71 protein-coding genes and 1 other annotated feature (2 of these 72 cut by a window edge) are annotated in these 55397 nt (G+C 49.2%); of the genes, 68 read left to right on the top strand and 3 right to left on the bottom strand.

All coding sequences use genetic code 11. The annotated features are described in order from the left end of the window. On the bottom strand, nucleotides 1-356 hold the 5' portion of the coding sequence (locus AC3RCL_RS28975) for a nucleoside triphosphate pyrophosphohydrolase family protein (RefSeq protein ID WP_009594665.1). It extends 40 nt beyond the left edge of the window; only the first 356 of its 396 coding nucleotides appear in the window; its start codon is at nucleotides 354-356; its stop codon lies off the left edge, out of view. 280 nt (nucleotides 357-636) lie between these two features. Between AC3RCL_RS28975 and AC3RCL_RS28970 the strand changes: the two genes are divergently transcribed. The 67 genes from AC3RCL_RS28970 to AC3RCL_RS28640 all read left to right on the top strand — a co-directional run bounded on the left by AC3RCL_RS28970 (nucleotide 637) and on the right by AC3RCL_RS28640 (nucleotide 53459). Further along, entirely contained in the window at nucleotides 637-1725 is a 1089-nt protein-coding gene (locus AC3RCL_RS28970; RefSeq protein ID WP_015737636.1) for a PIN/TRAM domain-containing protein, read from the top strand. 76 nt (nucleotides 1726-1801) lie between these two features. Next, complete coding sequence (gene ispD, locus AC3RCL_RS28965; RefSeq protein ID WP_096777179.1) at nucleotides 1802-2497, top strand: 2-C-methyl-D-erythritol 4-phosphate cytidylyltransferase; 696 nt, start codon at nucleotides 1802-1804, stop codon at nucleotides 2495-2497. Then, nucleotides 2494-2982, top strand: a complete 489-nt coding sequence (ispF, locus tag AC3RCL_RS28960; protein ID WP_009591976.1) for a 2-C-methyl-D-erythritol 2,4-cyclodiphosphate synthase — start codon at nucleotides 2494-2496, stop codon at nucleotides 2980-2982. Before ispD ends, ispF begins: the two co-directional genes overlap by 4 nt. A 68-nt stretch (nucleotides 2983-3050) precedes the next feature. Continuing rightward, nucleotides 3051-4514: a glutamate--tRNA ligase gene (gltX, locus tag AC3RCL_RS28955; RefSeq protein ID WP_090914121.1), complete on the top strand. Its 1464-nt coding sequence runs from the start codon at nucleotides 3051-3053 to the stop codon at nucleotides 4512-4514. A 690-nt stretch (nucleotides 4515-5204) separates the two neighbouring features. Beyond that, nucleotides 5205-5894, top strand: coding sequence for a serine O-acetyltransferase (gene cysE, locus AC3RCL_RS28950; protein ID WP_036662760.1), 690 nt, complete (start codon nucleotides 5205-5207; stop codon nucleotides 5892-5894). Nucleotides 5895-6048: 154 nt separating this feature from the next. Beyond that, on the top strand, nucleotides 6049-7455 hold the full coding sequence (gene cysS, locus AC3RCL_RS28945) for a cysteine--tRNA ligase (RefSeq protein ID WP_492533368.1): 1407 nt from the start codon (nucleotides 6049-6051) through the stop codon (nucleotides 7453-7455). Next, entirely contained in the window at nucleotides 7452-7895 is a 444-nt protein-coding gene (locus AC3RCL_RS28940) for a Mini-ribonuclease 3 (protein WP_192570478.1), read from the top strand. Before cysS ends, AC3RCL_RS28940 begins: the two co-directional genes overlap by 4 nt. Nucleotides 7896-7987: 92 nt before the next feature. Then, nucleotides 7988-8740 carry a 23S rRNA (guanosine(2251)-2'-O)-methyltransferase RlmB gene (gene rlmB, locus AC3RCL_RS28935; RefSeq protein ID WP_492533365.1) on the top strand — a complete coding sequence of 251 codons (753 nt, stop codon included), beginning with the start codon at nucleotides 7988-7990 and terminating at the stop codon, nucleotides 8738-8740. 5 nt (nucleotides 8741-8745) lie between these two features. After that, entirely contained in the window at nucleotides 8746-9264 is a 519-nt protein-coding gene (locus AC3RCL_RS28930; protein ID WP_071221026.1) for an NYN domain-containing protein, read from the top strand. 205 nt (nucleotides 9265-9469) lie between these two features. After that, entirely contained in the window at nucleotides 9470-10114 is a 645-nt protein-coding gene (gene sigH, locus AC3RCL_RS28925) for an RNA polymerase sporulation sigma factor SigH (RefSeq protein WP_194544959.1), read from the top strand. Between the two features lie 575 nt (nucleotides 10115-10689). After that, nucleotides 10690-10839 carry a 50S ribosomal protein L33 gene (rpmG, locus tag AC3RCL_RS28920; protein WP_006212941.1) on the top strand — a complete coding sequence of 50 codons (150 nt, stop codon included), beginning with the start codon at nucleotides 10690-10692 and terminating at the stop codon, nucleotides 10837-10839. A gap of 24 nt (nucleotides 10840-10863) precedes the next feature. Further along, complete coding sequence (secE, locus tag AC3RCL_RS28915; protein WP_006212940.1) at nucleotides 10864-11055, top strand: preprotein translocase subunit SecE; 192 nt, start codon at nucleotides 10864-10866, stop codon at nucleotides 11053-11055. 21 nt (nucleotides 11056-11076) lie between these two features. Then, nucleotides 11077-11610 (top strand): transcription termination/antitermination protein NusG, encoded by a 534-nt coding sequence (gene nusG / locus AC3RCL_RS28910; protein WP_006212939.1) that lies wholly within the window; start codon nucleotides 11077-11079, stop codon nucleotides 11608-11610. A 71-nt stretch (nucleotides 11611-11681) separates the two neighbouring features. Beyond that, nucleotides 11682-12107: a 50S ribosomal protein L11 gene (gene rplK, locus AC3RCL_RS28905; RefSeq protein ID WP_006212938.1), complete on the top strand. Its 426-nt coding sequence runs from the start codon at nucleotides 11682-11684 to the stop codon at nucleotides 12105-12107. 80 nt (nucleotides 12108-12187) lie between these two features. Beyond that, a complete protein-coding gene (rplA, locus tag AC3RCL_RS28900) occupies nucleotides 12188-12880 on the top strand; it encodes a 50S ribosomal protein L1 (RefSeq protein WP_009591966.1) in 693 nt (230 codons plus the stop codon). Between the two features lie 69 nt (nucleotides 12881-12949). Further along, nucleotides 12950-13108, top strand: a sequence feature (ribosomal protein L10 leader region). A 58-nt stretch (nucleotides 13109-13166) separates the two neighbouring features. Further along, nucleotides 13167-13670 carry a 50S ribosomal protein L10 gene (gene rplJ, locus AC3RCL_RS28895; RefSeq protein WP_009591975.1) on the top strand — a complete coding sequence of 168 codons (504 nt, stop codon included), beginning with the start codon at nucleotides 13167-13169 and terminating at the stop codon, nucleotides 13668-13670. A gap of 68 nt (nucleotides 13671-13738) precedes the next feature. Further along, on the top strand, nucleotides 13739-14101 hold the full coding sequence (rplL, locus tag AC3RCL_RS28890; protein WP_009591984.1) for a 50S ribosomal protein L7/L12: 363 nt from the start codon (nucleotides 13739-13741) through the stop codon (nucleotides 14099-14101). Between the two features lie 184 nt (nucleotides 14102-14285). After that, on the top strand, nucleotides 14286-14891 hold the full coding sequence (locus AC3RCL_RS28885) for a class I SAM-dependent methyltransferase (protein ID WP_213581000.1): 606 nt from the start codon (nucleotides 14286-14288) through the stop codon (nucleotides 14889-14891). A 348-nt stretch (nucleotides 14892-15239) separates the two neighbouring features. Next, nucleotides 15240-18785 (top strand): DNA-directed RNA polymerase subunit beta, encoded by a 3546-nt coding sequence (rpoB, locus tag AC3RCL_RS28880; RefSeq protein WP_036662748.1) that lies wholly within the window; start codon nucleotides 15240-15242, stop codon nucleotides 18783-18785. Nucleotides 18786-18878: 93 nt separating this feature from the next. Next, nucleotides 18879-22493 (top strand): DNA-directed RNA polymerase subunit beta', encoded by a 3615-nt coding sequence (gene rpoC, locus AC3RCL_RS28875; protein WP_096777174.1) that lies wholly within the window; start codon nucleotides 18879-18881, stop codon nucleotides 22491-22493. Nucleotides 22494-22661: 168 nt separating this feature from the next. Further along, nucleotides 22662-22913, top strand: a complete 252-nt coding sequence (locus tag AC3RCL_RS28870; protein WP_009591977.1) for a ribosomal L7Ae/L30e/S12e/Gadd45 family protein — start codon at nucleotides 22662-22664, stop codon at nucleotides 22911-22913. Between the two features lie 139 nt (nucleotides 22914-23052). Beyond that, the gene (gene rpsL, locus AC3RCL_RS28865; RefSeq protein ID WP_006212930.1) at nucleotides 23053-23472 is read left to right on the top strand and encodes a 30S ribosomal protein S12; all 420 of its coding nucleotides are present in this window, start codon (nucleotides 23053-23055) and stop codon (nucleotides 23470-23472) included. A 53-nt stretch (nucleotides 23473-23525) separates the two neighbouring features. After that, the gene (rpsG, locus tag AC3RCL_RS28860) at nucleotides 23526-23996 is read left to right on the top strand and encodes a 30S ribosomal protein S7 (protein ID WP_006212929.1); all 471 of its coding nucleotides are present in this window, start codon (nucleotides 23526-23528) and stop codon (nucleotides 23994-23996) included. Nucleotides 23997-24044: 48 nt separating this feature from the next. Next, the gene (gene fusA / locus AC3RCL_RS28855; RefSeq protein ID WP_009591969.1) at nucleotides 24045-26126 is read left to right on the top strand and encodes an elongation factor G; all 2082 of its coding nucleotides are present in this window, start codon (nucleotides 24045-24047) and stop codon (nucleotides 26124-26126) included. A gap of 97 nt (nucleotides 26127-26223) precedes the next feature. Then, on the top strand, nucleotides 26224-27414 hold the full coding sequence (gene tuf, locus AC3RCL_RS28850; RefSeq protein WP_009591967.1) for an elongation factor Tu: 1191 nt from the start codon (nucleotides 26224-26226) through the stop codon (nucleotides 27412-27414). A gap of 347 nt (nucleotides 27415-27761) precedes the next feature. After that, nucleotides 27762-27980: a protoglobin domain-containing protein gene (locus AC3RCL_RS28845; RefSeq protein ID WP_492533357.1), complete on the top strand. Its 219-nt coding sequence runs from the start codon at nucleotides 27762-27764 to the stop codon at nucleotides 27978-27980. Between the two features lie 11 nt (nucleotides 27981-27991). Beyond that, nucleotides 27992-29047, top strand: coding sequence for a protoglobin domain-containing protein (locus AC3RCL_RS28840; protein ID WP_492533355.1), 1056 nt, complete (start codon nucleotides 27992-27994; stop codon nucleotides 29045-29047). Nucleotides 29048-29239: 192 nt separating this feature from the next. Next, entirely contained in the window at nucleotides 29240-29548 is a 309-nt protein-coding gene (gene rpsJ, locus AC3RCL_RS28835) for a 30S ribosomal protein S10 (protein WP_009589214.1), read from the top strand. 41 nt (nucleotides 29549-29589) lie between these two features. Then, on the top strand, nucleotides 29590-30213 hold the full coding sequence (gene rplC, locus AC3RCL_RS28830; RefSeq protein WP_009589211.1) for a 50S ribosomal protein L3: 624 nt from the start codon (nucleotides 29590-29592) through the stop codon (nucleotides 30211-30213). Nucleotides 30214-30239: 26 nt separating this feature from the next. Next, a complete protein-coding gene (rplD, locus tag AC3RCL_RS28825; RefSeq protein WP_009589231.1) occupies nucleotides 30240-30863 on the top strand; it encodes a 50S ribosomal protein L4 in 624 nt (207 codons plus the stop codon). Further along, a complete protein-coding gene (rplW, locus tag AC3RCL_RS28820) occupies nucleotides 30863-31156 on the top strand; it encodes a 50S ribosomal protein L23 (RefSeq protein WP_006212919.1) in 294 nt (97 codons plus the stop codon). Before rplD ends, rplW begins: the two co-directional genes overlap by 1 nt. Before the next feature lie 29 nt (nucleotides 31157-31185). After that, on the top strand, nucleotides 31186-32016 hold the full coding sequence (gene rplB / locus AC3RCL_RS28815; protein ID WP_009589218.1) for a 50S ribosomal protein L2: 831 nt from the start codon (nucleotides 31186-31188) through the stop codon (nucleotides 32014-32016). Nucleotides 32017-32089: 73 nt separating this feature from the next. After that, on the top strand, nucleotides 32090-32365 hold the full coding sequence (gene rpsS, locus AC3RCL_RS28810) for a 30S ribosomal protein S19 (protein ID WP_006212917.1): 276 nt from the start codon (nucleotides 32090-32092) through the stop codon (nucleotides 32363-32365). A 36-nt stretch (nucleotides 32366-32401) separates the two neighbouring features. Beyond that, a complete protein-coding gene (gene rplV / locus AC3RCL_RS28805) occupies nucleotides 32402-32734 on the top strand; it encodes a 50S ribosomal protein L22 (RefSeq protein WP_015737624.1) in 333 nt (110 codons plus the stop codon). 13 nt (nucleotides 32735-32747) lie between these two features. Next, nucleotides 32748-33413 (top strand): 30S ribosomal protein S3, encoded by a 666-nt coding sequence (gene rpsC / locus AC3RCL_RS28800; RefSeq protein WP_006212915.1) that lies wholly within the window; start codon nucleotides 32748-32750, stop codon nucleotides 33411-33413. A 2-nt stretch (nucleotides 33414-33415) separates the two neighbouring features. After that, nucleotides 33416-33850 carry a 50S ribosomal protein L16 gene (gene rplP, locus AC3RCL_RS28795; RefSeq protein ID WP_009589221.1) on the top strand — a complete coding sequence of 145 codons (435 nt, stop codon included), beginning with the start codon at nucleotides 33416-33418 and terminating at the stop codon, nucleotides 33848-33850. Continuing rightward, entirely contained in the window at nucleotides 33840-34037 is a 198-nt protein-coding gene (gene rpmC, locus AC3RCL_RS28790) for a 50S ribosomal protein L29 (protein WP_007132561.1), read from the top strand. The genes rplP and rpmC overlap by 11 nt, the downstream gene beginning before the upstream one ends. A gap of 44 nt (nucleotides 34038-34081) precedes the next feature. Beyond that, nucleotides 34082-34348, top strand: coding sequence for a 30S ribosomal protein S17 (rpsQ, locus tag AC3RCL_RS28785; protein WP_009589223.1), 267 nt, complete (start codon nucleotides 34082-34084; stop codon nucleotides 34346-34348). 36 nt (nucleotides 34349-34384) lie between these two features. After that, the gene (rplN, locus tag AC3RCL_RS28780) at nucleotides 34385-34753 is read left to right on the top strand and encodes a 50S ribosomal protein L14 (RefSeq protein ID WP_006212911.1); all 369 of its coding nucleotides are present in this window, start codon (nucleotides 34385-34387) and stop codon (nucleotides 34751-34753) included. Nucleotides 34754-34830: 77 nt separating this feature from the next. Continuing rightward, nucleotides 34831-35187, top strand: a complete 357-nt coding sequence (gene rplX / locus AC3RCL_RS28775) for a 50S ribosomal protein L24 (protein ID WP_006212910.1) — start codon at nucleotides 34831-34833, stop codon at nucleotides 35185-35187. 28 nt (nucleotides 35188-35215) lie between these two features. Further along, nucleotides 35216-35758 (top strand): 50S ribosomal protein L5, encoded by a 543-nt coding sequence (gene rplE, locus AC3RCL_RS28770; protein WP_007132558.1) that lies wholly within the window; start codon nucleotides 35216-35218, stop codon nucleotides 35756-35758. 46 nt (nucleotides 35759-35804) lie between these two features. Further along, the gene (locus tag AC3RCL_RS28765; protein WP_013312154.1) at nucleotides 35805-35990 is read left to right on the top strand and encodes a type Z 30S ribosomal protein S14; all 186 of its coding nucleotides are present in this window, start codon (nucleotides 35805-35807) and stop codon (nucleotides 35988-35990) included. A gap of 33 nt (nucleotides 35991-36023) precedes the next feature. Next, nucleotides 36024-36422 carry a 30S ribosomal protein S8 gene (rpsH, locus tag AC3RCL_RS28760; protein WP_006212908.1) on the top strand — a complete coding sequence of 133 codons (399 nt, stop codon included), beginning with the start codon at nucleotides 36024-36026 and terminating at the stop codon, nucleotides 36420-36422. Between the two features lie 29 nt (nucleotides 36423-36451). Continuing rightward, complete coding sequence (rplF, locus tag AC3RCL_RS28755; protein WP_071221018.1) at nucleotides 36452-36994, top strand: 50S ribosomal protein L6; 543 nt, start codon at nucleotides 36452-36454, stop codon at nucleotides 36992-36994. Between the two features lie 112 nt (nucleotides 36995-37106). Continuing rightward, nucleotides 37107-37475, top strand: a complete 369-nt coding sequence (gene rplR / locus AC3RCL_RS28750; RefSeq protein WP_090914097.1) for a 50S ribosomal protein L18 — start codon at nucleotides 37107-37109, stop codon at nucleotides 37473-37475. A 26-nt stretch (nucleotides 37476-37501) separates the two neighbouring features. Next, entirely contained in the window at nucleotides 37502-37999 is a 498-nt protein-coding gene (gene rpsE / locus AC3RCL_RS28745) for a 30S ribosomal protein S5 (RefSeq protein WP_009589212.1), read from the top strand. A 12-nt stretch (nucleotides 38000-38011) separates the two neighbouring features. Beyond that, complete coding sequence (gene rpmD, locus AC3RCL_RS28740) at nucleotides 38012-38197, top strand: 50S ribosomal protein L30 (protein WP_006212904.1); 186 nt, start codon at nucleotides 38012-38014, stop codon at nucleotides 38195-38197. A gap of 46 nt (nucleotides 38198-38243) precedes the next feature. Beyond that, nucleotides 38244-38684, top strand: a complete 441-nt coding sequence (gene rplO / locus AC3RCL_RS28735; RefSeq protein ID WP_006212903.1) for a 50S ribosomal protein L15 — start codon at nucleotides 38244-38246, stop codon at nucleotides 38682-38684. Beyond that, nucleotides 38684-39982: a preprotein translocase subunit SecY gene (gene secY, locus AC3RCL_RS28730; protein WP_009589213.1), complete on the top strand. Its 1299-nt coding sequence runs from the start codon at nucleotides 38684-38686 to the stop codon at nucleotides 39980-39982. The genes rplO and secY overlap by 1 nt, the downstream gene beginning before the upstream one ends. Before the next feature lie 89 nt (nucleotides 39983-40071). Next, a complete protein-coding gene (locus AC3RCL_RS28725; protein WP_009589204.1) occupies nucleotides 40072-40716 on the top strand; it encodes an adenylate kinase in 645 nt (214 codons plus the stop codon). 5 nt (nucleotides 40717-40721) lie between these two features. Beyond that, on the top strand, nucleotides 40722-41474 hold the full coding sequence (gene map / locus AC3RCL_RS28720) for a type I methionyl aminopeptidase (RefSeq protein WP_015737621.1): 753 nt from the start codon (nucleotides 40722-40724) through the stop codon (nucleotides 41472-41474). 4 nt (nucleotides 41475-41478) lie between these two features. Continuing rightward, a complete protein-coding gene (locus AC3RCL_RS28715; RefSeq protein WP_492533344.1) occupies nucleotides 41479-41790 on the top strand; it encodes a KOW motif-containing protein in 312 nt (103 codons plus the stop codon). A 2-nt stretch (nucleotides 41791-41792) separates the two neighbouring features. Continuing rightward, nucleotides 41793-42008, top strand: coding sequence for a translation initiation factor IF-1 (gene infA, locus AC3RCL_RS28710; protein WP_006212898.1), 216 nt, complete (start codon nucleotides 41793-41795; stop codon nucleotides 42006-42008). A 131-nt stretch (nucleotides 42009-42139) separates the two neighbouring features. Then, the gene (rpmJ, locus tag AC3RCL_RS28705) at nucleotides 42140-42253 is read left to right on the top strand and encodes a 50S ribosomal protein L36 (protein ID WP_003333770.1); all 114 of its coding nucleotides are present in this window, start codon (nucleotides 42140-42142) and stop codon (nucleotides 42251-42253) included. Between the two features lie 20 nt (nucleotides 42254-42273). Continuing rightward, complete coding sequence (gene rpsM / locus AC3RCL_RS28700; RefSeq protein WP_006212897.1) at nucleotides 42274-42642, top strand: 30S ribosomal protein S13; 369 nt, start codon at nucleotides 42274-42276, stop codon at nucleotides 42640-42642. Nucleotides 42643-42661: 19 nt separating this feature from the next. Continuing rightward, nucleotides 42662-43057: a 30S ribosomal protein S11 gene (gene rpsK, locus AC3RCL_RS28695; protein ID WP_009589209.1), complete on the top strand. Its 396-nt coding sequence runs from the start codon at nucleotides 42662-42664 to the stop codon at nucleotides 43055-43057. 134 nt (nucleotides 43058-43191) lie between these two features. Next, entirely contained in the window at nucleotides 43192-44136 is a 945-nt protein-coding gene (locus AC3RCL_RS28690; protein WP_006212895.1) for a DNA-directed RNA polymerase subunit alpha, read from the top strand. Between the two features lie 37 nt (nucleotides 44137-44173). Continuing rightward, on the top strand, nucleotides 44174-44539 hold the full coding sequence (gene rplQ / locus AC3RCL_RS28685; RefSeq protein ID WP_009589203.1) for a 50S ribosomal protein L17: 366 nt from the start codon (nucleotides 44174-44176) through the stop codon (nucleotides 44537-44539). Between the two features lie 326 nt (nucleotides 44540-44865). After that, nucleotides 44866-45657 (top strand): tRNA pseudouridine(38-40) synthase TruA, encoded by a 792-nt coding sequence (gene truA / locus AC3RCL_RS28680; protein WP_192570481.1) that lies wholly within the window; start codon nucleotides 44866-44868, stop codon nucleotides 45655-45657. A gap of 301 nt (nucleotides 45658-45958) precedes the next feature. Further along, a complete protein-coding gene (rplM, locus tag AC3RCL_RS28675) occupies nucleotides 45959-46396 on the top strand; it encodes a 50S ribosomal protein L13 (RefSeq protein ID WP_009589234.1) in 438 nt (145 codons plus the stop codon). 20 nt (nucleotides 46397-46416) lie between these two features. Further along, nucleotides 46417-46809: a 30S ribosomal protein S9 gene (rpsI, locus tag AC3RCL_RS28670; RefSeq protein ID WP_006212891.1), complete on the top strand. Its 393-nt coding sequence runs from the start codon at nucleotides 46417-46419 to the stop codon at nucleotides 46807-46809. Between the two features lie 427 nt (nucleotides 46810-47236). Further along, the gene (locus tag AC3RCL_RS28665) at nucleotides 47237-47686 is read left to right on the top strand and encodes a MarR family winged helix-turn-helix transcriptional regulator (RefSeq protein WP_096777170.1); all 450 of its coding nucleotides are present in this window, start codon (nucleotides 47237-47239) and stop codon (nucleotides 47684-47686) included. A gap of 9 nt (nucleotides 47687-47695) precedes the next feature. Continuing rightward, nucleotides 47696-49342 carry a DHA2 family efflux MFS transporter permease subunit gene (locus tag AC3RCL_RS28660; RefSeq protein ID WP_096777169.1) on the top strand — a complete coding sequence of 549 codons (1647 nt, stop codon included), beginning with the start codon at nucleotides 47696-47698 and terminating at the stop codon, nucleotides 49340-49342. A 196-nt stretch (nucleotides 49343-49538) separates the two neighbouring features. Next, a complete protein-coding gene (locus tag AC3RCL_RS28655; protein ID WP_277747134.1) occupies nucleotides 49539-50231 on the top strand; it encodes a phosphoadenylyl-sulfate reductase in 693 nt (230 codons plus the stop codon). A 56-nt stretch (nucleotides 50232-50287) separates the two neighbouring features. Further along, entirely contained in the window at nucleotides 50288-51457 is a 1170-nt protein-coding gene (gene sat / locus AC3RCL_RS28650; protein WP_492533339.1) for a sulfate adenylyltransferase, read from the top strand. Between the two features lie 70 nt (nucleotides 51458-51527). Beyond that, complete coding sequence (gene cwlD / locus AC3RCL_RS28645; protein WP_015737615.1) at nucleotides 51528-52301, top strand: N-acetylmuramoyl-L-alanine amidase CwlD; 774 nt, start codon at nucleotides 51528-51530, stop codon at nucleotides 52299-52301. 63 nt (nucleotides 52302-52364) lie between these two features. Then, nucleotides 52365-53459 (top strand): Mrp/NBP35 family ATP-binding protein, encoded by a 1095-nt coding sequence (locus AC3RCL_RS28640; RefSeq protein ID WP_015737614.1) that lies wholly within the window; start codon nucleotides 52365-52367, stop codon nucleotides 53457-53459. Nucleotides 53460-53528: 69 nt separating this feature from the next. Here AC3RCL_RS28640 and gerD read toward each other — a convergent pair whose 3' ends face one another. Next, nucleotides 53529-54236, bottom strand: a complete 708-nt coding sequence (gerD, locus tag AC3RCL_RS28635; protein WP_015737613.1) for a spore germination lipoprotein GerD — start codon at nucleotides 54234-54236, stop codon at nucleotides 53529-53531. A 193-nt stretch (nucleotides 54237-54429) separates the two neighbouring features. On the opposite strand from gerD, the gene AC3RCL_RS28630 reads away from it, so the two are divergent. Then, the gene (locus AC3RCL_RS28630; protein WP_015737612.1) at nucleotides 54430-55023 is read left to right on the top strand and encodes a KinB-signaling pathway activation protein; all 594 of its coding nucleotides are present in this window, start codon (nucleotides 54430-54432) and stop codon (nucleotides 55021-55023) included. 53 nt (nucleotides 55024-55076) lie between these two features. On the opposite strand, the gene pdaB is transcribed toward AC3RCL_RS28630, so the two are convergent. After that, a protein-coding gene (pdaB, locus tag AC3RCL_RS28625) for a polysaccharide deacetylase family sporulation protein PdaB (RefSeq protein ID WP_009589226.1) crosses the window boundary here: on the bottom strand, nucleotides 55077-55397 show its end. 483 nt of this gene lie beyond the right edge of the window; the window shows 321 of its 804 coding nt (coding positions 484-804); its start codon lies beyond the right edge, outside the window; its stop codon occupies nucleotides 55077-55079.

Genomic DNA, 55397 nt, shown 5'->3' with positions numbered 1-55397 from the left:
GACTCCTTGACAACAACCTCATCCAGTTGAATGTCCAGAAGATTCGCAAGGGCAGACATATAAAATAGGTTGCGGCCAAGCTCGGTGCTTACCGCTTCGCGGCAATTCTCGCACAGATGGCCTTCGACGTGCGTGCCTGCCAATTCCCGGGCTGATTCGAGATCAGCGCCGATATCGAAGGTTTGCTTCGTGGCGTGGAGCTCGATGCATCCGCATTCTGTGATGGCCTTGGTGACGGCCCGGTTGACTGAAGCATTGCTTTGACCATTTTTAGACAGAACATCCAAGAGACTGCGGTGACGGAGCAACAATTCGGAAACTTGGTCCTGAAAAGCCTGTAAACTAGGAGCGCTCATTTATACATCCACCTCGATATTATGAATTGAGTTCATTATATTCCACTACTTCAGCCGATTTCAACCAGTTTCAGGCGTGTAAAGGCGGTCAATTCCAGTGGTGAGGTCGATGTCAGTACACGTCAAAGCCTGATGGGTGTAGGTAAAAACAGGCAGGTCATCGCATCCGGAAACTTTATAAGAAAAACTTCAATCGGCACGATTACGACTTTGCAAATTGGACCATACTGGAAATAGAAGCCAAGATTATCAGGTATAAAAAGGAGGTGTGCGGAAGCTCATGTTAAAAAAAGCTATCTTAGCATTTACGGTATTATGCGGAGCATGGGGCGGGTATACGTTATATCATACAATGGAACGGTCTTTCTCAGGGCTCTCGCCTATGTTTGGACAAGGAATATTTGCAGCGGGAAGCGGAGCCTTCGCGGTGCTTGGAGGATTATTGTTTGGCATGATCGGCGTGCTGTCGGCGGACCGGGTAACGAGATGGCTGCACAGCCTGATCTCTTCGTTTTCCCGGATCCCGATGAATGAGCTGGCCGCGGGAACGGCGGGATTGTTAAGCGGTTTGCTGCTGTCTTTATTGCTCTCACCGGGGCTATCCTTGCTCGGACAAGCAGGGCAGCTGCTGCAGGTTGGCATCACCCTGCTCGGCGGCTACATCGGTTTACGCATTGGATTGGAGAAGAAGGATGAACTGGCTTCCCTATGGATGTCGGGGAAGTGGAGCCAAACCGCCGAGCCGGAAGGCCGGCGCGTGGAGGAACATAAAATTCTGGATACAAGCGTCATTATTGATGGCAGGATCGCAGATATTTGCAAAACCGGATTTATTGAAGGAACGATTGTCATTCCCGAATTCGTCCTGGAGGAGCTTCAGCATATTGCGGACTCCTCGGATCTTCTGAAGCGAAATCGCGGCCGGCGCGGGCTTGATATCTTGAACAAAATCCAGAAGGAACTGGATGTAAAGGTGCTTATCTACGAAGGCGACTTTGAGGAGATATCCGAAGTGGACAGCAAGCTGGTGAAACTCGCCAAAGTGCTTCAAGGCAAAGTGGTCACGAATGATTTCAACTTGAACAAGGTTTGCGAGCTGCAGGGCGTGTCGGTGTTGAACATTAACGACCTGGCCAACGCGGTGAAGCCGGTGGTTCTGCCAGGGGAAGAAATTCTGGTGCAGATAATCAAGGACGGCAAAGAGCATGGTCAGGGCGTCGCATATCTGGATGACGGCACGATGATCGTAGTGGAGGGCGGACGCGAGTATATCGGCACAATGATGGAGGTGCTGGTTACCAGCGTACTGCAAACCTCGGCGGGCCGGATGATCTTCGCGAAACCAAAACTGTTGGAAAAAGCCCAGTAAAGGGGTATGATGGGGATATACATATCCGGTATTCGTCCTTTTGTGGCGTTTGGGTGAGACAGGAGTTTGGTGTGTGATGAGTAACTTCGGCGCCGTCATCGTAGCGGCGGGAAAAGGAACGAGGATGGGCACCCGGGAGAGCAAGCAGTACTTGGTTCTGGACGGTAAGCCCATTATCGTTCATACGCTTGAAGCATTCAGCCGGATACCATGGCTGCAGGAAATTGTGCTTGTAACGGGGATGGAGGATGTTCCTCGCTGCCAGTCCTGGGTGCAGGAATACGGTTTGGATAAGGTGTCTGCCGTAATCCCGGGCGGAAGCGAGAGACAACAGTCCGTATATCAAGGCATCAAGCAAATCTCTTCAGAATGGGTAATGATACATGACGGCGTAAGGCCGTTCGTAACGCAAGAGGAAATTGAAGCCTGCCGCGATGCGGCGATCCGCGAAGGCGCCTCGGTACTCGGGGTTCCCGTGAAGGATACGATTAAGCAGGTGAACGGTAAGGGGCTGATTACAGGTACCCCGGACCGTCAAAGTCTGTGGGCCGTCCAGACCCCACAGGCTTTTCGTCTTTCCGACCTGCTGTCCGCGCATGAAGCTGCGGCGAAGGAGGGATTCGCCGGCACCGACGACGCCATGCTGATGGAGCGGGCAGGGCATCCGGTCACCGTGGTGGAGGGGAAATACAGCAACATCAAAATCACCACGCCGGAGGATCTGGAATATGCGGCTTTTTTACAGAAACGTAAGGGAGAGGACATGGAATGATTCGAGTAGGACAAGGGTTTGACGTACATCAGCTCGTAGAAGGAAGGCCGTGCATCATCGGAGGGGTCACGATTCCGCATGACAAAGGTCTGCTCGGGCACTCCGACGCCGACGTGCTGCTGCACGCCGTGACGGACGCGATCCTGGGGGCGCTGGGGCTTGGCGACATCGGACGCCATTTTCCCGATAACGATCCTGCCTTTAAAGACGCCGACAGCCTGAAGCTTTTGGAACAGGTATGGGTCATGGCAAAGGAACGCGGGTATAGACTTGGTAATATCGATTCCACGATTATTGCCCAGAAGCCGAAGATGGCGCCATACATTCCGCAAATGGCGGAAGTGATCGCTAAAGCGCTGGATGCCGAGGTGGATCAGGTGAACGTGAAGGCGACCACCACCGAGCAGCTCGGGTTTACCGGCAGGGGCGAAGGAATCGCCGCGCAGTCGGTTGTCTGCCTTGTAAAAGGTGTGCTATCATCTTGAAGTATGCGTTCAAAAAGGGAGTTTTTGAACTGGGAAACTTTGTAGAATAGGGAAGCGGAGGGGTTACAATGACCGGAGAAGTCCGCGTGCGCTACGCACCGAGTCCAACGGGACATTTACATATCGGCAATGCCAGAACGGCATTATTCAATTATTTATTCGCCCGCAAGAACAACGGGAAATTCATTATCCGCATCGAGGATACGGATGTGAAACGCAACGTGGAAGGCGGCGAGCAGAGCCAGCTGAAGTACTTGAAGTGGCTGGGCATGGATTGGGACGAGAGCGTGGATGTCGGGGGCGAGTACGGACCTTATCGCCAGACCGAGCGCCTTGATATTTATAAAGAATATTGGCAGGACCTTCTGGATCGCGGGCTTGCTTACCGCTGCTACTGCACGGAGGAAGAGCTGGAGCAGGAGCGGGAAGAGCAGATGGCTCGGGGCGAAACGCCGCGCTATTCCGGGAAGCATCGCGATTTGACCGAAGAGCAGCGCCAGGCGCTTGAGGCCGAAGGCCGCGTGGCGAGCATCCGCTTCCGCGTGCCGGAAGACCGCGTCTACACGTTCGACGATATGGTGAAGGGCACGATTTCGTTTAACAGCAAAGAGACGGGCGACTTCGTCATCGTCAAAAAAGACGGCATTCCTACCTACAATTTCGCGGTAGCTTTGGATGATCATCTCATGAAGATCAGCCATGTGCTGCGCGGGGAGGATCATATCTCCAATACGCCGCGTCAGCTGATGATCTATGAAGCCTTCGGGTGGGAGCCCCCTCAGTTCGGGCATATGACCCTGATCGTGGGCGAGGATCACAAGAAGCTGAGCAAGCGCAACGAATCGATCATCCAGTTCATCGAGCAGTATGACCAGCTTGGTTATTTGCCTGAAGCGCTGTTCAACTTCATCTCGCTGCTGGGCTGGTCTCCGGAAGGGGAAGAGGAAGTGTTCTCCCAAGAGCAGCTGATCTCGATCTTCGATGAGCATCGCTTGTCCAAGAGCCCGGCGGTATTCGACACGAACAAGCTGGCTCATATGAACAACACGTACATTAAGAACGCGGATCCGGACCGGATCGCCGATTTGGCCATTCCGCATTTGCAGAAAGCCAGCCGTTTGCCGTCCAAGCTTACGGCCGAGCAGGAGGAATGGGCACGCGCGCTCGTGGCGCTCTATCAGGAGCAGATGACGGCGGCTTCGGATATCGTGGATCTGTCGGAAGTATTCTTCCGCACGCACCTGGAGCTGGATGCCGAGGGGATCGAAGTGATGGGCGGCGAGCAGGTGCCTGCCGTACTGTCCGCATTCCTGGCGAAGATCGAACAGTCCGATGAGTTTAACGCGCAGAAGATCGCCGCCATGATCAAGGAAGTCCAGAAGGAGACCGGGTTTAAGGGCAAACAGCTCTTCATGCCGATCCGCGTAGCCCTGACGGGACAAACCCATGGCCGCGACTTGAACCAGACGATCTGGCTGCTTGGCAGGGACCGCGTGCTTGACCGTTTGCGTTCCCAGATCAAGGGCGCATAACTCGGGCGGCATCCGTAATAAACGTTCCTTGTCAGCCCGTATATCATCAGTTATAATTACACCAAACTAGAAGTGAAATATTCTTTGATCTAGGGTTTTATTAAATGGTGCATTTACTCATACAGGGAAGTAGCGGAGAAGGACGGAATTGTGCTGGAGAAGCGAAGCGTTCGCCTTTGCCTTCCGATTTCAACCTAAATTAATATCGTTAAAGAAATCGGAGGGCAACAGCGATCGGAAGCACAATCCGTCAGCGCAGCGTCTCTAGTGAGCCACGCGGTCATTTATGAAGTCTGGATCAACAACTATAAACGTTTAAAAAGCTACGATCAGGAGAAGTACGCGTAAAACAGGCACGTTCCAGAGAGGACAATCGGCAGAAGACAAGAACCACTTGAATTTGCCGGCTGAGAGTTGTCCCGTCGCCTGCAGCGGAAATGCACCTGTGAGCTGCATGGTTGAAGCGAACGCAATCGTTAGATCATGCCGGTCGTCTGCCGTTAATGACATGAAGAGAATCGGTAGAATCCGTCCCTGACGAAGGGAGGAGTCTTGTGCCGGTTCGAAGCAGAGTGGAACCGCGGTCTAGCGCCTCTGCAGCGATAAGCTGCAGAGGCGTTTTTTATTACAGGAATAACGATGGATAGCAAGTTGCATGCGCGATTGGAAGAGGGGAAAGAGGGAGCGTTCATGTTTAAACAGATGAAATCGGATATTCGGACAGTGTTCGAGAATGACCCGGCCGCCCGGGGACTTTTTGAAGTGGTATTCACCTACTCGGGACTTCACGCCCTGTGGGCGCACCGGGTGGCTCATGCATTATTTAAGCGGCGGTGGTATACGCTGGCACGGATCATATCTCAGATCAGCCGGTTCATGACAGGCATCGAGATTCATCCGGGCGCCCGTATCGGGAGTCGGCTGTTCATCGACCATGGCATGGGGGTTGTCATTGGAGAGACCTGCGAGATCGGAGACGACGTGGTGATCTACCAGGGGGTGACCCTTGGCGGAACCGGTAAGGAAAAAGGCAAGCGGCATCCGACCATCGGCAACAACGTGGTCATCGGATCCGGAGCGAAAGTGCTAGGTTCTTTTACGATTGGGGATAACTGTAACATCGGATCCAACGCGGTCGTATTAAGGCCCGTACCCCCGAACAGCACCGTTGTCGGCAATCCCGGCAAAGTCGTGAAACAGAACGGGGAGCGGGTGCGCGACCGGCTGGATCACACGAATCTGCCCGATCCGATTGTCGATACGCTCCGTTCGATGCAGAAGGAGATCGATCAGCTCCGGGCGGAGCTGGATGAGAGCAAGGGAAGCCGGCATCAAGCGATGGTTTCCGAGGCTGTCGTGTCTTCGGCCAAGGAAGAATAGAAGAACTCCCATAACCTTGGATGCCTTGGACGATGCATAGCCTGACTTCATATAGCGATTTCGATACATCATCTTCAACATGAATCAATGCGTTACGCAGGCTTTGAATTAAAAGACAATAAGCGATGGAACGAAAGGATTGAGATGATACAATATGGCACTGCAAATCTATAACACGCTAACCCGCATGAAAGAAACGTTTGTTGCCCAGGAACCCGGAAAGGTAAAGATCTACGTATGCGGTCCTACCGTATACGACTATATCCATATCGGCAATGCCCGCCCGATGATTTTTTTCGACGTGGTTCGAGCGTACTTCGAGAATCAGGGCAACGACGTGAATTACGTGGTGAACTTCACGGACGTGGATGACAAAATGATTCGGAAAGCGGAGCAAACCGGGACGACCGTTCCGGAGGTTGCGGAGAAGTTCATCAGCGCCTATTACGAGGATTTGGACGGTCTCGGCATACCCAGAGCGACATTGAATCCGCGGGTAACGGACAATATGGAGAGCATCATCGAATTCATCCAGGAGCTCATTGATCGCGACTTTGCTTATGAGAACGGCGGAGACGTATTCTACCGGACCCGCAAGTTCGACGACTACGGCAAGCTGTCCCAGCAGAACCTCGATGAGCTGCAGTTCGGGATCCGGATCGAAGTGGATAAGCGGAAGGAAAATCCGGAGGATTTCGTGCTGTGGAAAGCCGCGAAACCGGGAGAGATCTACTGGAGCAGTCCATGGGGCGACGGCCGCCCGGGCTGGCATATCGAGTGCTCCGCCATGGCTCGCCGCTATCTCGGGGATACCTTGGATATCCACGGCGGCGGCCAGGATCTGCAGTTCCCGCACCATGAATGCGAAGTGGCGCAGTCCGAGGCATTGACGGGCAAACCGCTCGCGAACTATTGGATGCATAATGGATATATCCGCATCAACAACGAGAAAATGTCGAAATCGCTGGGCAACGGCGTATTGGTTAAGGAACTTCGTGAACAATATACGAAAGAAGCCGTTCGCTATTTCATGTTGTCCACCCACTACCGCAACCCGCTGAATTACAGCGACGAGGTGATGGAACAGGCACAGAACAGCGTGGAACGCCTCGCGAATGCGGCGGCAAACGTCGAACATCGATTGGGCACGGCGATCGGCTCCAAGGACGATCAAGTCAGCCAGGACGTAGCCGACAAAATATCGGTCGTGCTTGTCGAATTTCACGAGAAAATGCAGGACGATTTCAACACGCCGGACGCCATCACCGCGATGTTCCAATGGGCCAGCGAGGCGAATCAGCTGCTGAAGGAAGCATCGATTCCTGCCGCGGATCTGCATGAAGTGCTGCGTGCTTTCAACGAAATGAACGGCGTGCTCCGCATCGTGAACACAGGTACGGATGAATTGCTGGATGAGGAAATCGAAGCGCTGATTGCCGAACGTGTCGAAGCCCGCAAGAATAAAAACTGGGCCCGAGCGGACGAAATCCGCGACAAGCTGGCGGACGAAGGCATCGTGCTGGAGGATACGGCGCAGGGCATGCGCTGGCGGCGTAAATGAGCGGGGATAAGCATCGGGATCCTGCAGTAGGCTGGTTTGATTTTCCGCCATCGAAGCCGGCCCGTTTAATCCCGCCCATCGTGCTCGCTTATATCGGGGATGCCATTTATGAGGTGGCGGTGAGGCAGTTTCTGATATCACGGGCCAATCTCCGTCCCCATCACTTGCACCGTTCGGCCACGAGCTTCGTTTCGGCGAAGGCGCAGAGCCGGATATTGGCTTTTCTGGATCCGGAGCTGACGGAAGAAGAGCGCGATGTGGTGCGTCAGGGGCGCAATGCCAAATCAGGCAGCATACCGAAGAATGCCGACGTGCTGGAATATCGGCATGCAACGGCATTCGAGACGCTGGTTGGGTATTTATATTATGCGGGAGAGCAGGACCGTCTCCGTGAACTCATCGGAAAGAGCATCGAGTTTATCGAAGGGTCCGTTAAATAAACCGTGTGGCAATATAGGCATCAACATGAAACGATACAGCCGGTTTTTCCCAAGCGAGGGGGACGCCGGCTGATATGCAGGAGGAGACCTACATGATGCAAGAAGAGGAAGTAGTAGCCGGTAAGCATTCCGTCACGGAAGCGCTCAAATCCGGACGCACGATCAATAAAATATGGATTGCCGAAAACGCGCAAAAGCATCTGACCCTGCCGATCATCGCGGAAGCGAAGAAGCTGGGCATCGTCGTTCAGCATGTGGACAAACGGAAGCTGGATCAGATGGTTCCCGGAGTCCAGCATCAAGGCGTGGTTGCCCAAGCGGCACCCTATGCTTATGTGGAAGTGGAGGATTTGCTGAAAGTTGCAGAGGAAAAAGGCGAACCGCCTTTCTTGCTGCTTCTCGACGAGATCGAGGATCCGCACAATCTGGGCTCGATTCTCCGGACGGCAGACTGCACGGGTGCTCATGGCGTCATACTGCCTAAGCGCAGATCCGCCCAAGTAACGGCAACGGTATCCAAAACATCCGCCGGCGCAGTGGAGTATGTGCCCGTAGCTAGGGTGACCAATCTGGGCCAAACCATCGATCAGCTGAAGGAAATGGGTGTGTGGGTTGTCGGGACCGTTGTTGATGCCGTTCAGGAATTGTATGACACCGAGGTTTTTGACGGGCCGGTTGCTATCGTTATCGGTAATGAGAATAAAGGGATGGGGCGTCTGATCCGTGAGAAATGCGATGTGCTTGTGAAACTGCCGATGGCCGGAAAGATCAACTCGCTTAATGCCTCGGTAGCCGCAGGTGTCGTTATGTACGAAGTGCTTCGCCGTCGCCGCCTTCAAGGTTAGCAATGATGGCCGATTGGCGGGATGTGCTGCTGGTCGACGGTTATAATATGATCGGCGGCTGGCCATATCTTGCGAAGCTCGCCAATAGCAGCATGCATGAAGCGCGAGACATGCTGCTGGAGAAATTAGCGGATTACCAGGCGTTCTCAGGCCTCAGAGTCGTGGTGATTTTTGACGCATACCGTGTTCCTGGACTGGGGAAATCCTACACGCAAGGCAAGGTTCAGGTGTTTTTTACGAAGGAGAAAGAAACCGCCGATGAGTGCATTGAACGGCTAGTCGGGGAGTTTAGCCACCGTCGGCGTAAAATTTATGTGGCGACCAGCGATTTAATTGAGCAGCACGTGATTTTTGCTCGGGGAGCACTCCGGCTGTCCGCCCGGGAATTGCTTAACGAGGTGGAGCAAAGTGAGCGCGAAGTGAAGCAAAAAATAACGAAAGAGCAGACTAAGAGCAGGAATACACTTGACGGGAAGCTGCCGCCGGATGTGAGACAGGCGTTCGAGCGCTGGCGAAGAGAATAGAACTGTTTTACACAATAGGGACGAGAGGTCGGCTCATTTGGAGAATGAAAACGGTATATGAATCTATGAAAAAGTTTACATTAAATGTTATTATCGGTCTATTTTAGGTAGAACGTAGTTGACGGTCTAGTAGACATCATATATACTTGTCATATATTTCAAGCGAGTGACGGGCTACCGTGCGTTCCGGGCCGGAGGGATTCTATTGAGTGTGGACCTCAAGGAAGTCATGTTGTCAGGGTATGATGTGATAAGCGATGAAGACATTGTCGAGGCGGTCCGCGAGGGTGATAGCGGGGCGCTGGAGTATTTGATCAATAAATACCGGAATTTTGTACGTGCTAAAGCCCGCTCCTATTTTCTGATTGGCGCTGACCGGGAAGATATTGTCCAGGAAGGCATGATCGGGCTGTACAAGGCAATTCGTGATTTTAAAGGGGATAAGCTGTCCTCGTTCAAGGCCTTTGCCGAGCTCTGCATTACCAGGCAGATCATTACGGCAATTAAGACCGCTACGAGACAGAAGCATATTCCGCTCAATTCGTATGTCTCATTGGACAAGCCGATTTATGATGAGGATTCGGACCGTACGCTGCTGGATGTCATTTGCGGTACTGCGGTAAGCGATCCGGAGGAACTGATCATCAATCAAGAGGAATTTGTCGGCCTGGAAGACAAGATGTCAGAGATCTTAAGCGAGCTGGAACGGAAAGTCCTGATGCTCTATTTGGACGGTCGATCCTATCAAGAGATTGCGGTAGATTTAAGGCGTCATGTAAAATCGATTGACAATGCACTCCAGCGAGTAAAGCGAAAGCTTGAACGTTATCTGGAAGTCAGGGATAATTAATAGCAAGTGTCGGATAAGAAGCAGAAGGCTCAATCAGAGCCTTTTTTTAATTGCCTGATCGTTATTGAATCAGGATGGCCGGCGAAGGATCTTTTTTATACTTTGTCGCCATTTATTTTTAGCTGGCAGATATGATAGGACGAAATTCCAAGATGTCCATTTTCGCAAAACGCAAAATGTGTAATATTTGGTGTTTCATCTCTTGGAAGATTGAACATACTGGATATAGACTAAATGCTATGCAGGATGGACAAAGACTGTGAAACGCCACAGTTTTTTACAGCGAGATGTTTACAATATTCCGGGGACTCATTCCCTGGTTTAGCTGGCAATGGCATTTATTGCAGCCCGCAATCAGAGAGAAAAAGGCTTGAAATGGCGCTATCCTTGTGATAAAGTGTTTTAGGTAGGCCTAAATTCGCGTGTTTTATGAATGGATCGTTGTTACAGCTTTTGGAACAACGGTTTTATTCATCTCGCAGAAATAACCGGGTTTCGATGAGAACAAGGTTGTTTCTACTAGGATCAATATCGATTCTTCTGACAAAGAAGGACGTCTTCGGGAGGTGCACATCATGCGGGTAATTATCACTTTGGCTTGTACAAGCTGCAAACAAAGAAACTACACAACCACCAAAAACAAGCGAAATCACCCCGACCGCATGGAGATGAAGAAATTTTGCAAGTTCTGTAACGAGCAAACTCCTCATCGCGAAACCAGATAGTTTTCTTTTGGAGGTGTAGTCGGCGTGAAACGTGGTTTCAAGTCTCTGTTTTCCTTTTTCTCTGAAAGCTGGGCGGAACTTAAAAAAGTTCGCTGGCCCAATCGTAAAGAACTGACGAACTATACTTTAATTGTTCTCGGCACCATTGTGTTTGTCACGATTTATTTTTGGGTTGTAGACATCGGTATTTCCGCTGTGATCGAAGCGATAATTTAGAAGGGTCCCAGGTGGCTTGATATGGAAAAAAGATGGTACGTAGTTCATACCTACTCTGGGTATGAGAATAAAGTCAAAGCCAATTTGGAAAAACGTGTCGAGTCCATGGGCATGGAGGACAAAATATTCCGCGTTCTTGTTCCGATGGAAGAAGAAATCGTAAACAAAGACGGCAAGAAAAAAACCGTCATGCGTAAAGTTTACCCGGGATATGTCTTGGTCGAAATGATTCAGACCGATGATTCTTGGTATGTTGTCCGCAATACACCAGGAGTGACCGGTTTTGTTGGTTCGACAGGGTCCGGTTCTAAACCGACGCCTTTGCTTCCAGAAGAAGTAGAACAGATTCTGAAGCATATGGGCATGGAAGAGCCGAAACCGAAGATCGAATTCGACATCAAGGAATCCGTTCGTATCAAGGTTGGTCCTTTTGCGAATTTTGTGGGCTCCGTGGAAGAGATTTTGGCTGAAAAGAGCAAGTTGAAAGTTCACGTCAACATGTTTGGACGGGAAACCCCGCTGGAGTTGGATTATACTCAAGTGGAGAAGATCTAATTCTTCAGGTTTCTTGTGGGAGGGCGTGTCAAAGCGTCCGCTACCACTATTGATGCAAGGAGGTGTCAACCATGGCTAAGAAAGTTATCAAGATTGTGAAATTGCAAATTCCTGCAGGTAAAGCGAATCCGGCTCCTCCAGTAGGTCCTGCATTGGGTCAAGCGGGTGTCAACATCATGGCATTCTGTAAAGAGTTCAACGCACGTACTGCTGATCAAGCTGGTCTGATCATTCCGGTTGAAATTTCGGTGTTTGAAGATCGTTCCTTTACGTTCATCACGAAAACTCCACCGGCTGCTGTTCTGCTTCGTGTGGCTGCTAAGATCGAAAAAGGATCCGGCGAGCCTAACAAGAAGAAGGTGGCTACCGTTAAGCGTGACGCTGTTCGTCAAATCGCTGAGCAAAAAATGCCTGACCTGAACGCTGCATCTGTTGAAGCTGCAATGAAGATGGTAGAAGGTACTGCCCGTAGTATGGGTATCACAATCGAAGACTAATCGTCTTTCGGTTGAAACCGGACGAGGTTCGGATTATGTGGGAGGAATTTCCGCTAACACCACAAAGGAGGAAAACAAACATGGCTAAACACGGTAAGAAATACGTTGAAGCTGCGAAGCTGATTGACAGCGAAGCAACTTATGAGCCTTTGGAAGCTGTAGAGCTTGTGAAGAAGGCTGCAACTGCCAAATTCGACGAAACTGTTGAAGCGGCTGTACGTTTGGGTGTAGACCCACGTAAACAAGACCAGGCTGTTCGTGGTGTTGTTGTCTTGCCTCACGGCACAGGTAAAACACAACGCGTTCTGGTATTTGCAAAAGGTGAAAAAGCGAAAGAGGCAGAAGCTGCTGGCGCTGATTTTGTTGGCGATCAAGACATGATCAACAAAATCCAACAAGGCTGGTTCGAGTTCGATGTCTGCGTAGCTACACCTGATATGATGAGTGAAGTCGGTAAACTTGGCCGTCTGCTCGGTGGTAAAGGCCTGATGCCTAACCCTAAAGCTGGTACGGTTACATTCGATGTTGCCAAGGCTGTTCAAGAAATCAAAGCCGGTAAAATCGAGTACCGTCTGGACAAAGCAGGTCAAATTCACGCGCCGATCGGTAAAGTGTCTTTCGATGCAGCTCAATTGAATGAGAACCTCAAAGCTCTCATCGATGCATTGAATCGTGCGAAACCAGCTGCTGCTAAAGGTGTATACCTGAAAGGCATCGCTGTTTCCTCGACAATGGGACCAAGCGCTCGCGTGAACACAACCGTCTACAGATAATATTACCATTGACTTTGGTCAATGAGGTTTGATATTATGTAACAGTTGTGAGTCTTCGAGACTGACCCTTAAAGTTGAATATGCTTACCGTAGACAGTAGGTGCCCTAAGCAGGCTTAATTTCCTACCGAGGTGTTATGATAGAACGTCAACAATTTGTCCGGTTACTCCGGCCAAATGATGATTCATCAGGCCTTCGTGATTCTACGGAGGCTTTTTTAGTGCCCGTAGGAAGAGCGGAGAGCTTGGTGCTCTTACGCTACTAATACAACCAGGAGGTGTAATCATTGGCAAACGCAAAAGTGATTCAAGCGAAACAAGAAGCGGTTGATGTCGTTGCTGCTAAGCTGCGCGAGAGCGTATCGACAGTAGTTGCTGACTATCGCGGACTGAACGTTGCGCAAGTAACTGAACTTCGTAAACAGCTTCGTGAAGCTGGCGTCGAGTTCCAAGTACTGAAAAACACACTGCTTCGCCGTGCAACTGCGGCAGCAGAGCTGACTGATCTGGACGAAGTCCTGACTGGTCCTACAGCTGTTGCTTTTGGTACCAATGACGCTGTCGCTCCAGCAAAAATCCTCAACGATTTTGCTAAGAAAAACGACGCGTTGAAATTGAAAGGCGGCGTAGTAGAAGGCCGTGTAATCGGAGAGAGCGAAATCAAAGCTCTGGCAGAACTTCCGTCCCGCGAAGGTCTCCTCTCCATGCTCCTCAGCGTGCTTCAAGCTCCAGTGCGCAACTTCGCGCTTGCAGTTAAAGCCGTTGCTGAGAAGGAAGAACAAGGCGCATAAGCCTTGTCTTGCTGAAGCTGTGTAACAACAACTATCAAATCTTAATAATAAATGGAGGTTCAACTTAAATGAGCAAAGAGCAAATCTTGGAAGCAATTAAAGGCATGTCTGTTCTGGAACTGAACGATCTCGTAAAAGCAATCGAAGAAGAATTTGGTGTAACTGCTGCAGCTCCAGTAGCTGTTGTAGGTGGCGCTGGTGCAGCTGCTGAAGCAGAGCAATCCGAATTCGACGTAATCCTGACTAGCGCAGGCGCGTCCAAAATCAACGTAATCAAAGTGGTTCGCGAAATCACAGGTCTTGGCTTGAAAGAAGCAAAAGAACTGGTTGACAACGCTCCAAAACCATTGAAAGAAAAAGTAGCTAAAGAAGAAGCTGAAGCTGTTAAAGCTAAATTGGAAGAAGCAGGCGCATCCGTAGAAGTGAAGTAATTACTTCTCTAGATGAATGTCAGCAAGAAGCAAACCCCTTGAATATTTGTTCAAGGGGTTTGTTATTGTGGCGGGGAGTTCAACGCGTACTGATTCTCCGCAGGAAAGGTTACACTGGAATAATGGAGCGCTTAAGGCCGATATGCCTTAGACGGGCAGAATTTGATTCAAGACGGAGGAAATGATGCCGAATCAACATTATTACTCAAACCAGCCGGAGATTGCTCATGATCGTAAGGAGCTAAAGACGGAACTTCGGGGGCAGTCATTTAGTTTGGTCAGCGACGCTGGCGTATTCTCCAAGGGCGGCGTGGATTATGGCAGCAAGGTGTTGATAGACGCCATGGACTTCGGGCAGGATGCCCAAGTGCTGGATGTAGGGTGCGGGTACGGCCCGATCGGTCTAACGGCGGCAAGAATGGCCACACAAGGCCATGTGACGATGATCGACATCAATAGTCGGGCTGTCGAATTGGCCAAAGAGAATGCGAAGCGCAACGGTATAAACAACGTTACGATCTTAGAAAGCGACTTGTTTGAGGCGGTGAAGGATCAGCAATTTGATGTGGTTCTGACCAATCCGCCGATTCGTGCGGGAAAAGAAACGGTGCATGCCATATTCGAGGAATCGTGGAAACATCTGCGCGAGAATGGACAGTTGTGGGTTGTGATTCAGAAGAAGCAGGGTGCGCCTTCGGCCAAAGCGAAGCTGGAGAGTTTATTTGAACGGGTTGAGGAAGTAACGAAGGATAAAGGGTACCGAATATTCAAAGCGACGAAATCTTCTTAAAATAGTTCGACTAGGCTGTTGACTTGGGTATGCTGGTATGGTATTATTATAAAATGTCAGTATTAGGATGGTCTCTTTGTCTTTAGTTGGCTGAAATGTCAAGACTTATTATGCGGAAATACGCATAAAGTCCGTCATATTGACGTATAATATGTACATTTTGGGCAAATCTACAGGATATGAGATGATTATCATAACCATGGATAAGCTGCTCTTTTTTCGAAAAGGTATTCGATAAGGGCTTTTCTCTATTTATGGGAGTGTCCTCTGTATGTTCCATTATAGTGTTACAAACAGAGGTTCGCAATGAAATTTTTAAAGTGAGTAGACATGAGGGGTGAGTTTAAGTTGGCAGGACATCTTGTTCAATATGGTCGACGCACTCGGCGAAGTTATGCTCGTATTAACGAGGTACTCGAAGTTCCGAACCTGATTGAAATCCAACAAAAATCTTATGAATGGTTTTTGGAGGAAGGACTCCGCGAAATGTTCCAGGACATCTCGCCGATCCAGGATTTCACGGGCAATTTGGTGCTAGAGTTCATTGACTACAGCCTTGGAGAACCGAAATACACCGTCGATGACGCGAAAGAACGCGACGTTACTTATGCGGCGCCGCTCCGCGTGAAAGTCCGGCTCATTAACAAGGAGACCGGAGAGGTCAAGGAGCAGGAAGTGTTCATGGGAGACTTCCCGTTAATGACGGAAACCGGAACATTCATTATCAATGGTGCCGAACGGGTTATTGTCAGCCAGTTGGTTCGCTCTCCCAGCGTCTATTTCAGCACGAAAGTGGATAAAAACGGTAAGACGACGTACACTGCAACAGTTATCCCTAACCGCGGCGCTTGGCTGGAACTGGAGATGGACGCGAAGGACATTATTTATGTCCGGATCGACCGCACCCGTAAAATCCCTGTAACGGTGCTTTTACGTGCGCTTGGTTTTGGCACGGATGCCGAGATTTTGGATCTTCTGGGCAATGATGAATATATTCAAAATACGCTGGATAAAGACAACACGGACTCCACGGAAAAAGCGCTCATTGAAATCTATGAACGCCTTCGCCCGGGCGAGCCGCCAACACTGGAGAATGCGAAGAGCCTTCTCGTTGCCCGTTTCTTCGATCCGAAGCGTTATGATCTGGCTAACGTTGGTCGTTATAAGATCAACAAGAAGCTTCATATTAAGAACCGTCTCTTCAATCAACGTTTGGCAGAAAGTTTGATAGACATCGATACGGGCGAGATCGTTGCGGAAGCCGGTCAAACCGTAGACCGTCGTCTTTTGGACGAGATTATGCCTTACCTTGAGAAGAGCGTAGGCTTCAAGAATTATCATGTTGCCGGCGGCGTGATGGACAGCGAGGATATCCCGCTGCAAACGATCGACGTATTCTCTCCGATCGAGGACGGAAAAGTCGTGAAGGTCATCGCGAACGCAAACATCGATAAATCCGTGAAGCATATTACGCAGGCGGATATCATTTCCTCCATCAGCTACTTCATCAACCTGCTGCATGGAATCGGCAATACGGATGATATCGATCACCTGGGTAACCGTCGTCTGCGTTCTGTGGGCGAATTGCTCCAAAATCAGTTCCGTATCGGTTTGTCCCGGATGGAACGCGTTGTTCGCGAGAGAATGTCGATCCAGGATGCGAACGTGATTACGCCGCAGGCGCTCATCAACATCCGTCCGGTTATCGCATCGATCAAAGAGTTCTTCGGCAGCTCCCAGTTGTCCCAGTTCATGGATCAGACCAACCCGCTAGCGGAACTGACGCACAAACGTCGTCTGTCTGCACTCGGACCGGGCGGTTTGACGCGTGAGCGCGCGGGCTTTGAAGTGCGGGACGTTCACCACAGCCACTATGGCCGTATGTGTCCGATCGAGACGCCGGAGGGGCCGAACATCGGTCTGATCAACTCCTTGTCGACGTTTGCGCGTATCAACGAGTATGGCTTCATCGAAGCTCCGTACCGTTGGGTGGATCCGAAGACCGGTAAAGTCACGGACCAAATCGATTACCTGACTGCAGACGAAGAGGATAACTACATCGTTGCCCAGGCAAATGCCGAACTCAACGAAGACGGTACCTTCGCTGACGAAATGGTAATCGTCCGTTATAACAAGCAATCCGACAACATCCTTCCGATGCCGAGCGACCGTGTAGACTACATGGACGTATCGCCTAAGCAGGTCGTGTCGGTAGCGACGGCGCTCATCCCGTTCCTCGAGAACGATGACTCCAACCGCGCGCTGATGGGATCGAACATGCAGCGGCAGGCTGTTCCTCTTCTTATTCCTAAGGCTCCGCTCGTCGGAACCGGGATGGAGCATAAGTCTGCGAAAGACTCCGGTGTATGTATTGTATCCAAATACGACGGGATTATTGAACGTTCATCCGCCAACGAAATCTGGCTCCGCCGCGTGGAAAATATCGACGGACAAGAAGTCAAAGGCGATATTGTTAAATATAAATTACACAAATTTATGCGTTCGAACCAAGGAACATGCATCAATCAGCGTCCAATCGTCAAGCGCGGCGATGTGATCAAAAAAGGTGACATCCTGGCTGACGGACCATCCACCGAGATGGGCGAATTGGCACTGGGCCGCAACGTCGTCGTTGCGTTCATGACTTGGGAAGGCTACAACTACGAGGATGCGATTCTTCTCTCCGAGAAGCTGGTCAAAGAGGATGTGTACACTTCGATCCATATCGAGGAGTACGAATCCGAGGCTCGTGACACGAAGCTCGGTCCGGAGGAAATCACGCGCGATATTCCTAACGTAGGGGAAGAAGCGCTCAAGAACCTTGACGAGCGCGGAATCATCCGCATCGGTGCCGAAATCAGCGCTGGCGACATTCTCGTTGGTAAGGTAACGCCTAAGGGCGTAACCGAGCTGACGGCAGAGGAGCGTCTCTTGCATGCGATCTTCGGTGAGAAGGCTCGCGAAGTGCGCGATACCTCGCTGCGCGTTCCTCACGGTAGTGACGGAATCATCGTGGACGTGAAGGTGTTTACGCGTGAGAACGGCGACGAATTGCCGCCGGGCGTCAACCAATTGGTTCGCGTCTACATCGCACAGAAACGTAAAATCTCCGAAGGCGACAAAATGGCCGGACGTCACGGTAACAAAGGTGTCGTTGCCCGTATTTTGCCTGAAGAAGACATGCCGTTCCTGCCGGATGGCACGCCGGTTCAAGTTGTGTTGAACCCTCTGGGGGTTCCTTCACGGATGAACATCGGTCAGGTGCTTGAGGTTCACTTGGGTATGGCTGCGCTCCAGCTCGGCATTCACGTGGCTTCACCGGTATTCGACGGTGCAAGCGAGTATGACGTGTTTGATACGATGGAAGAAGCAGGCATGCAGCGCAATGGTAAAACCGTGTTGTACGACGGACGGACGGGCGAACGTTTTGAACGTGAAGTTACCGTCGGCGTCATGCACATGATCAAGCTCGCGCACATGGTTGACGATAAAATTCACGCCCGTTCCACGGGACCATACTCCCTCGTTACGCAGCAGCCGCTGGGTGGTAAAGCCCAGTTCGGCGGACAGCGCTTCGGTGAGATGGAAGTATGGGCGCTTGAAGCTTACGGTGCTGCCTATACGCTGCAAGAAATTCTTACCGTCAAGTCCGATGACGTGGTCGGCCGGGTGAAAACCTACGAATCGATCGTCAAAGGCGAGAACGTTCCGGAACCGGGTGTTCCTGAATCGTTCAAGGTATTGATTAAAGAGCTTCAGTCTCTCGGTATGGACGTTAAAATCCTGAGCGAGAACGAAGAGGAAATCGAGATGAAAGAACTCGATGACGAAGACGATGCTCAAGGTGATAAACTGAGCCTTAACTTGGAAGGCGCTGAAGTCGGAGTGGAATAACGGTCAATCATTCACCCCCGTCGGCTGATTAGTCGGCGGTGGTGTTATGGTCGTACAGCACATAAATAGGACTAGGTTGAGGAGGGTTGCTCCTTGTTGGACGTTAACAATTTTGAGTACATGAAAATCGGTCTTGCTTCACCGGAAAAAATCCGTTCTTGGTCTCGCGGAGAGGTGAAGAAGCCGGAAACGATTAACTACCGTACATTGAAGCCGGAGAAAGAAGGCCTCTTCTGCGAGCGTATTTTCGGTCCTCAGAAGGACTGGGAATGTCATTGCGGTAAGTATAAGCGTGTCCGTTATAAAGGAGTAGTCTGCGATCGCTGCGGCGTTGAAGTTACGCGCGCCAAGGTCCGCCGCGAACGGATGGGCCATATCGAGCTCGCAGCTCCTGTATCGCACATTTGGTATTTCAAAGGCATTCCAAGCCGCATGGGTCTGGCTCTGGATATGTCCCCAAGATCTCTTGAGGAGATCATTTACTTCGCATCTTATGTTGTAACCGATCCAGGAGATACGCCGCTGGAGAAAAAGCAATTGCTGTCCGAGAAGGAATACCGCAGCTACCGTGAGAAGTACGGCTACGGCTTCCAAGCCGGCATGGGTGCTGAAGCGGTCAAGAAACTTCTTCAAGACATTGATATCGAGAAAGAGCTTGAATTCCTTAAGGAAGAACTGCGCACTGCACAAGGTCAGCGCCGCAACCGGGCGATCAAACGCCTGGAAGTGATTGAGGCGTTCCGCAACTCCGGCAACAATCCGGAATGGATGATCATGGATGTATTGCCGGTCATTCCGCCGGAGCTTCGTCCGATGGTTCAACTTGATGGCGGACGCTTTGCGACTTCCGACTTGAACGATCTGTACCGCCGTGTTATTAACCGGAACAACCGTCTGAAAAGACTGCTGGATCTCGGCGCGCCGGATATCATTGTTCAAAACGAGAAGCGCATGCTGCAGGAAGCTGTCGATGCACTGATCGACAACGGCCGCCGCGGCCGTCCGGTAACAGGTCCGGGCAACCGTCCGCTTAAATCCCTCAGCCACATGCTGAAGGGTAAACAAGGGCGTTTCCGTCAGAACTTGCTCGGTAAACGGGTTGACTACTCTGGTCGTTCCGTTATCGTCGTAGGTCCTTACCTGAAAATGTACCAATGCGGTCTGCCTAAGAAAATGGCGCTTGAGCTCTTCAAGCCGTTCGTGATGAAAGAACTGGTCAACAAAGGCCTGGCACATAATATCAAGAGTGCGAAACGCAAAGTAGAACGTGTAAGTCCAGAAGTATGGGATGTGCTCGAGGAAGTCATTAAAGAGCATCCGGTTCTTCTGAACCGTGCACCGACGCTTCACAGACTCGGTATTCAAGCATTTGAGCCGATTCTGGTTGAGGGCCATGCGATCCGTCTTCACCCGCTCGTATGTACGGCGTATAACGCTGACTTTGACGGTGACCAAATGGCGGTTCACGTTCCTTTGTCCGCTGAGGCCCAAGCTGAAGCGCGTCTGTTGATGCTGGCATCGGGCAACATTTTGAACCCGAAAGACGGTAAGCCGGTTGTTACGCCGTCTCAGGATATGGTACTGGGTTCCTTCTATCTGACAATGGATAACAAGGAAGAGAAAGGTACCGGCATGATTCTGGGCAGCGTGAACGAAGCGGTTTCCGCTTATCAGCGTGAAGCAGCCGGTCTGCATGCACGCGTAGCGATTCCGGTTAAAGCCCTTGGCAAAACCAGCTTCACCGACAAACAGCAGGATGCGATTTTGATTACGACGATCGGCCGGATTATCTTTAACGAGATTTTCCCTGCCAGCTTCCCGTACATCAATGAAGCGACTCGTACGAACCTGCTGCAAGGCACGCCTGAGAAGTATTTCGTATACGAGAAGGGTGCAGATATTCAAAAAGTGATCCAGGAACTGCCGGTCAGCGGAGCCGTTGGCAAGGAATACCTGGGTTCCATCATTGCACGCTGTTTCGAAACGTACCATACAACGGAAACCTCTGTGATTTTGGATAAAATCAAGCAGATCGGTTTCACATACTCTACCCGTGCAGGCGTAACCGTTGCGGTATCCGACGTTATCGTACCTGACGAGAAGAACGAAATCCTGAAAGAGTCCGACGAGAAGGTTAAAGTGGTAACGAACCAATATCGCCGCGGCTTGATCACGAACGAAGAACGTTATGACCGCGTTATCGACATCTGGTCCAAGACCAAAGACGATATTACGGATGTACTCATGAAGTCGATGGATCGCTTTAACTCGATCATGCTCATGGTGGATTCCAAGGCGCGGGGTAACAAATCGCAGATCACCCAGCTCGGTGGCATGCGGGGTCTGATGGCGAACCCGTCGGGCCGTATCATCGAACTCCCGATCAAATCGAACTTCCGTGAAGGACTGACGGTACTCGAGTACTTCCTGTCCACGCACGGTGCGCGTAAAGGTCTTGCCGATACAGCGCTTCGTACCGCTGACTCCGGTTACTTGACTCGTCGACTTGTCGACGTGGCCCAGGATGTCATCGTTCGCGAAGACGAGTGCAGCACGGATAAAGGCTTTATGGTTAGCCGTATTCAGGACGGCAAGGAAGTGATCGAGGATCTCTATGACCGTATCGAGGGACGTTATGCATTTGAAACCGTTCGTCATCCGGAAACCAAAGAGATCATCGTAAACCGCAACGAATTGATTGACTCCGACAAAGCTGAAGAAATCGTGGCAGCTGGCGTCGAGAAGCTTCAAATTCGTTCCATCTTGAGCTGCCGTGCACGTTATGGCGTTTGCAAAAAATGTTACGGTCGTAACCTGGCTACTGGTAAGCATGTTGAGATTGGTGAAGCGGTTGGTATTATCGCGGCGCAATCTATCGGCGAACCGGGGACACAGCTCACGATGCGTACGTTCCACACAGGCGGCGTTGCCGGTGACGATATTACACAAGGTCTTCCGCGTATCCAGGAGCTCTTTGAAGCCCGTAATCCTAAAGGTCAAGCAACCATTAGTGAGATCGACGGTGTGGTTAAAGAGATCCGTGAAACGAAGGACCGTCGTGAAATCGAAATTCAAGGTGAAGCTGAAACCAAAGTTTACGCGGTTACCTATGGCTCCCGTCTGCGCGTAAGCGAAGGCAAGCACATCGAAGCTGGGGATGAGCTGACCGATGGTTCCATTGATCCGAAGGAGATGCTTCGCATCAAGGGTATCCGTGGCGTGCAAAACTACATCCTTCAGGAAGTTCAGCGCGTATACCGTAACCAAGGCGTAGAAATTAACGATAAGCACGTTGAAGTTATGATCAGACAGATGCTGCGTAAATTCCGTATCGTGGATGCGGGAGATACCAACCTGCTGCCAGGCTCCTTCGTGGATATGCATGAATACGAGACAGCTAATAAAGACGCTATTCTTTCCGGGAAAGAACCAGCGGTTGCCAAACCGGTTCTCCTCGGTATTACGAAGGCATCTCTCGAAACCGATTCGTTCTTGTCGGCGGCCTCCTTCCAGGAGACGACTCGCGTGTTGACCGACGCTGCCATTAAAGGTAAAGTCGATCAGCTGCTTGGTCTGAAAGAGAATGTTATCATTGGTAAGCTGATCCCTGCGGGAACCGGTATGAACCGATATCGCAGTGTGAAGTTCGCGGGACAGGACGATGTGAATGACGAAAGTCAGGAACTAGAAACAGCTTCTATAGATTAAGAGACAGTCAGGTGACGGGGAGATGACGCGTCGTAAGACGATGAATCTCCCTGTTCCAATGTTTCTTTTTTCCTGATTTAATAGCTTGACATCGTTTAAGGCAGATGCTAATATAGCAAAGGTGCGTGAATAGTTTCTTTGTTCCCTGTTCTTTTGGAGGAATGACTTGTGTCTAATGATAAAGGATTACAGGATGCACACATCAAGATTGGCACCAAACAAACGATGAAGGCCGTTGAATCTGGTCTGGCCGCTGAGGTTTATGTGGCTGAAGATTGCGACCAGCGTTTGATTTCAAAAGTCGTATCCGAGTGTGATAAGAATGGCGTGCATATCAACTATGTACCCACGATGACAGAACTTGGGGAAGCATGCGGTATTGAAGTCGGTGCAGCTATGGTAGCTGTCTTGAAATCATGATTTGAGAAATCGTTTTTGTTGGAGAAGGCGTTACTTCTCTCGGCAAAAACTTTTCATTTGTTCTTTTATGAACCGCCTGGGTCTGTGGACTTAAATGGGTTCGTAATCGAATGATAAATACGGGAAGGGGGTGGCTAGCATGCCAACAATTAACCAACTGGTTCGCAAGGGCCGTCAAGCTAAAGTTTACAAATCGAAATCTCCAGCTCTTCAAAAAGGTTTTAACGCTTTGAAACGTGAGGAGACCGACTTGAGCGCTCCGCAAAAACGCGGTGTATGCACTCGTGTAGGCACGATGACGCCGAAAAAACCGAACTCCGCACTTCGTAAATATGCTCGTGTTCGCTTGACGAACCGCATTGAGGTGACGGCTTACATTCCGGGTATCGGACATAACTTGCAAGAGCACAGTGTTGTATTGGTTCGCGGTGGACGGGTAAAAGACCTTCCGGGTGTACGTTACCATATCGTTCGCGGCGCACTTGATACCGCTGGTGTAAACAACCGGATGCAAGCTCGTTCCAAATACGGCACGAAGCGTCCGAAAGCAAAAAGCTAATTGATGCTCATGTTTTCTTAACATGACTCATGACTGAAGAAAGGGGGATATCCATGCCACGCAAAGGTCCAGTAACTAAAAGAGACGTGCTGCCAGATCCGGTGTACAACAGCAAACTGGTAACTCGTCTGATCAACCGCATCATGTTGGATGGTAAAAGAGGTGTTGCTCAAAGCATCCTTTACAATTCGTTCAACATCATCAAGGAACGTACTGGTAATGATCCGATGGAAGTGTTTGAAGCAGCTATCAAGAACATCATGCCAGTATTGGAAGTTAAAGCTCGTCGTGTCGGCGGTGCTAACTACCAGGTTCCGATCGAAGTTAAACCAGAGAGACGTACATCCCTTGGATTACGTTGGCTCGTAAACTACTCCCGCAACCGCGGTGAGAAGACGATGGAAGAGCGTTTGGCGGCTGAGATCATCGACGCTTCCAACAACACAGGCGCTTCCGTTAAGAAACGCGAAGACACGCACAAAATGGCTGAAGCGAACAAAGCGTTTGCTCACTACCGTTGGTAGGATTCAGCAACTAATTTATACTTCAAATTTTGAAGGGAGACTATTCGCATGGCGACAAGAGAGTTCTCCTTGAAAAATACACGTAATATCGGGATCATGGCGCATATTGACGCTGGTAAAACGACCACTACAGAGCGGATTTTGTTCTATACGGGCCGTACGCACAAAATCGGGGAAGTTCACGAGGGTGCAGCTACAATGGACTGGATGGAACAGGAGCAGGAGCGCGGTATCACGATTACGTCCGCTGCGACTACCGCTTCTTGGAAGGGTCATCGCGTTAATATTATCGACACCCCGGGGCACGTTGACTTCACAGTAGAAGTTGAACGTTCCCTTCGTGTATTGGATGGGGCAGTAGGTGTATTCAGTGCGAAAGAGGGCGTTGAACCTCAGTCGGAGACTGTTTGGAGACAAGCAGACCGTTACGGAGTTCCGCGGATCGCATACGTAAACAAAATGGATATTATCGGTGCCGACTACTTGAACGTAGTTAAAGATATGAGAGAGCGTCTGCAAGCGAACGCGGTAGCAATTCAGCTTCCGATCGGTGCAGAGAACGATTTCATTGGCATCATCGATATTATCGAGGAAAAAGCTTATATGTATAAGGATGACCTCGGGCAAAATATCGAAGAAACCGAAATTCCAGCAGAATTCAAGGATCAAGTGGAAGAGCTTCGCAACGAGTTGGTTGAGAAGGTAGCAGAACTTGACGAAGACTTGACAATGAAATATCTTGAAGGTGAAGAAATCACCATCGCTGAGTTGAAAGCTGCTCTGCGTAAAGGTGTTGTCGAAGTTAAGATCTTCCCGGTTATCTGCGGATCTTCTTACCGTAACAAAGGCGTTCAGTTGATGCTTGATGCCGTAATCGATTATTTGCCGGCTCCAACTGACGTTCCAGACATCAAGGGTACCCTTGAAGACGGAACCGAAGCTATTCGGCATTCTTCCGATGACGAGCCGTTCTCGGCTTTGGCATTCAAAATCGCAACCGACCCTTACGTTGGTAAGCTGACATTCTTCCGCGTATACTCCGGCGTACTGCAATCCGGTTCTTACGTACTGAATGCAACAAAAGGCAAGCGTGAGCGCATTGGTCGTATCCTTCAAATGCATGCGAACAGCCGTCAAGAAATTTCCGAAGTATTCGCCGGAGATATCGCAGCTGCCGTAGGTTTGAAAGATACGGGCACAGGTGATACACTATGTGATGAGAAAAACCCGGTTATCCTGGAGTCCATGAACTTCCCTGATCCGGTTATCGAAATCGCAGTTGAGCCTAAAACAAAAGCTGACCAAGATAAAATGGGCGTGGCTCTCGGTAAGTTGACGGAAGAGGATCCAACTCTTCGTGCGCATACCGATGAAGAAACTGGCCAAACGATCTTGGCAGGTATGGGTGAGCTTCACTTGGACATCATCATCGACCGTATGCGTCGTGAGTTCAAGGTAGAAACCAACGTGGGTAAACCACAGGTAGCTTACCGCGAAACATTCCGTGCGCCAGCTCGCGTTGAAGGTAAATTCGTTCGTCAGTCCGGTGGTCGTGGTCAATACGGTCACGTATGGGTTGAGTTCGAACCTCTGGAACCTGGTAGCGGTAACCAATTCGACAGCAAGGTTGTCGGTGGTTCTGTACCAAGAGAATACATTGGTCCTGCACAACAAGGTATTGAAGAGCAAATGAAGAACGGTGTACTTGCCGGCTTCCCGCTTGTTGACGTTAAAGCAACCATCGTCGACGGTTCGTACCATGATGTTGACTCCAATGAAATGGCGTTTAAAATCGCTGGTTCCATGGCTCTGAAAGCAGCTAAAGACAAGTGTAAGCCTGTCCTGCTCGAGCCAATCATGAAAGTTGAAGTTACCGTGCCTGAGGAATACATGGGCGACGTAATGGGTATGCTGAACTCCCGCCGTGGACGTATCGAAGGTATGGACTCCCGTGGTGGTACTCAAATTATCCGTGCGAAAGTGCCTCTCTCCGAAATGTTCGGTTACTCCACTACTCTTCGCTCCGGTACACAAGGACGCGGCGTGTTCTCCATGGAACTCTCCCACTACGAAGAAGTTCCTAAGAATATCTCCGATGAAATTGTGTCCAAGATCAAAGGCGGAGAATAATAACGTTTTACCTGCTGGATAGGAGGCGGGACCAAACATCCCGTTAACTCCGCTTCCGGCCCAACATATATAATCCCCTTAAGGAGGAATTGTTCAAATGGCAAAGGCTAAATACGAACGTACGAAACCCCATGTTAACATCGGTACTATCGGTCACGTTGACCATGGTAAAACAACTTTGACTGCTGCAATTACATCTGTATTGTCCAAAACTTACGGTGGCGCAGCAATGTCCTTCGATCAAATCGACAAAGCTCCAGAAGAGCGCGAACGCGGTATCACAATCTCTACTTCCCACGTAGAGTATGAAACTGATGCTCGTCACTACGCACACGTTGACTGCCCAGGTCACGCTGACTATGTTAAAAACATGATCACTGGTGCTGCTCAAATGGACGGAGCAATCCTGGTTGTATCCGCAGCTGACGGCCCAATGCCGCAAACTCGCGAGCACATCCTGTTGTCCCGCCAAGTAGGCGTTCCTTACATCGTTGTATTCTTGAACAAATGCGACATGGTTGAAGACGAAGAGCTCTTGGAATTGGTTGAAATGGAAGTTCGCGACCTTCTGAGCGAGTACGACTTCCCAGGCGACGACACTCCGATCACTCGTGGTTCCGCTCGTGAAGCTCTGCAAAACCCAGAAGGCGAATGGGCACAAAAAATCGTTGAAATGTTCAAAACAATCGACGAGTACATCCCATTGCCTGAGCGCGACACTGACAAGCCTTTCTTGATGCCTGTCGAGGACGTATTCTCCATCACTGGTCGTGGTACCGTTGCTACAGGTCGTGTAGAGCGTGGTACGATCAAAGTCGGTGACGAGATCGAAATCGTTGGTATCGCTGAAGAAACTAAGAAATCCGTTGTTACGGGCGTTGAAATGTTCCGTAAATTGCTGGATTCCGCACAAGCTGGTGACAACATCGGTGCATTGCTTCGTGGTGTTGAGCGTACTCAAATCGAGCGCGGTCAAGTACTTGCTAAGCCTGCTTCCGTTAAACCACACACTGAGTTCACAGCTCAAGTATACGTACTGAGCAAAGAAGAAGGCGGACGTCATAAGCCTTTCTTCACTGGCTACCGTCCACAGTTCTACTTCCGTACTACGGACGTAACTGGTGTGATCAACCTGCCAGAAGGTTCTGAAATGGTTATGCCTGGTGATAACATCACTGTAACGGTTAACCTGATCAGCCCAATCGCGATCGAAGAAGGAACTAAGTTCTCCATTCGTGAAGGCGGCCGTACCGTAGGTGCTGGTTCCGTTGCTTCCATCATTAAATAATTAAGGCTTCGAACTGCCTTGCATATAGCAACAGTGTATTGTAACGAGCAACAATGTGATGTCCTGATAAAAGAGTCTGATCCCTTGGATCGGGCTCTTTTTCTATTTGTAGGGATACCCCTGTGATCTCTGCGGCTAAACTAAAACCTTAAGAGTAGGATTTGTAGAAAATTAGTCAAGCTTACTGTACAGAATATGCCATATATTCAAGGATTCATTCTATTTATTTGGTTCCGATATGATTACAATCTTTGATTGAAGTCAGTTAAGGAATTAGAAATTATCTGTTATATAGAATGGAGATCACAGCCTGTATGAAATGTCCGTTTGCATGGATGAAGAGGAGTTTGGAAGATGAAGTTCAGCCTGAAGTAGAACTGCGCAATTCAGAAGAGGCCCGTTATGTGTATCAAGAACCATTAGGCGAGTTGAATGATCAAATGCGGATGATTGGTCTTACCGAGGGGGATCTTCAGCTTTTGAGGCAGCTCCGTCCGCAAATGGAGGAGAGGCTCGAGGAGATAACAGAAGCATTTTTCAGTCTGTCGTGGGTGTGGATAAGTTAAGGGAGATTATCGTGGAACACAGTACGATTGAAAGATTAAAGCAGACATTAAAGGATCATCTTCTCGAAATATGGAATGGAGAAATCAATGAAGCTTATGTGGCAAAAAGGCTGCGCATTGCCGAGGTGCATAAGCGCGTGGGGCTTGAGCCTAAATGGTACTTGTCCGCTTTCCAGAACTTACAGAACGAATTCTTCAAGATGATCTATAGAGAGGTTGTAGGAGAAGAACAACAAATACGGCTAGTGTCGACGATTACCAAGTTGCTTAGCCTGGAGCAGCAGCTAGTGCTGGAAGCTTACGAGAGAGAAAACTTAAGTGAGAAGCAGTTCCAGTATGATAGGGTAAGAAAAGAGCTGAAACAGAACATTGATGCTTTTGTTAGCGAATTATCCGGGCTGACGCTGGATATTAATGAGGCTGTAGAACGCCTGATGACCAGCAGTAGCGAGATGGCTGATACATTTGAACGCACTTCGACCACAACGCAGGGCTCGATATCGGATGCAAGGGCCGGTGAAGCAAAAATAGCAGAGTTGGAGGATCAAATGAATGCGATTGACCAAAGCGCGGCCGGGATGCAGCATGCGGTGCAAGAACTTCAGGAATCCTCCAAGCAGATTTCCGTTATAGCGGTGAATGTTCAGGAAATAGCCTCCCAGATCAAGCTGCTTTCCTTAAATGCCACCATAGAAGCAGCACGCGCCGGAGAGCATGGAAAGGGTTTTGCCGTTGTAGCCCAAGAGGTAAGCCGACTGTCGGAGGACACGAGGACGACCGTGAACCGAATTGCAGATATCGTATCCAAGTCGAGATCCATCACGGCGGAAGTGGTAGAATCTATTAACCAGGTTCAAGGGCTAACGATGCAAGGGAAGAGGCAGTCCGAGGAATCCAGCAAGCAGTTCTCCAGCATTCTGATGTCCGTACAGTCCGGTGCAGAACGAATGATGAGCGCGGAGAAAGAAATGAAGCTGCTCTCCATGACGATTGGAAGCATCCGGGAAGCCACGTCCGAAGCTGCGGTTTCAGCCGAAAATTTCAAGGAAAGCACGGAGCGAATGTAAATACATATCAAATATGAATTAGTGCTTGCAATGCGCCTATCTTTTATATATAATAGTGAATGTTGTTCTGCGACGTTGCGATGATGTGAGAGGTTACCGACACACCCGGCCCCTTTGCCATGAGGTGGGTGGTTGGAAAATTTTCACGGAGTATGTCCGATACCAAATTGGGCGATAGAAGGAGGGAATAAAATGGCAAAGCAAAAAATTCGTATTCGCTTGAAAGCATACGACCACAGAGTTCTTGATCAATCCGCTGAGAAAATTGTTGAGACAGCAAAACGTTCGGGTGCTGGTGTATCCGGTCCGATCCCGCTTCCAACTGAGAAACAAGTAATTACCATTCTCCGTGCGGTGCACAAGTATAAGGATTCTCGGGAACAGTTCGAAATGCGTACACATAAACGCTTGATCGACATCGTGAACCCGACTCCACAAACTGTGGATGCCTTGATGCGCTTGGACCTGCCGTCCGGTGTAGATATCGAAATCAAACTGTAAGCATTGCATAACGAATTAGAGAAGAGAAAAGAGGTGTCAACATGAAAGGTATCTTAGGTAGAAAGCTCGGAATGACTCAAGTATTTACCCCTGAGGGTGTTGTAATTCCTGTAACGGTTATCGAAGCAGGTCCTTGTGTTGTTCTACAAAAGAAAGATCTGGAAAACGACGGATACGAAGCGATCCAAGTTGGTTTCTCCGATAAGAAAGAGAACAGATCTAACAAACCAGAAGCAGGCCATGCGAAAAAAGCAAACACTGCGCCTAAGCGCTACGTTCGCGAAATTCGCGGTGTTGACCTCGCGAGTGTCGAGGTCGGACAAGAGCTGAAGGCTGATGTCTTCGCAGAAGGCGAATTTGTTGACGTAACGGGTATTTCCAAAGGTAAAGGATTCCAAGGCGTAATCAAGCGTTGGGGCCAAAGCCGCGGACCAATGTCTCACGGTTCCCGTTATCACCGTAGACCGGGTTCCATGGGTTCGATCCAGGCAAACCGTGTTCCTAAAGGAAAGCGTCTGCCAGGTCACATGGGCAATGAGACAGTTACGATCCAAAAGCTCGAAGTTGTTAAAGTCGACGCAGAGCGTAACGTAATCCTTGTTAAAGGCTCCATTCCAGGACCTAAAAAAGGTTTCGTTCAAATCAAAGAAACGGTGAAGAAATAATCGCCTAAAGAAAGGAGGAACAAACAATGCCTAAAGTAGCACTTTATAATGTCAGCGGTAGCCAGGTTGGCGAAGTAGAATTGAATGAAGCTGTATTCGGCATCGAGCCGAACGCTCACGTACTGCACAGCGCAGTATTGCTGCAGCGCGCTTCCCTTCGTCGTGGTACCCACAAAGTAAAAGGACGTTCTGAAGTACGCGGCGGCGGACGTAAGCCTTGGAAACAAAAAGGTACCGGCCGTGCTCGTCAAGGTTCGATCCGTTCTCCACAATGGAAAGGCGGCGGCGTGGTATTTGGACCGACTCCGCGCAGCTACACGTTTAAACTTCCTAAGAAAGTTCGTCGTTTGGCTATCAAATCCGCTTTGTCTTCCAAAGTGATTGACAACGCAATTATCGTATTGGATCAACTGACGCTGAACACGCCGAAAACGAAAGAGTTTGCTAACATCCTTAGCAACCTGAAAGTAGGCCGTAAAGCTCTGATCGTTGCTCCAAGCTATGATGATAATGTAGCCCTTTCCGCACGTAATATTCCTGGTGTGAAATTCGTAGCGGCTGACGGCATTAATGTTCTTGACGTACTGTCGTACGATCAACTGATCATTACGAAGGAAGCAGTTCAGAAGGTAGAGGAGGTGCTCGCGTAATGAAAGACCCACGCGATATAATCAAGCGCCCGGTGATCACGGAACGTACGGCTGACTACATGGCAGAGCTGAAATATGCTTTTGAAGTGGATATCCGTGCTAACAAGACCGAGATCAAGCAAGCTGTCGAATCTATTTTTAAAGTAAAAGTATCGAACGTGAATACGATGCGTGTCCCTGCTAAACCAAAACGTTACGGCCGTTATTCCGGTTACACAACCGAATGGAAAAAGGCAATCGTGACTTTGGCACCAGACAGCAAACCGCTCGAGTTCTTTGAATCGGTTGAATAAGAATTTCTTAAGTAAGGAGGGAAAATTCAGTGCCTATTAAAAAGTATAAACCGACATCCCCGGCTCGACGCAACATGTCCGTGTCGACTTTCGAAGAAATCACCACGAATCAGCCGGAGAAATCGTTGCTGGCTCCACTGAGCAAAACAGCTGGCCGCAACAACCAAGGTAAAATTACGGTTCGTCACCATGGCGGCGGACACAAACGTAAATACCGTATCATCGACTTCAAACGGAATAAAGACGGCATTCCAGGTCGCGTTGCTACAATCGAATACGACCCGAACCGTACTTCCAACATCGCTCTGATTCACTATGTAGATGGTGAAAAGCGTTATATCATCGCTCCTAAAGGTCTGAAAGTTGGAGACCAAGTAGTATCTGGAGTAGGTGCTGACATCAAGATCGGTAACGCGCTTCCTCTGGAAAACATTCCAGTAGGTACAGTTATCCACAACATCGAATTGAAACCAGGCAAAGGCGGACAATTGGTTCGTGCTGCTGGTACAGAAGCTCAGCTTCTCGGTAAAGAAGACAAGTACGTAACGGTTCGTCTTTCTTCCGGTGAAGTTCGTCGCATCCTGAAAGTTTGCCGTGCAACCATCGGTTCTGTGGGTAACCAAGACCATGAGTTGATCAAAATCGGTAAAGCAGGCCGCAGCCGCTGGCTCGGACAACGTCCTGAAGTACGCGGTGTCGTCATGAACCCTAACGATCACCCTCACGGTGGTGGTGAAGGCCGCGCTCCAATCGGACGTAAGTCTCCTATGTCTCCATGGGGTAAACCAACCCTTGGTGCTAAGACTCGTAAAAAAGGCAAAGCTTCTGACAAATATATCGTTCGCCGCCGCACGAAGTAATGCGCGCTTAAGTGCATAACTTCGTGTCAGGCCCGAAGGTAACGAGACAATTTGATGAAGGGAGGATTTCAATATGAGCCGTAGTTTGAAAAAAGGACCTTTTATTGACGGATATCTGCTCAAAAAAGTGGAGGATATGAACGCCGCAAGCAAAAAGGCTGTGATCAAAACCTGGTCCCGCCGCTCCACTATTTTCCCGCAATTTATCGGTCACACGTTCGGTGTATACGATGGCCGTAAACATGTACCTGTATATGTAACTGAGGACATGGTAGGACACAAGTTGGGTGAGTTCGCTCCAACCCGTACTTACAAAGGTCATGAAGACGATAAGAAAACAAGAAGATAATTAACGAAGCTCTTTGTTTGAGAGGAGGTTAAACATATGGAAGCAAAAGCACATGCTAGATCGATTCGTATTGCTCCTCGTAAAGCTCAACTCGTTGTTGACTTGATCCGCGGTAAGCAAGTCGGCGAAGCGATCGCAATTCTTCGTCACACTCCGAAAGCTGCATCTCCGGTTGTTGAGAAGCTTTTGAACTCGGCTATCGCAAACGCTGAGCATAACTACTCTTTGGATGTAACTAAATTGGTTGTGACGCAAGCTTATGTCAACCAGGGACCGACTATGAAACGTTTCCGCCCTCGTGCGATGGGACGTGCAAGCCGGATCAATAAACGCACCAGCCACATTACTTTGGTGGTAGCTGAAAAATAAGGAGGGAAAACGTGTGGGCCAAAAGGTAAATCCAGTAGGACTCCGTATCGGTATTATCCGTGATTGGGAATCCAAATGGTATGCAGGCAAAGATTTCGGTGATCTTTTGCTGGAAGACGTGAAAATCCGTGAATACCTGAAAAATAAATTGAAAGACTCCGCTGTATCCCGTATCGAAATCGAGAGAGCGGCTAATCGTGTGAACGTGACGATCCACACTGCGAAGCCAGGTATGGTTATCGGTAAAGGTGGTTCCGAAGTAGAAGTACTGCGCGGACAAGTGACTAAAATCGCCGGCGGTAAAAAAGTTCACATCAACATTTCTGAAATCAAGAACCCTGAACTGGACGCAATTCTTGTTGCTGAAAGCATTGCACAACAGCTGGAACGTCGTGTATCTTTCCGTCGCGCACTGAAACAAGCGATTCAAAGAACTATGCGCTCTGGAGCGAAAGGGATTAAAACATCGGTCAGCGGACGTCTTGGCGGAGCCGAGATTGCTCGTACGGAAGGCTACAGTGAAGGAACTGTTCCACTTCATACGCTTCGTGCAGACATCGACTATGGTACAGCAGAAGCGCATACGACTTACGGCCGTATCGGCGTGAAAGTATGGATCTATCGTGGAGAGGTTCTTCCTACGGCTAAGAAACAAGCTGCTCAGGAAGGAGGCAACTAATCATGTTGGTACCAAAACGTGTAAAACACCGCAAACAACAGCGCGGCCATATGAGAGGCCAAGCGAAAGGCGGTACTGAACTGAACTTCGGCGAATTCGGTCTGCAAGCTACAGAACCAGGCTGGATCACGAACCGTCAGATCGAAGCTGCTCGTATCGCGATGACTCGTTACATCCGTCGTGGCGGTAAAGTATGGATCAAGATTTTCCCAGATAAGCCGATTACTCAAAAGCCTCTCGAAGTGCGGATGGGTAGCGGTAAAGGTAACGTTGAGAAATGGGTTGCCGTTGTAAAACCAGGCAAGATCATGTTTGAACTTGGAGGCGTGTCCGAGGAAATCGCCCGCGAAGCGATGCGTCTCGCCGCTCACAAGCTGCCTGTAAAAACGAAGTTTGTGAAACGAGAAGAAGTGGGTGGTGAAGCAAATGAAAGCTAATGAACTGCGCAACTTAACCACTGCAGAAATTGAGCAAAAAATCGCCGGATTTAAAGAGGAACTCTTTAACCTCCGTTTTCAATTGGCCACTGGCCAGCTTGATAACCCGACTCGGATCCGTGACGTTCGCAAAGAAATAGCTCGTGCTAAAACCGTTATCCGTGAAAGAGAACTTGGGATTAGTTAATGAAATGGAACGTCATGTTCTGTATTCAGGAAGGAGGCTAACAAATGAGCGAAGAACGCAATGCTCGTAAAGTGCAAATCGGTAAAGTTGTCAGCGATAAAATGGATAAAACCATTGTTGTAGCTGTTGAAACTTATAAGAAGCATGACTTGTATCACAAACGCATTAAATACACGAAAAAATTTAAAGCGCATGATGAGAACAATCAAGCTCAAATCGGAGATACCGTTAAAATCATGGAAACTCGCCCTCTCTCCAAAGACAAGCGCTGGAGACTGGTAGAAGTGGTTGAAAAAGCGGTTATCATCTAAGATATGATCAGTTTTTGATGGAAGGAGGAAATTTAAATGATTCAACCATTTACACGTTTAGCTGTTGCTGACAACTCCGGTGCGAAGGAACTGATGTGTATCCGCGTATTGGGTGGTACTGGTCGTCGTACAGCTCAAATCGGTGATTTGATCGTATGTTCCGTCAAACAAGCAACACCAGGCGGCGTTGTCAAAAAGGGTGATGTAGTAAGAGCGGTAGTCGTTCGTACGAAGCGTTCTGTACGTCGTAAAGACGGATCTTACATCTCATTTGACGAGAATGCAGCTGTTGTTGTTAAAGACGACAGAAGCCCACGCGGAACTCGTATTTTCGGACCAGTTGCTCGCGAACTTCGCGAAAGAGACTACATGAAAATCGTTTCCTTGGCTCCGGAAGTAATCTAATAACACCCCAAAAAGTGACGTAACTTTTCGGGAACCCGATAAATAGTTGAACTGGCTAGTCATAGGAGGTGTAACGAATGCCTAAAGTGAAAAAAGTTCTGGAATCCCATAGCAACAAACTGCACGTGAAAAAAGATGATACAGTTATCGTCATCAGCGGTAAAGACAAAGGCAAAAAAGGCCGTGTCATCGCAGCGTACCCTCGTGAAAATCGTGTTTTGGTTGAAGGTGTGAACATGATCAAGAAGCACCAGAAGCCAAACCAAATGAACCCACAAGGCGGTATCATCGAGAAGGAAGCTCCGATCCATGTATCGAACGTTATGCACGTTGATCCGAAGAGCGGAAAAGTAACTCGTATCGGTTACAAAGTACTGGACAACGGTAAAAAAGTTCGCGTAGCTAAAAGATCCGGAGAAGTTATCGATAAATAAGACGGTTTAGAAAGGAGGTCCTTGAATCATGGCAGCAAGAATGAAAGAGCGTTTTTTGAACGAAGTAACTCCTGCTCTGATGCAGAAGTTTAGCTATAAGACAGTAATGCAAGTACCAAAAATCGAGAAGGTTGTCATCAACATGGGTGTGGGTGACGCTGTAGCCAACTCGAAAGTGCTTGATTCCGCTGTGAACGACATGCAGCTGATTGCTGGTCAAAAACCGGTTATCACCCGTGCAAAGAAATCCATCGCGGGATTCAAACTGCGTGAGAACATGCCGATCGGTGTGAAGGTAACGCTGCGCGGTGAGCGCATGTACTACTTCCTCGACAAGCTGTTCAACGTTACACTTCCACGTGTACGTGACTTCCAAGGCGTGTCCACCAAAGCATTTGACGGACGCGGTAACTATACGCTCGGTCTGAAAGAGCAGCTCATTTTCCCTGAAATTGAGTATGACAAAGTGGATAAGGTTCGCGGTATGGACATCGTTATCGTAACGACTGCTAAAACCGACGAAGAATCCCGTGAACTGCTTGCTCAACTGGGCATGCCTTTCGCGAAATAAGACGGTTGTCCTTTTCTCCGAAACTATTTAGGAGGTGTCAGGCTAAGTGGCAAAAACTTCGATGAAAGTTAAACAACAACGTACACCGAAATTCAAAGTACGGGCATATACCCGTTGTGAACGTTGTGGTCGTCCACATTCGGTACTGCAGAAGTTTAAAATTTGCAGAATTTGTTTCCGTGAATTAGCTTATAAAGGCCAGATTCCTGGCGTGAAAAAAGCAAGCTGGTAAGAAGTTTATAAACGGGAAGGAGGTTTATCCTACATGACTATGTCCGATCCAATTGCAGATATGCTAACTCGTATTCGTAACGCGAACACGGTTCGCCACGAAACAGTAGAAATGCCTGCTTCGACGATTAAAAAACAAATCGCTGACATCTTGAAGCGTGAAGGCTTCATCCGTGATGCAGAGTTTGTGGAAGACAATAAACAAGGGATCATTCGTGTATTCCTGAAATATGGTTCCAACAACGAGCGCGTAATCACAGGTCTGAAAAGAATCAGCAAACCAGGTCTTCGCGTTTACACGAAGAGCAACGAAGTACCTCGCGTACTTGGTGGTTTGGGTATTGCGATCATCTCCACGTCTAAGGGAGTTATGACCGACAAAGAAGCTCGTCAATCCAAAGCTGGCGGAGAAGTTCTCTGCTACGTATGGTAATCAACGTCACAAGATAGGAGGTGTAATGAATGTCCCGTATTGGTCGTAAACCAATTGCTATTCCTAACGGTGTGGAAGTCACACTGGATAACACTGTAATCACTGTAAAAGGACCTAAAGGTACCTTGACTCGTGAATTGCATAAAGACATGCAAATTACAGTAGAAAACAACGAGATCAATGTTGTTCGTCCTTCCGACAACAAAACACATCGCTCTCTTCACGGCACGACCCGCAGCGTTGTCTCGAATATGGTCAACGGTGTAACTGAAGGATTCTCGAAAAACCTTGAGTTGGTTGGTGTCGGATACCGTGCAAGCAAATCCGGAGATAAAATCGTTCTGAACGTGGGTTACTCCCACCCAGTTGAAATTACACCGGAGCCAGGTATTGAATTCGACGTACCGGCTAACACGAAAATCACGGTTCGCGGTATCGATAAAGAGCGCGTAGGTGCATACGCTGCTAAGATTCGTTCCGTACGTGAGCCTGAGCCTTACAAAGGTAAAGGGATTAAATACGAAGGTGAACGCATTATCCGTAAGGAAGGTAAAGCTGGTAAGAAGAAGTAAGGTTAGCTGACTGGGGATCTACCTGGTTGATAACTTGCCTCTTCTCCCATACTTACCCGATGCGTCTAAAAGTGAAGCTCTTAAGGCAAAACTGAAGGGAGGAAATGGAAGCATGATCACGAAACAAGACAAGAACAAAGCTCGTCTGAAAAGACACCTGCGTGTCCGTAAGAAAATCCAAGGCACTGCAGAACGTCCACGTCTGAACGTGTTCCGTTCTTCGAAACACATCTATGCTCAATTGATCGACGACGTGGCTGGCGTGACTTTGGCATCAGCTTCTACGCTGGACAAAGAACTGGTTAGCGACATCAAGAACGGCGGAAGCGTTGAATCCGCTCGTAAAGTCGGCGAACTCGTTGCAAAACGTGCAGCAGACAAAGGTTATAAATCGATCGTATTCGATCGTGGTGGATATTTGTACCATGGACGTATTCAAGCACTTGCAGAGGCAGCTCGCGAAGCAGGCCTTGAATTCTAAGATATTTTCAAAAGGAGGTAAACGACTTGCGTGTAGATCCTAACACTTTAGAACTGACTGAAAGAGTAGTAAACATTAACCGCGTTGCTAAAGTTGTAAAAGGCGGACGTCGCTTTAGCTTTAGCGCACTGGTAGTTGTCGGTGATGGCAAAGGTTGGGTAGGAGCAGGTATCGGTAAAGCAGGCGAAGTACCGGATGCAATCCGCAAAGGTATTGAAGATGCTAAGAAAAACCTGATTCACATTCCACTTGTTGGAACCACTATTCCTCACCTCGTAACAGGACACTTCGGAGCAGGCCGCGTATTGTTGAAGCCGGCATCTGAAGGTACTGGGGTTATCGCTGGCGGACCGGTTCGTGCAGTACTCGAGCTGGCTGGCGTAGGCGACATTTTGACAAAATCTCTAGGTTCTTCGAACTCCATGAACATGGTCAATGCGACTTTGGAAGGCTTGTCCCGCCTGAAGCGTGTTGAAGATGTTGCCAAGCTTCGCGGCAAATCCGTCGAAGAGCTGTTGGGTTAAGGAGGGAATCTCATGGCTAAACTTGAAATCACCCTCGTACGCAGCGTGATTGGTCGTCCAGAGGATCAGCGTGCAACCGTGAAAACACTCGGACTTCGCAAAATCAACCATTCCGTGGTTCAAAGCGACAATGCTGCAATTCGCGGAATGATCAAGAAAGTAAATCACCTGGTTTCTGTTAAAGAAATCGAAGGTTAATCCCGGGCAGTTTATCCCCGGACATATTAAGGAGGTGCAACGAACGATGAAGTTACATGAGCTGAGCCCAGCACCTGGATCCCGCAAAGAGCGCAAGCGCGTTGGACGCGGTACTAGTAGCGGTACGGGTAAAACGTCGGGTCGCGGTCACAAAGGACAAAACTCTCGTTCCGGCGGTGGTGTACGTCCAGGCTTCGAAGGTGGACAGAACCCATTGTATCGTCGTCTTCCGAAGCGCGGTTTCGTAAACCCAACTCGGAAAGAGTACGCGATTGTGAACATCGAAGAACTTAACAGCTTTGCAGCAGGTACTGAAGTGACTCCAGAAGTTTTGGTTGAGAGCGGTATTGTTAACAATACAAAGAGCGGAATCAAAATTCTTGGCAACGGTGAAGTTACCGTTTCTTTGACTGTAAAAGCTAATAAGTTTTCTCAATCTGCGGTAGAGAAGATCGAGGCTGCCGGCGGTAAAACCGAGGTGATCTAATGTTTAAGACCCTGAAAAATATATGGCGTGTCGAGGACCTTCGCAAGCGTATTTTGTTCACCTTATTCGTTCTGATCATCTTCCGTATCGGATCCTTTGTACCGGTTCCCGGTGTTAACAAGGATGTCTTTACCCAGACGAATCAGGCAGGCAATGAGTTGTTCGGTCTTCTTAACACGTTCTCGGGGGGCGCGTTATCGCAGTTTTCGATCTTCGCCCTTTCGATATTTCCATATATTACTTCGTCCATTATCGTGCAATTGCTGTCGATGGACGTCATTCCAAAGTTTGCGGAATGGAACAAACAAGGGGAACACGGGAAGAAGCAGTTGGCTCAAATTACTCGTTATGGTACGGTAATACTGGGTCTGATTCAGGCGTTCGGTATGTCCATCGGGTTTAACCGCCTGTATGGCGCCGAAATGGTTCCTGGAGCAACCTTTATCGACTTCGTCGTGATCGCGATCGTTCTTACTGCAGGTACATCATTCTTGATGTGGCTCGGCGAACAGATTACGGAACGCGGAATCGGTAACGGTATTTCGATCATTATCTTTGCAGGTATCGCTGCTGGTATTCCGATGCACATTCGGACAACGATTGAATCGAACTTCATTCAGGATGGTCAGGTCTTCATGAACATTCTGAAGGGTGTCATCATCCTCTTGATTTTGGTTCTGATCATTACCGGTGTTGTATTCATTCAGCAAGGTATCCGTAAAATTCCGGTTCAATACGCGAAGCGTGTTGTAGGAAACAAAATGTACGGTGGACAGAACACACACATTCCGCTCAAGATTAACGGAGCAGGCGTTATTCCGGTCATCTTTGCGATGTCATTGCTGCAGTTCCCGGTTATCCTGGCCAGCTTCTGGGCACACCAGAATTGGGCGAAATGGATTACGGCGAACCTGGCTTATGACAGCCCGCTTGGAATGGTACTGTATGTACTCATGATCATTGGTTTCACGTTCTTCTACACCTTCGTGCAGATGAATCCGAACCAAATGGCTGATAATATGAAGAAGAACGGCGGCTATGTGCCGGGCATTCGTCCTGGTAAAGCTACCGAGAAGTATCTGACACGGGTTATGACCCGTTTGACCATGACAGGAGCTCTGTTCCTGGCCGTGATCTCCGTACTTCCGGTGTTCTTCGGATCACTTGCAGGTCTTCCTCGTACGGTTCAGATTGGTGGTACGTCCCTCTTGATCGTCGTCGGTGTTGCACTGGATACGATGAAGCAGATCGAAAGCCAACTGATCAAACGTCATTACAAAGGTTTTATCAATAAATAGGCGATAGGTTCCGGCGAGTGGTCTGTATCGCTTCCCGGCGCCTATTGTGTTGTTCTTGCTAGTCAATCAAGGGGAGGGAGTGACGTAAGGTGAACATCTTATTCATGGGTCCTCCTGGGGCAGGAAAAGGAACGCAAGCAGAAAACATCGTGAATGAATTCGGTATTCCTCATATTTCAACGGGCGATGCATTTCGTCTCGCGATCAAACAAGGAACTCCTATCGGGATTAAAGCGAAGGAATTCATGGATCAGGGTCTGCTGGTACCGGATGACGTAACGATTGGTATTGTGGAAGAGCGTCTGCAGCAGTCCGATTGCGAAAAAGGTTTTTTATTGGACGGCTTTCCAAGAACCCTTTCGCAAGCGGAAGCGCTGGATGACATTCTCGCCCGCTTGAATACTGGTCTCGATCACGTCATCAACCTGAAAGTGGATCGGGAAAAGCTTCTGGCCCGCCTAACCGGCCGCCGGATTTGCAAAAACTGCGGTTCGACTTATCATGTGATCTTTAATCCTCCTAAACAGGAAGGCATTTGTGATAAATGCGGCGGCGAATTGTACCAACGCTCCGATGATAACGAAGAGAGCGTCGGCATTCGTTTAGACGAATATATCAACAAAACAGCACCACTCCTCACGTTTTATGAGAACAAAGGTCTTTTGCGTCAAATCGATGGTGATCAGGAAATCGACGCGGTTTCATCACAAATTGCGTCTATACTGAGAGGTTAAGTATAATGATCATTTGTAAATCCGAAACGGAACTGAGCTTGATGAGAGAAGCAGGAAGGATCGTGGCGGAATGCCACAAACTCCTTGCCGCTCATGTTGAACCGGGCATTACGACCGGGGAACTGGACCTGATGGCCGACAAGTTCATTCGAAGCCAAGGCGCTGTGCCATCTTTTAAAGGCTACAACGGATTTCCTTCCAGCATTTGCGCATCAGTCAACGAAGAATTGGTGCATGGATTTCCAGGCAAACGCAAATTGATCGAGGGCGATATCGTTACGTTTGATATCGGCGCGCAATACCAGGGTTACCATGGTGACTCGGCATGGACCTACGCTGTAGGAGAAATTTCCGAAGAGGCCCAGCGTTTGCTGGACGTTACGGAAGGATCGCTCTATGCTGGACTTGCGCTAGTCAAACCCGATGTCCGCTTGTTTACAATCTCTCATGCCATTCAGCGTCATATCGAGGATGCAGGTTTCTCTGTCGTCCGGGAGTACGTTGGTCATGGCGTGGGTACCGATCTGCATGAGGATCCGCAAATTCCGAACTATGGCATTCCTGACCGCGGACCAAGACTCAAACCGGGCATGGTGCTCGCGATTGAGCCGATGGTCAATGCCGGGAAACGGCATGTCAAGACGCTGGAAGACAACTGGACGGTTGTTACGGTTGACGGCTCACTATGTGCTCACTTCGAGCATACGGTAGCAGTCACGCCGGATGGCATGGAAATTTTGACGAAGCTGCCGGAATAGGGTGATGACATTGAATCATGAAATCCCGCTTCAACCCGGTCAGATTGTTAAGATACTGAAGGGCAGAGATGCCGGACAGTATGCCGTTATCGTTTCGATTGAGGACAGCAGGTTCGTGTGGATCGCGGATGGGGACAAACGCAAGTTTGACGGGGCCAAGAAGAAGAATGTTCTTCATCTTGAACCTCAATCCTACATTAGCAGTGAAGTGGTAAACAGTTTGCAAGAAAGCGGTCGGGTTACAAACGGTAAACTGCGTTTCGCACTTGGCCAATTTGTATCCGATAAATCCAAGGCAGATCAGAAAGGAGACTAACTGTGGCTAAAGAAGATGTCATTGAAGTCGAAGGAACGGTCATCGAGCCGTTGCCGAATGCTACCTTTAAAGTCGAGCTGGAGAATGGTCACCAGATTCTCGCTCATGTTTCCGGAAAGCTGCGGATGCACTTTATCCGTATCCTTACAGGAGACAAAGTGGTTGTTCAACTCTCGCCGTACGATTTAACCAAAGGTCGTATCACGTACCGTAAATAGATTCAAGGTTCCCCCGGGGAATCAAGGAAAGCTGCGAAGCGGTTTTACTGACGTAAAACTCAGCAGCGGTAACAAACTACTTTAGTTTCGAAGCTGGTTTTACAACGTAAAACTTGGAGGAGGTAATTAGCATGAAGGTAAGACCTTCTGTAAAGCCTATTTGCGAAAAATGCAAAGTCATTCGCCGCAAAGGGAACGTAATGGTTATCTGTGAAAATCCGAAACACAAACAAAAACAAGGTTAAAGAAGGGGGTGTAGCGTAAAATGGCTCGTATAGCTGGTGTGGATTTGCCACGTGACAAACGCGTTGAGATCGCCTTGACTTACATTTTCGGAATCGGTAAAACGACTTCCCAGAAAGTATTGAAAGAAACTGGAATCAATGCAGACACTCGTGTCCGTGATTTGACAGAAGATGAAGTCAGCAAATTGCGCGAAACGATCGATGGTATGGTTAAGGTAGAAGGTGACCTGCGTCGTGAAATTTCCTTAAATATTAAACGTCTCACGGAGATCGGCTGCTACCGCGGTATTCGTCACCGTCGTGGATTGCCTGTTCGTGGTCAACGTACTAAAACGAATGCTCGTACACGTAAAGGTCCTCGTCGTACCGTAGCGAACAAGAAGAAATAAGAAAGGGGGATAATAGACAATGGCTAAACCAAAAAAAGTCGTACGTACTAAACGTCGTGACCGCAAAAATATTGAAAGTGGCGTGGCTCATATCCGCTCCACGTTCAACAATACAATCGTAACGATTACGGATCCTCACGGAAACGCGATTTCTTGGGCAAGCTCCGGCGGCCTTGGATTTAAAGGTTCCCGTAAGTCGACCCCGTTCGCTGCGCAAATGGCTGCTGAAACAGCTGCCAAAGCGGCTATGGAACACGGTATGAAAGCGGTGGAAGTCATGGTTAAAGGTCCTGGTGCTGGTCGTGAAGCAGCAATTCGTTCCCTGCAAGCAGCAGGTCTCGAAGTGAACCTGATCAAAGACGTAACACCAATTCCACATAACGGATGCCGCCCACCAAAACGTCGTCGCGTATAATGAAGTCATCCTGTTAATGTGGTATAAATCCGTTGCAATCTGCTAATAATGGTTGTTTAGGCATACTACTACATGGATTACTGGATAAGATGACAGTTTCATATAGGAGCGACGTTTGAAGGAGGGGTACTTGCGTGATTGAAATCGAAAAGCCGAAAATTGAGACCGTTGATGTCAATGAAGAAGGAACCTATGGGAAATTCGTTGTTGAGCCTCTAGAGAGAGGATATGGCACGACGCTGGGGAACTCGCTTCGCCGCATCTTGTTATCCTCACTCCCGGGTGCAGCCGTCACATCGATTCAAATCGATGGCGTGCTTCATGAATTCTCCACGATTCCGGGTGTCATGGAAGACGTGACCGAGGTCATCCTGAACCTGAAAGCTTTGTCTCTGAAAATTCATTCCGATGAAGAGAAAGTGTTCGAGATTGATGCGGAGGGTGAAGGGGTTGTTACTGCTGGTGACATCCGTGCGGATAGTGATGTGGAGATTCTGAATCCGGATCTTCATATTGCGACGCTGGGCCCTGGTGCAAGACTTCATATGCGTATTTTTGCCAGTCGCGGTCGTGGCTATGTCCAGGCGGATCGGAACAAACGCGATGACCAGCCTATCGGCGTCATTCCCGTCGATTCGATCTACACTCCGATTAGCCGTGTTAACTACGGCGTGGAAAATACGCGTGTTGGCCAAGTAACCAACTACGACAAACTGACGCTTGAAATTTGGACGGATGGCAGCATCCGCCCAGAAGAAGCCGTTAGTCTCGGCGCGAAAATCTTGACTGAGCATCTGTTCCTCTTCGTGGGTCTGACCGACGAAGCGAAGGATGCGGAGATCATGGTCGAGAAAGAAGAAGACAAGAAAGAAAAAGTGCTTGAAATGACGATCGAAGAGCTGGATCTTTCCGTTCGTTCCTACAACTGCTTGAAACGTGCCGGCATTAATACGGTACAAGAGCTGACTACGAAAACCGAAGAGGATATGATGAAAGTCCGGAACCTCGGACGCAAATCCTTGGAGGAAGTTCAAGAGAAGCTCGAAGAGTTGGGCCTGGGACTTCGTACGGAAGAATAACAGATTCGGCTTAGCTTAGCAAAGGAGGGAAAAACACATGGCATACCAAAAGTTGGGCCGCGATTCCAGTGCGCGTAAAGCGTTGTTCCGTGACCTGGTAACCGACCTTTTCTTATATGAGCGTATTCAAACGACTGAAGCCAAAGCGAAAGAAGTTCGTTCGATCGCTGAGAGACTGATCACAAAAGCAAAAAAAGGTGATCTGCACGCTCGTCGTCAAGTAGCTGCATTCGTGCGTCGTGAAACGGTTGACGGTGAACAAGATGCAATCCAAAAATTGTTCTCCGAAATCGCTCCTCGCTACGTAGAGCGTCCAGGCGGATACACGCGTATCCTGAAACTGGGTCCTCGTCGTGGTGACGCAGCTCCAATGGTTTATTTGGAACTGGTAGATCGCGCGTAATTTCGTTTTGTTCCATTGAAGTGACTGAAGTTATGTATGCCCGGCTCTTCAGATGTTTATTCTAGGGGCCATGAACGGGAAGTGGTGCGAGATATAGTCGATCATTTGGTTCGACTCGTCTCGACTACTCCATGGGCTACGATAACGGGGACCTTCTAGTCATGTGGCTGACTCGAAGGGTTCGGCTTAACATGATGAAAAGGAGCTCCTATGGGGCTCTTTTTTTGATAGATATGGAACTCATGAGTTATCAGCGATGCTGATGAGATTCTAAATCGCAAGTTTCGTTTCGGAATCATTCGATGAAAGCACGCAGGAGGCAAGCAATGCGTAATCTTCTGATGAAGGTCAGTTACGACGGTACCGATTATAACGGCTTTCAGACCCAGCCCGGTGGCCACACGATTCAGGACTATTTGGAGGAAGCCATTCGCCGCTTGTCCGGAGAGCAGCTCAAGATTACGGCTTCCGGCCGGACAGATGCCGGGGTGCATGCCCGCGCCCAGGTATTTAATTTTTACACGGCTTCCCCCATTCCCGTGGAGCGTTGGTGCATGGCATTAAACACTTGGCTGCCGGAAGATATCGTGGTTTCGGATGCAATGGAGGTACCGATGGAATTCCATTCCCGCCATGCAGCGAAACGCAAAACCTATCGTTTTACCATCAATGCGAATCAATATCCGGATCTATTCAACCGGCGGTACCAGATCCATCATCATGGAAAACTGGATATCGCAGCGATGGAGCAGGGACTTTCTCATCTGATCGGAACGCATGACTTTACAACGTTTGCGTCACGAAAGTCGACGAAGCCGTCCCATGTCCGTACGATTTTTGATGCTTGGATCGAGAAGGATACATCCATGTGCCGCCCAGGCACCAGAGATCAAGGAATCATTCATACGTTCATATCCGGGAACGGGTTTCTGCAGCACATGGTCCGGATCATTATGGGAACGTTGATTGAGGTAGGGGAAGGCAAGCGCCATCCGGATGATATGAAGGTCATATTGGAAGCCCAAAATCGGGCGGCAGCCGGTCCCACAGCGATGGGCAAGGGCTTGATGTTATGGGAAGTGGATTACGATATCGCCGGCCAAGAGAAGCTGCAATGACTGACGCGATACGTGCCACGCAGACGGCTGTTCCCCAAAGAACCGGAAAGCGTTCGGGATGCGTTTGGCGGCTTGTTTGAATCAAACCGCAGGGTGTAAGCTAGAAAAGCAAAAAACACTTGCGGAAGTGGGCGTAATCCTGTATTATATAAGTTGTGTTTTCTTAACGGCTCTCCCACAGCCCCGGTTAAGAGAATGCCAATAGCAAGACAGCAACACCATGAAAATGCTTTACACATGAACGAAGATAAATGATGAAAATTAATGATGATTTTCGGACGAATACAAGGAGGAACTATACATGCGTACCACCTATATGGCGAAGCCAAATGAAGTTGAGCGCAAATGGTACATCGTTGATGCCGAAGGCAAAACGCTTGGCCGTTTGGCAAGTGAAGTTGCGGCTCTGATCCGCGGCAAACATAAGCCTCAATTCACTCCACATGTTGACACAGGGGATTTCGTGGTTGTTATCAACGCCGAGAAAATCCACCTCACTGGCAAAAAGATGGAGAACAAGAAATACTATCGTCACTCCCTGCATCCAGGTGGATTGAAAGTAACTTCAGCTCAAGACCTGATTGCTAAATTCCCAGAGCGTGTAATCGAAAGCGCGGTTCACGGCATGCTTCCTAAAACTCGCATGGGCGAGAAAATGAAGCTGAGACTGAAAGCATACGCAGGCACGGCACATCCACATGAAGCACAAAAACCAGAAGTTTACGAACTTCGCGGTTAATTAAAAAGGAGGACAGTTTCATGGCACAAGTACAATACTATGGGACAGGTCGTCGTAAGCACTCGGTAGCACGTGTACGCCTCGTACCGGGTGAAGGACGCATTGTCATCAATAAACGTGATATCAATGAATATTTCGGTTTGGAAACACTCAAACTGATCGTTAAACAACCTTTGAATCTGACAGAAACACTGGGCAAATATGACGTGCTTGTCATCGCTCACGGTGGCGGCATCTCCGGTCAAGCTGGAGCAATCCGTCACGGTATCTCCCGTGCTCTTCTGAAAGCAGATCCTGAATTCCGTCCTTCTCTGAAAAGAGCTGGATTCCTAACTCGCGACCCTCGTATGAAAGAACGTAAGAAATATGGTCTTAAAGCAGCTCGTCGCGCGCCACAGTTCTCCAAACGTTAATATTCGATTTACCAAGCCCTTGGCCATTACGGTCAAGGGCTTTTTTGTGGTGTCTGAAAGCATAATTCTCGAAGCATAGGTCTCCCGGTTATGGCAACACACCGTCCTCTGCACGAAGTCTGTCTACTGTGTTGGAAGTGGACAAGACAATTGTAGTCAGGTTGTCCACAAAGATATGCACATCATGGTGAGCACATTAGGGATACGTTCGCGTGTTTTGGGGCATGTTGTTCACATCATGTGCACAGGTTGAGGATATGAAGAATGAAGCTGGCTTCCGAGCATGATCATCTGACATCGTTAACCACTTGACTTCATATGTAAATAGAGATATATTATTAATTGCAAATTAATTAAGCACTTAAATAATTAATATTTAATCATTAATTAGATAAGTAATTTCTTGGAGCAGTAAGGGGTGATATGGTTGGATCGCAATGAAGAGATTTTTAAGGTGTCGTCGATGTTCCGGGCGCTGCTGAAGAACATTTCTCAAGAATGGAACAAGTCGAGCGCCGGGAAATACAATTTAAGTTTCCCTCAATTTCAGGTGCTGTATGTGTTAAAGATGAGAGGACCTCTAAAGGTCTCGGAGCTTGCTGAAGTTTTGTCTTTGACGCCGCCGGCTATAACCGGACTGACGGATAAATTGGTTGCAGAAGGATATCTGCAGAAAGAACGTGCCGAGGATGACCGCAGAGTTGTCAACATCACGCTATTGGAACCGGGGCTTGAGATCATTAAGAAAGTGAAGAAGGACCAAAAAGAAATGATCCAGGGATTTTTCGACTTCCTCTCAGAGGAAGACATTCAGCATTTAAGAAGAATCTTCTCCTTGATGCTGTCAAACATAGATAAAAACAATCACAACGGGTAGAGGTGGAGCATGGAGCATTTAACGCTTAAACGTAAAGTTTCGATTATGATCGCGATCATGGCTGCGATGTTCTTCGCAGCCATTAACCAGACGATAACAAGCACCGCGATGCCGCGGATTATCGCCATTCTCGATGGCATGGATTATTATACATGGACCATCAACATTTATTTGTTAACATCAACGATCGCTACCATACTGGTTGGCAAGCTGTCCGACATGTTCGGACGTAAGCCGTTTATAATGATAGGTATATTGTTTTTCATGTTAGGGGCTTTCCTTACGGGTACTTCGACAGACGTGTATCAGTTTATCATTTATCGCGGTATTCAAGGTATCGGTGCCGGCATTATCCAGTCAACGGCATTTATGTCGGTCGGGGACTTATTCCCGCCGCGGGAACGTGGTAAATGGATGGGCCTGATGACGGCGGTATTCGGTTTTTCCAGTGTCCTGGGTCCTACGCTTGGCGGTTACCTGGTCGATAACATTGAATGGCGCTGGTTATTCTGGATCTTCCTGCCGCTGGGCGTCGTTGCCTTTATCATGATCATGACATTGTTCCCTAAGGTCGAACGCAAACCGGGTCAATCCATCGATTATTTGGGCTCCTTATTCCTGACAACGGCCATCGTTCCGTTGCTGCTTGCCTTTTCTTGGGCAGGTACGGAATATCCTTGGGGATCGCCGGAGATTATCGGTCTCATAGCGGCTTCGGTCGTATCGGCCATCATCTTTATATTTGTTGAGACAAAGGCCAAGGAACCGGTTTTGCCGCTGAGTTTGTTTAAGAACAGCGTCGTTACGGTTTCCAATCTGATTGGATTCATTATGAACTTCGGTTTGATGGGCGCGATGATTTACATCTCGTTCTACGTGCAGGGCGTACTCGGCATTTCGCCTACCTATGCCGGGTATGTAACGATTCCGATGTCGGTCTTCATGATGGGAATGAGCGCCGTCGTGGGCCAGCTGATCGCGAAGAGCGGCAAGTACAAACGTTACGCGCTGCTTGGCGTACCGATCATGATTGTGGGCATGGGTATCATGGTATTCATGGATAACCTGTGGCTGACCGTGGTCAGTACCATCATTTTCGGTGTCGGTCTTGGTTTGGGCATGCCGGTATTCTCGCTGGCCACGCAAAATGCGGTATCGCACAAAGAGCTTGGCGTAGCGACGGCTTCTTCCCAATTGTTCCGTAATCTTGGCGGTACGATCGGTATCGCGGTTATGGGTACGGTTATGTCGAATAACCTGACGAAGAATTTGAAGGATGCACTTCAGTCGGAGAGCGCGCCTGACTTCAGCTCCTTGGATCCGCAGATGGCCCAGCAGATGCTATCGTTCGCGAATCCGCAGACGCTGATGAATAAGCCGTTGATCGAACAGACGCAAGCAAGCCTTCCTGCAGATGTGCAGCCACTATTCCTGCAGATGATAGACAGCATTCGCGATGCGCTCGGAAATACGCTATCCATGGTATTCCTTACCGGGATGCTGGTGCTTGTGGTCGCATTGCTGCTCGTATTCTTCTTGAAGGAAATTCCGCTGCGGACAACGAATCAGGCATCGGCTCCCAAGTCCGAGGATTCGGAAGGAAAAAGTGCCGGTGCAGGCATGAGAGCCAAAGAGGTATCCGTAGCATCGGAGTAAGGTCCAAGACTTGTCATAATGTTTGGAAAATAGAATAGAGAGAAGCCCCTTCCTGCTTGCGCAGGAAGGGTTTTTTCGTTTTTTATGGTAACGATTTGATGGTTGACATTTATTAGGAATGTTTTATACTGTATTTAATTCATATTATTTCAGTAGGATTATCGGGATTAATGAAAAATGGGGGAGGCATCCAATCATGAATTTGCTGGAGAAAGAAGATCTGATCAGAGTGCAGGCTGAAGAGCTTGAGCACGCATCGGCTGAGGAAGTCATCGAATATGCTATCAAGACGTTTCCTAACATAACGTTTGCTTGCAGCTTTGGAGCAGAAGATGTGGTATTGGTCGATATGATTCAGAAGATCAGTCCGTCGACGGATATTTTTTATCTGGATACCGACTTTCATTTCAAGGAGACATATGAAACGCGGGATCGTATGGCAGAACGCTATGGGCTGGAATTTGTGCGCGTATCTCCGCTCATTACGCCGGAAGAGCAAGCGGCTCAGCATGGCGAAGCATTATGGAGCGTCAGCCCGAACGAATGCTGCAACATCCGCAAGGTAGAGCCGTTGACCCGGATTCTGTCTCAATACGAGGCTTGGATCACAGGCATACGAAGAGATCAAGCCCCTACCCGGGCGAACTCGAAGAAGATTGAATATGATACCAAGTTCGGTTTGGTGAAGTTTAATCCGATCGCGGGCTGGACGAGTGAGGATGTGTGGAATTACATCCGCACGAACGAGATCATCTACAACCCGCTGCATGATCAGAATTATCCGAGCATTGGCTGCGAATACTGCACGCGGCAGGTCATGCCGGGAGAAGATCCACGTGCAGGACGCTGGTCCGGGCATGAGAAGACGGAGTGCGGGCTTCATAAATAAACAGATAAGAACCACTTGCCTTATCACAGTTGCAGCATAAGAAGGAGGAATTATTCATGACAGCCATACTCCCTCATGGCGGTACGCTGGTACAGCGGGTAGCCCAAGGAGAAGAACGTGAAGCTTTGTTGAAGCAGGTTGACACCTTTCATAAGATCCCTGTAAACGCCTGGAGCATTTCGGACTTGGATCTAATCGGGGTCGGAGCATTTTCGCCATTGCAGGGATTTCTGAACGAGCAGGACTACAAATCGGTCGTTTCCAATATGCGTTTATCTGACGGAACGGTGTGGAGCATACCGGTCACGCTGGCCGTAGATGAAGACACGGCGGCGAAGCTCGTAGTCGGCGAGAAGGCGGCGCTTGTAGGAGAAGAAGATGGCGTCGTTTATGGCGTCATCGATGTCGAGAGTGTCTACCAGGTCGATCAGCAAGTCGAGGCTGTACAAGTATTCAAGACCGATGATCCGGAGCATCCAGGCGTGAAAAAGCTTTTGGAACGACCTGCGACGTATGTTGGAGGTCCGATTCAAGTATTGAATCGTCCGCAACCGGAACGGTTTGGCGAGTTTTATTTTGATCCGGCAGAAACACGCGCACATTTTAAAGCCAAGGGCTGGAATACGGTTGTCGGCTTTCAGACCCGAAATCCGGTCCACCGTGCACATGAGTACATTCAGAAAAGCGCAATGGAAATCGTAGATGCGCTATTCCTCAATCCGCTCGTGGGAGAGACCAAATCGGATGACGTTCCTGCCAACGTGCGGATGAAGAGCTACCTGACCTTGCTGGAGAACTATTACCCCGCGGATCGTACCCTCCTGGGCGTATTTCCGGCTGCCATGCGTTATGCAGGCCCAAGGGAAGCCATATTCCATGCCATGGTTCGTAAAAATTATGGATGCACTCATTTTATCGTGGGCCGGGATCACGCCGGAGTCGGCGACTACTACGGCACTTATGAGGCACAGGAAATTTTCAAGAATTTCACTGCGGAAGAGCTAGGCATTACCCCGCTGTTCTTCGAGCACAGCTTCTTCTGCACAACATGCGGAAACATGGCCTCGAGCAAAACATGCCCGCATCCTAAGGAGGACCATCTGACCTTGTCGGGAACGAAGGTTCGCGGCTTGCTTCGCGAGGGGCAGTGCCCGCCGCCGGAATTTACGCGCCCGGAAGTTGCGCAAGTACTGATCGAAGGCATGAAAGAGCAGATCACGGTATAACGAAGGCATAAATAACCGCCTTGTCCCATATGATGGAGTAGAACAACTCATGGGACGAGGTGGTTTTGTTATGTCCAGGCGGAGAACAGACAAGGTTACGGTATGGATATCGTTGAAGAGAATCAAACAAACCCTGATTGGTGCCGTACTACTGGCACTGCTCATTATCGTAGTGACGTACGAAATCCCCTCTGCCAAAACGTCCAATACCTGGAGCCTACCGCTTGCCGGCAAAGTCATTGCCCTTGATGCAGGCCATGGCGGGCCAGACGGGGGAGCAGTAAGCCGCCAAGGCGTCATAGAGAAGGATGTAAACCTGGCCATCACCTTGTATCTACGTGATTACTTGCAGCAGGCAGGCGCGCTTGTCATTATGACAAGAGAAGGAGACTACGACCTGGCGGCGGAAAGCACCAAGGGATATTCCAAGCGGAAAACGGAAGATCTCAAACAACGCGTGCGGATGATTGAGGACAGCAAGGCCGACCTGTTTATCAGCATGCATCTGAACAGCATTCCGTCCAATCGGTGGAGAGGCGCGCAGACCTTTTTCCCGCCGAATAACGAGGACAGCAAGAAACTTGCCGAATTGATCCAAGCTGAAATTAGGCATAACCTGGAGAATACGCAGCGTCTGGCCAAAACGGACGACAAGATATATTTGCTCCGAGCCCTGCGCATGCCATCCGCCCTGGTCGAGGTCGGTTTCTTGTCCCATCCGCAGGAATCCGAATTGCTTCGGGACGAGAAATACCAGAGGAAGGTCGCAGCTTCCGTGTATAACGGCATTTTGCGGTATACCTCCGGAGAGTCCACCAGCGAGTCGTCACAAGCTGCAGAGTAATGGTATAATAGACACGAATATCGAAACATTGTCTATTCCATTACATAGAGCAGAGGTGCTTATATGCTGACTAGAGAAACGGTACAGGAGATACTCCAGCCTTTACGTGATCCCGAAACCGGGAAGAGCCTGATGGAGCTCCAGCGTATTCGAGATATTGTAGTCAAGGAACGCACGGTTCGACTATCCGTGACGTACAGCAGCGAAGATGTACGCGCTTCCCTGGAAGCGCAGATCAGAGAAATTCTGGAGGCGATGGGGGCAGAGGATATTCATATCCGCATGCGTCCCCTGGACAATGCCTCAAACCAAGCGAACCGCGAGGAAGCCAACGATCGCGACAAGCTGACAAAAGGGCATGCTGCCGGCATGGAGCAGAATACGCTTCTAAGCGAACAATCCGGCGTTCATTTCATTGCGATCGCAAGCGGCAAAGGCGGCGTCGGCAAATCCACCGTTACGGTGAATTTAGCCGCGGCTTTGGCCCGGCAAGGGAAGAGGGTCGGTCTGATCGACGCGGATATTTACGGATTCAGCGTGCCGGACATGATGGGTATTGAGGAAGGGCCCTCCGTAACCGAAGACGGCGTCATTCACCCGGTTGAGCGCTTTGGCGTCAAGGTCATGTCGATGGGCTTCTTCATCCGTGAGAACAGTCCGGTGATTTGGCGCGGACCGATGCTTGGCAAAATGCTGCGTCAATTTTTCACCGATGTCGCTTGGGGGGATTTGGACTACATGCTGCTTGATCTGCCGCCAGGAACCGGTGACGTGGCGCTGGACGTGCATCAGATGATTCCGCAGAGCAAAGAGATCATCGTAACCACCCCGCATGCTACGGCGGCGTTTGTTGCCGCCAGAGCGGGTGCGATGGCCTTGCAGACCGATCATGAAATTCTGGGCGTCGTCGAGAACATGTCCTATTATGTCTGCTCCCATGGCGGAGAGAAGGATTATGTGTTCGGTCGTGGAGGCGGAGGCAAGCTTGCCGAGACGCTTCATACGGAGCTTCTCGCGCAGCTTCCGTTGGGGGCCCCGGATAATCACCCTTCGGAGCCGGATTTCTCGCCATCGGTTTATAAACCGGGGACCGAGAGCGCAGCGATTTACGAAGAGATCGCCTCACGAATCGCGGCTAAGCTTGAAGGATCCGTTTAAGACCAGTCATAATATGACGAAACAAGCTCCCTCTGCAGGGAGCTTGTTCTATTTTTCGGAATGGATGCTTTAACCGCCGCCGCCATCGCCGCCGCCTTCCTCACCGCCGCCGCTTTCACTGCCGCCTTCACCGCCGCCTTGCTCTTCTTGGCCTTTTTCCTCGCCTTGTTTTTTCTTTTCCACTTTAGGCTGAAGTTCATCTTTCACGACCGTTTTGAGCAGTTCCAGAACCTCCATGCGGAACAGCGGATTTTGCATAGCTTCCTGCATCACGGTCATGGACTGTTTGCGATAGTCCGGCGTATTGGTCAATTCAAGAAACGATTTCATCACATCCGGTGATTTTAACATATCCTGAATAGCCTTTTGATACGTAGGGTCCTTGATCAGCTGCATATGCAGCTGCTTGCTCTCGGAATTAATGGCTTTGGCAAAATCGCCGGCGAATTGCGGATCGGTCATGATCTTCTCAATTTCCTTCTTATATTCATCCGACACCAGCGTATCCTTAACAGCCATCCGAATTTGATCGCCAGATTGGGCGGACATCATCCGCATTCCCATTGAGCCTCCGCTGCCTGAGGAACCGCCGGATCCGCCGCCTAGCGCTTCTTCCACCGCTTTTTTGCCTTCGTCGGTTTTCAGAATGTCGACCACCATAGACTTGATTTCTTTATAGCCAAGCTGCGGGGACGAGCTTTGTTCTACGCCACAAGCGGTAAGCACCATGGCAGCAACGAAGACGATAATACATAAACGAAATAACGGCCACTTCATTACCGTTGTCCTCCTTTTTTCGCAAGAAAAATCCTTCTGCATGCGGTCTGTCTTTTCGTGAAAGTAAATTGATTGTCATTTTTCTTACGGGTCTTCGCATAGTATGCGATGGATTTGCAGAAATATGTCGGATTCAGAATGGTTTTTTATTGTGAACGTTGGTAAAATAATGATCTGTGGGGGTGGAAGTTAGTTGAGCTTACGTAAGTGGTCCAAATTGTTTTTGAAAACGCTGCTCGTCGGGGCAGTGGCGGCATTGATCGTAGGTCTGATCCTGCAGTTGTTTAATGGCGCTATCGAGTTCACGGGAATGGCCGATTTATTGATATACCCGCTGATTTTGTTAGGCTCTGGGGCGCTGGTGAGCGTATACTCCCAGATGGGCTTTTTTGCATACCTGACGTTAAATTATATGGGGATTGGCATATTCCGAAGAAAGACTTGGCAATACATTCAGATTGTGTTGGCTGTACTGGCATTGCTGGAGCTGATGTTCTTCCGTACGTTTGTCGGCGGATCCACCAGCCTGCAGCAGGATTTGATTCTGGGTATCTCCATACTGGTCATTGCCATTGTCGTTGCTTACCTCAAAGTAAAGAGCACAAATGCCAACGCATGGATCCCGACGCTGTTCTTCATGATGGCCATTTCCATCGTAGAGATTATCGGCGTGCTGCAAATCGGAGTGAGCAACGCCACGATTTTTATGGTTGTACCGTTGCTGATCTGTAATGCATACCAGATTCTGACGCTTCATAAAGTTACACAAGACGAAAAAAAGAGCTAACGCCTTAGCTCTTTTTTTGTTAAGCATTATTTAATGTTAAGGGTCTTCATGAGTCATAGCCCGCCTGCGTCTTCGATGCTCTTCTGCAATGAAGCGTGATCGCGGACCTCGGTGCCTTGGGTGCTGCCCTGTTGAAGCAGATCGGTGACCGTGACGAACTCGTAGCCTTGATTGCGAAGTTCCTTGATGATGAGAGGCAGCGCTTCATGGGTTTGCTTCACCGAATCGCTGGCGTGCATCAGCACGATATCTCCCGGATGGGCTTTGGAGACGACGCGATCGACGATTTTCTCGACGCCGATGTTCTTCCAATCCCTGGAGTCGGTATCCCACTGGATCACCGTGTAGTTCAGGCTTTGGGCGATGCTGAGGAC

The sequence above is a fragment of the Paenibacillus sp. MT86 genome (assembly GCF_058792535.1).
The sequence above is the reverse complement of the archived record's forward strand: the minus strand, read 5'-3'. Positions and strand labels throughout refer to the sequence as shown.

Coding starts and splice junctions, on each gene's coding strand:
- tuf (WP_009591967.1), top strand. CDS start 26,224: ATGGCAAAGGCTAAATACGAACGTACGAAACCCCATGTTAACATCGGT.
- AC3RCL_RS28930 (WP_071221026.1), top strand. CDS start 8,746: ATGGCCGATTGGCGGGATGTGCTGCTGGTCGACGGTTATAATATGATC.
- rplA (WP_009591966.1), top strand. CDS start 12,188: ATGGCTAAACACGGTAAGAAATACGTTGAAGCTGCGAAGCTGATTGAC.
- AC3RCL_RS28640 (WP_015737614.1), top strand. CDS start 52,365: ATGCTGACTAGAGAAACGGTACAGGAGATACTCCAGCCTTTACGTGAT.
- cwlD (WP_015737615.1), top strand. CDS start 51,528: ATGTCCAGGCGGAGAACAGACAAGGTTACGGTATGGATATCGTTGAAG.
- sat (WP_492533339.1), top strand. CDS start 50,288: ATGACAGCCATACTCCCTCATGGCGGTACGCTGGTACAGCGGGTAGCC.
- rpsI (WP_006212891.1), top strand. CDS start 46,417: ATGGCACAAGTACAATACTATGGGACAGGTCGTCGTAAGCACTCGGTA.
- ispD (WP_096777179.1), top strand. CDS start 1,802: ATGAGTAACTTCGGCGCCGTCATCGTAGCGGCGGGAAAAGGAACGAGG.
- AC3RCL_RS28655 (WP_277747134.1), top strand. CDS start 49,539: ATGAATTTGCTGGAGAAAGAAGATCTGATCAGAGTGCAGGCTGAAGAG.
- rplC (WP_009589211.1), top strand. CDS start 29,590: ATGAAAGGTATCTTAGGTAGAAAGCTCGGAATGACTCAAGTATTTACC.
- rpmJ (WP_003333770.1), top strand. CDS start 42,140: ATGAAGGTAAGACCTTCTGTAAAGCCTATTTGCGAAAAATGCAAAGTC.
- rpmG (WP_006212941.1), top strand. CDS start 10,690: ATGCGGGTAATTATCACTTTGGCTTGTACAAGCTGCAAACAAAGAAAC.
- AC3RCL_RS28970 (WP_015737636.1), top strand. CDS start 637: ATGTTAAAAAAAGCTATCTTAGCATTTACGGTATTATGCGGAGCATGG.
- rplD (WP_009589231.1), top strand. CDS start 30,240: ATGCCTAAAGTAGCACTTTATAATGTCAGCGGTAGCCAGGTTGGCGAA.
- rplM (WP_009589234.1), top strand. CDS start 45,959: ATGCGTACCACCTATATGGCGAAGCCAAATGAAGTTGAGCGCAAATGG.
- cysS (WP_492533368.1), top strand. CDS start 6,049: ATGGCACTGCAAATCTATAACACGCTAACCCGCATGAAAGAAACGTTT.
- rpsJ (WP_009589214.1), top strand. CDS start 29,240: ATGGCAAAGCAAAAAATTCGTATTCGCTTGAAAGCATACGACCACAGA.
- rplR (WP_090914097.1), top strand. CDS start 37,107: ATGATCACGAAACAAGACAAGAACAAAGCTCGTCTGAAAAGACACCTG.
- gerD (WP_015737613.1), bottom strand. CDS start 54,236: ATGAAGTGGCCGTTATTTCGTTTATGTATTATCGTCTTCGTTGCTGCC.
- rpmD (WP_006212904.1), top strand. CDS start 38,012: ATGGCTAAACTTGAAATCACCCTCGTACGCAGCGTGATTGGTCGTCCA.
- rpmC (WP_007132561.1), top strand. CDS start 33,840: ATGAAAGCTAATGAACTGCGCAACTTAACCACTGCAGAAATTGAGCAA.
- rpsL (WP_006212930.1), top strand. CDS start 23,053: ATGCCAACAATTAACCAACTGGTTCGCAAGGGCCGTCAAGCTAAAGTT.
- fusA (WP_009591969.1), top strand. CDS start 24,045: ATGGCGACAAGAGAGTTCTCCTTGAAAAATACACGTAATATCGGGATC.
- rlmB (WP_492533365.1), top strand. CDS start 7,988: ATGATGCAAGAAGAGGAAGTAGTAGCCGGTAAGCATTCCGTCACGGAA.
- rplN (WP_006212911.1), top strand. CDS start 34,385: ATGATTCAACCATTTACACGTTTAGCTGTTGCTGACAACTCCGGTGCG.
- rplW (WP_006212919.1), top strand. CDS start 30,863: ATGAAAGACCCACGCGATATAATCAAGCGCCCGGTGATCACGGAACGT.
- rplX (WP_006212910.1), top strand. CDS start 34,831: ATGCCTAAAGTGAAAAAAGTTCTGGAATCCCATAGCAACAAACTGCAC.
- rpsQ (WP_009589223.1), top strand. CDS start 34,082: ATGAGCGAAGAACGCAATGCTCGTAAAGTGCAAATCGGTAAAGTTGTC.
- rpsH (WP_006212908.1), top strand. CDS start 36,024: ATGACTATGTCCGATCCAATTGCAGATATGCTAACTCGTATTCGTAAC.
- rplE (WP_007132558.1), top strand. CDS start 35,216: ATGGCAGCAAGAATGAAAGAGCGTTTTTTGAACGAAGTAACTCCTGCT.
- rpsS (WP_006212917.1), top strand. CDS start 32,090: ATGAGCCGTAGTTTGAAAAAAGGACCTTTTATTGACGGATATCTGCTC.
- rpsM (WP_006212897.1), top strand. CDS start 42,274: ATGGCTCGTATAGCTGGTGTGGATTTGCCACGTGACAAACGCGTTGAG.
- rplK (WP_006212938.1), top strand. CDS start 11,682: ATGGCTAAGAAAGTTATCAAGATTGTGAAATTGCAAATTCCTGCAGGT.
- nusG (WP_006212939.1), top strand. CDS start 11,077: ATGGAAAAAAGATGGTACGTAGTTCATACCTACTCTGGGTATGAGAAT.
- AC3RCL_RS28940 (WP_192570478.1), top strand. CDS start 7,452: ATGAGCGGGGATAAGCATCGGGATCCTGCAGTAGGCTGGTTTGATTTT.
- ispF (WP_009591976.1), top strand. CDS start 2,494: ATGATTCGAGTAGGACAAGGGTTTGACGTACATCAGCTCGTAGAAGGA.
- rpsK (WP_009589209.1), top strand. CDS start 42,662: ATGGCTAAACCAAAAAAAGTCGTACGTACTAAACGTCGTGACCGCAAA.
- secY (WP_009589213.1), top strand. CDS start 38,684: ATGTTTAAGACCCTGAAAAATATATGGCGTGTCGAGGACCTTCGCAAG.
- truA (WP_192570481.1), top strand. CDS start 44,866: ATGCGTAATCTTCTGATGAAGGTCAGTTACGACGGTACCGATTATAAC.
- rplF (WP_071221018.1), top strand. CDS start 36,452: ATGTCCCGTATTGGTCGTAAACCAATTGCTATTCCTAACGGTGTGGAA.
- cysE (WP_036662760.1), top strand. CDS start 5,205: ATGTTTAAACAGATGAAATCGGATATTCGGACAGTGTTCGAGAATGAC.
- gltX (WP_090914121.1), top strand. CDS start 3,051: ATGACCGGAGAAGTCCGCGTGCGCTACGCACCGAGTCCAACGGGACAT.
- rplL (WP_009591984.1), top strand. CDS start 13,739: ATGAGCAAAGAGCAAATCTTGGAAGCAATTAAAGGCATGTCTGTTCTG.
- AC3RCL_RS28885 (WP_213581000.1), top strand. CDS start 14,286: ATGCCGAATCAACATTATTACTCAAACCAGCCGGAGATTGCTCATGAT.
- rplP (WP_009589221.1), top strand. CDS start 33,416: ATGTTGGTACCAAAACGTGTAAAACACCGCAAACAACAGCGCGGCCAT.
- AC3RCL_RS28660 (WP_096777169.1), top strand. CDS start 47,696: ATGGAGCATTTAACGCTTAAACGTAAAGTTTCGATTATGATCGCGATC.
- rplQ (WP_009589203.1), top strand. CDS start 44,174: ATGGCATACCAAAAGTTGGGCCGCGATTCCAGTGCGCGTAAAGCGTTG.
- rpsG (WP_006212929.1), top strand. CDS start 23,526: ATGCCACGCAAAGGTCCAGTAACTAAAAGAGACGTGCTGCCAGATCCG.
- rplO (WP_006212903.1), top strand. CDS start 38,244: ATGAAGTTACATGAGCTGAGCCCAGCACCTGGATCCCGCAAAGAGCGC.
- AC3RCL_RS28715 (WP_492533344.1), top strand. CDS start 41,479: ATGACATTGAATCATGAAATCCCGCTTCAACCCGGTCAGATTGTTAAG.
- map (WP_015737621.1), top strand. CDS start 40,722: ATGATCATTTGTAAATCCGAAACGGAACTGAGCTTGATGAGAGAAGCA.
- rplV (WP_015737624.1), top strand. CDS start 32,402: ATGGAAGCAAAAGCACATGCTAGATCGATTCGTATTGCTCCTCGTAAA.